This window comes from Hymenobacter sp. GOD-10R, assembly GCF_035609205.1.
Lineage (GTDB): Bacteria > Bacteroidota > Bacteroidia > Cytophagales > Hymenobacteraceae > Hymenobacter.
Window position 1 is genome coordinate 5,589,803 of sequence record NZ_CP141184.1, and the last position, 57,671, is coordinate 5,647,473.

A 57,671-nucleotide genomic window follows, 5' to 3' on the forward strand; every position below is an offset into this window, starting at 1 on the left:
TAGAGCTTGTGGTCGGCCACAAACACCACTTTCACGCCGGCATCACGGAAGATGTACTTATAGTCTTCCACAGTGATGCTCGGGTACATGGGCACGCTCACGGCTCCGATTTGCGCAATACCAAAATCGGCCAGCATCCACTCGGGGCGGTTCATTGAGATGATAGCCACTTTATCATCTTTTTGTACCCCTAGCTTCAGCAGGCCCAGGCTTACCTGATTCGCCAAATCCTGAACCTGTTGGGTACTCGTTTTTTGCCAACTGCCGTCTATTTTGGCGGTAAGGCAATCAGGTTTAGGAAAATTCGTGAGCTGATTGGGTAGGATATCAAATGTGCGGCGCACTTCCATACAAAAGGCACAAGGGTGGGAATTACAGTTTAAAGTAATAGTTTTTTACTGGAAAAACGCGTTTCGTTCTTGCTTAGGCTGCGGAAGAGTACCAAAGCCGCTGAAGCGCTACGGGGTTTTGTGTAGTTTTGCTTAGTTGTTTTTTTGCGTTCAATGAACCTGGCCCTTTTCTTTGACCCGCTTCGCGAGGAACTTATCGCTTCTGGTTCTACTCTCTCCACGCTGGCCATCTGTGCCTCGCCATTCGTAGATAATTTTCCGGACTGGCGCAATGCAGACCTAGCTATCATCGGCTTGGACGAATGGCGCGGTAGTGCTCTCGGCGCTCCTGCCGTGCACGGTGCCGACGAAGTGCGTAGCCGCTTCTACCAATTACAGAAAGGTACCAGCTCCGTGCGCTTGGTTGACCTCGGCAACTTGCGCCCCGGCCTCACCCTGGAAGACACGTACCTGCGGCTGCGCGAGATTGTGGCAATGCTACTGGAGCACAACACGCTGCCGCTGTTGGTGGGCGGTAGCCCCGACCTAGACTACGGGCAGTTTCTAGCCTACGAAACGCAGGACCGTCCGATCAGCTTTGCCGCCATCGATTCGCGGGTCGATATGGCCGAGCATGCCTCCGCGCCTCAGGAGGAAGCGCATTTGCGGCGCATCCTTATGTACGAGCCTAACTTCTTGTTCAACTTCGTGCAGCTTGCCTATCAGCAGTATCTGGTGGCGCCCGATGTCTTGGTGGCCCTAGAAAAGCTGCATTTTGAGAAGCTGCGGCTAGGAGAAATCCACGCGGACGTGTGCCAAGCGGAGTTGCTATTGCGTCAAGCCGACCTTGTGAGTTTTGATGTGGCGGCGCTACGCTGGATTAGCGCGCCAGCATATCAACCGGCCAACCCATTTGGCCTCACGGGCGAAGAAGCCGCGCAGCTTGCTTGGTACGCCGGCCACAGCGACCATCTCAGCAGCTTTGGCCTCTACGGCTACCGCCCCGACCACGACGAGCAAGGCCTAGCTGCCATGACGCTAGCAACCATGCTCTGGTACTTCATTGAAGGCTTCTACCATCGCAGCAAGGACAAAGATTTCCAAAGTGCCAACTTCACACGCTACTTGGTCAGTCTCTCCGACACTCCTGAAACGGTAGTGTTCTACAAAGCCAACTACGGCGAGAAGTGGTGGGTGGAAGTAGAAAGTATGGCCAACAGCACTCTCAAGCGGCTTGTGCCCTGCACGTATGAAGAGTACCAGGAGGCAGTTCATGGTATCTTGCCCAACCGTTGGTATCTCACGCAAGCCTTGCTGGGCTAGCAATTTGTCATTGATCGGTTGTCAATACTTGTCTACACCCCAGCGTTGAAAAGTGCATTTGCCAGCAGTTGCTTCCTCATAGTTGGTGCCTGTTAATTGACAACTATTAATTCATCAATGATACCTGACCTACCGGAATACACGCGGACGCAGCTTTCCTTGCGCAATGGGCAGGACCGCGACGAAATCTGGGTAGCGTACCTAGGTCTGATTTATGACGTGAGCCGTTCCCGCTTATGGCGCCGTGGCAATCATTATGAACATTGGGCGGGGCAAGATCTTACGAAGGAATTGCAGCAAGATGCCCCGCATACCGAGCATGTATTTGATAATTTTCCAGTTATTGGTCGGCTGAAAGACGCTGTGCCATCTGGTAGCTAAGGCACACCTGCTTATCGCTTACTATTCCTCATCATCCACTGCACCATCCGTGAGCACTACCGAAAGCCCTTCTCTCTTCAACAATCTCGAAACGCTTTCCACGCACGAGCTGCTCACGGGCATCAACAGCATGGATCAGACGGTGCCAGCTGCCGTAGCCAAGGCACTGCCCCAAATAGAGGCCTTGGTAGAAGCCACCGTAGCTAGGCTCCGCGAGGGCGGACGGCTATTTTACATTGGCGCAGGTACAAGCGGAAGACTAGGTATTCTGGATGCGTCGGAGTGCCCGCCTACATTTGGCGTGCCGCAGGGGCTGGTCATTGGCATCATTGCGGGCGGCGACACAGCTATTCGCAAAGCCGTAGAAAACGCTGAAGACGACACCGAGCAAGCCTGGCGCGATTTGCAAGCCTACAACATCAACGAGAAAGACATGCTCGTCGGCATTGCCGCATCTGGGCGCACGCCGTACGTCATTGGTGGTTTGCAACAAGCTAGGCAGCAAGGTATTGCAACGGGCTGCATCGTGTGCAACGCCGACTCGGCCGTAGCCGCCGCCGCCGAGTTTCCGGTGGAAGTCGTAACAGGCCCGGAATTCCTGACGGGTAGCACGCGCATGAAAGCTGGCACCGCGCAAAAGCTTGCACTCAACATGCTTACCACTGCCACCATGATTCGGCTAGGTCGAGTGAAGGGCAACAAGATGGTGGATATGCAGCTCTCCAACCACAAGCTCGTCGACCGTGGCGAACGGATGCTGATGGACGAGCTAGGTATTGAACAACCCGAGGCTGCCACTTTGCTGAAGCAGCACGGCTCGGTACGGGCAGCGCTGGAGGCAAATAAGAATCCGTAGAAAGGCTTAACCGATCAACTAAATTTCTTCAGCTAGGTGGAACAGAACGCAGCACAGTGCGTTTTTATCAGTACAACTAACAGCTTCCCCTGTGCATACCATCGAGCCGCACTACAACTGGATTGAGCAGTATTCTGCATCAGAAGATCCTCGCTCGCCCCTTTTCGAAGCCGAGAACAGCCTCGACACATTTACCAATACGATTTACGGCTACTACATTCACCCGCAGTGGGATAGTCTGGAGTCGGACACGCTGTTCCTGAAAATCTTATTCGTCGACTACGACCTAGGTCTTGGCGTCATCGAGTTTATCGGCGAGTGGAACGATGCCATTGAGAATGACATCATGCAGCTCAAGCGTAACATCATCGACTTGATGACGCACGAGGGTATTCGGAAGTTTATCCTCATCGGCGAGAACGTGTTCAACTTCCACGGCTCCGACGACAGCTACTACGAAGAGTGGTTTGAAGACGTGGAAGACGGCTGGATCGCGGGTATCAACTTTCAAGAGCACGTCATCCGTGAGATGCATCAGTACAACATCGATAACTACGTCAACTTCGGTGGGAAACTTGATGAGTTGCCCTGGCGCACCTATGCGCCACGTAAGCTGTTCGACGTAGTAGACGGTCTAATTCAGCGGCGGCTAGGCTAGCTGTTCCTCTTGAAGGCAGAAGACCCGTGTCGTGCTTTGCAGGCCTCATCACGATACCAAATTAAGCACAACAAAAAGGGCTTCTCCTGATCGGAGAAGCCCTTTTTGTTGTGCTTAGCGCGACTACGACTACTTAGCGTCGGTCGAGTCAGCAGCGTCTTCCATTTTGTCGGCAGTAGCATCAGCTGAGTCACGTACGGCGTCAGCTTTCTCTTCCATAGCGTCAGCTTTAGCTTCGCCAGCAGCTTCTACGTTGTCAGCAGCTTGCTCAGTAGTATCTTCTTTTTTGCTGTCGCAAGAAGTGAACGAGAACGAAGCAGCAGCCAGAGCAAGGAACAATACCTTTTTCATGTTGTAGGTTTTTTGAGAGGGTTGAGTTTCTGATTTCGTGATTTCAGCCACAAGCCTAAGACTAGCAAATGGCGAAATCTGTGGCTTTATACACTCAACTGTAGAAGGTAACCCTGGCCCTCAGAAAAAATTTTGATTTTTTCTTCAATACACAAAAAGGACGGGCTCTTACCCTAGGTTTCCCTTTGGCAGCGCTCGTCCTTTTTGTGTATTAGAAGCTTACGACCAAGCTTTATTTCTTGCGGAACACGATACCAATTGGTACGCCCGTGAAGTCAAAGTTTTCGCGCAATCGGTTCTCCAAGTAGCGGGTGTAGCTTTCCTTCACGTACTGCGGCAAGTTGCAGAAGAAAGCAAAAACCGGATTGTGCGTCGGCAGCTGCGTAGCGTATTTGATGCGCACCAATTTGCCTTTGGTAGCAGGCGGCGGATACTTCTCGATTTCTTGGAGCATCACCTCGTTTAGTTGCGAGGTAGGCACCTTTTTCATCTTGTTGTTATACACCTCGATGGCCGTTTCAATGGCCTTGTGCACACGCTGCTTGTTCAGCACGGAGATGAACACGATAGGCGGATAGCTAATTGGCGCAATCTTCTCCAGAATTTTCTCCTCGAACTCCTTAGCCGTATTGGTTTGCTTGTCCTCGATGAGGTCCCACTTGTTCACCAAGATTACGATGCCCTTGCGGTTCTTGTCGGCTAGGGTGATGATGTTCACGTCCTGTGCTTCAATGCCACGGGTAGCGTCGAGCATCACCACGCACACATCCGACTCTTCCATAGCTCGGATGGCTCGTAGCACGGAGTAGAATTCAATGTCTTCGTTGACTTTGCTCTTGCGGCGCAAACCAGCCGTATCGACCAAGATGAACTCGTTGCCGAACGCGTTGTAGCGCGCCTGGATCGAGTCGCGGGTAGTGCCGGCAATGTCCGTCACGATACTACGGTCGGTACCAAGCAGCAGGTTCACAAAGCTCGACTTACCCGCGTTTGGGCGGCCAACGACGGCAATCTTAGGAATACCGGCGTCGGGCTCTTCTACACCTTCTTCTTCGAAGTGGCTTACCACGGCATCAAGCAAGTCGCCGGTACCGGAGCCGCTCTGGCTGCTGATGGTGAAGATGTCGCCTTCCCCTAGACCTAGGGCATAGAATTCGCCAGCGGAGTGAGCACGGGCGTTTGTGTCAGCCTTGTTGGCAACCAAATAAATAGGCTTCTGCCCTTCGTAACGGCGCAGTACGTTGGCAAACTCCTCGTCGAGCGGGTGCAAGCCAGCGTCCACGTCTACCATGAACAGAACCACGTCGGCTTCTTCAATAGCTAGCTTTACCTGCTTGTTGATTTCGCCCTCAAAAATATCTTCGGAGTTGTGCACGTACCCGCCCGTATCAATCACGGTGTAGTACTTGCCAATCCACTCGCCGTAGCCATAGTGCCGGTCGCGGGTCACACCGCTCTGGTTATCCATGATGGCCTTGCGCTGGCCTACCAGACGGTTAAAAAGGGTGGATTTGCCCACGTTGGGGCGCCCCACAATTGCAATGGTATTATGCATGATGTCGACTCCAGCCGCCGGCCCGACCAAGTTCGGCAGTGCCCGGAGTAGTTAAGTGAAAGTGAGGTCGGAAAAATTATCTGAGCGTCATGCTGAGCTTGTCGAAGCATCTCTACTGCAACAGTAAACCTGACGATTGGAGTTACTTTGGCGGTAGAGATGCTTCGACAAGCTCAGCATGACGTTCGCTTTTTATTATTGGTACCCGAAGCGGTTCAAGGCTTTGGGATCGGTGCGCCAGTTTTCGTTGACTTTGACGTGAATTTCGAGGAAGACCTTCTTCAGGAAGAACTTCTCCATTTCCTCACGCGCCCAAGTACCTACTTTCTTTAGCGCTTCGCCTTTTTGGCCGATGATGATTCCTTTTTGGCTGCTGCGTTCCACGTAGATGGTAGAGCGCATCCGAATGATGTCTTCCTCTTCCTTGAACTCATCAACGGATACTTCGCAGCTGTACGGAACCTCTTTCTTGTACAGCTTAAAGATCTTCTCCCGAATCATTTCGGCAGCGAAGAAACGCTCCGGCTTATCCGTTAGTTCATCTTTTGGGTAATACGGTGGGTGCACGGGCAAACGCTCCAGCACCATTTTCAGCACCTGGTCTGTGTTAAATTTTTCGAGGGCCGAGATGGGCAGTACTTCGGTAGCATTGGGCAGGTGCTCTTTCCAGTAGGCTAGCTTTTCCTCGACCTCGACCTGGTCAGCTTGGTCAATCTTATTGACCAGCAGCATAATCGGCACTTCCGTTTTGCGCAAGCGCTCTACAATCGGCTCCTCATCGTGCTTTTCGTAGATGTCCGTCACGAAAAGGATAACATCAGCATCTTCCAATGACGAGTACACGAAGCTCATCATGGCATTGTGCAGCTCATACTTGGGCTGAATGATGCCGGGGGTATCGGAGTATACGAGTTGAAAATCGTCGCCGTTCAAAATGCCCAGGATGCGGTGACGGGTCGTCTGGGCTTTGCTGGTGACGATGCTGAGCCGCTCGCCCACTAGCGCGTTCATTAGCGTCGACTTGCCTACGTTTGGCTTGCCGATAATGCTCACAAAGCCAGCGCGGTGCGGATTAGGTTCAGGGTTCACGGTGTTTTCAAAATTAGCCTGCAAAGGTACGACTTTGCGGCGATGCTTGCATGGTACGCAGGAAAATCAGTTGATTATCAACTCAAACCCATCATCACGCTGTTTAGGATAGACACGGTCGATAGCAGTATAACCAAAAATACTCCCTTCGTCGCAAACCCAGGACGCCGTACCTTTGTCTACTGACGGATAGCTCGTCTCTTCTTATGTCAACACCCACTTCTGCTAAACGCCGCATTGGTGTGCTGCTAGTAAACCTAGGCACACCCGACTCGCCCCAAACGCCTGACGTGCGCCGTTATCTCAATGAGTTTCTCACCGACGCGCGCGTAATCGACATGCCTGCCGCGGTGCGTTATCCACTGTTCAAGGGCATTGTGGTGCCGCTACGCGCCCCCAAGTCGGCCAAGATATACCAACAGCTTTGGGATGCCGACCGTGGCTCCCCCCTCCTCTACCACGGTCTCGACCTGCAACGCCTCGTGCAAGAGCAGCTAGGTTCTGAGTATGTAGTGGCTTTCGGCATGCGCTACCAGAACCCGAGCATCGAAAAAGCCCTCGAGGAGTTGCGCGACGCGGCCGTAGACCGCATCATTGTGTTGCCACTCTTCCCGCAGTATGCTGCAGCCAGCACGGGCTCGGTGCAGGAGAAGGTGATGGAGATTGTAGGCAAATGGTGGGTGGTACCTAGCATCTCCTTTATCAGCACCTTCACGGATGACCCAGGCTTTATTGGCACCTTCGTGACGCTAGGCAAGGCCGAGATGGCCAAGCACGACTACGACCATGTGCTGTTCAGCTACCACGGTATCCCTGAGCGTCATGTGCTGAAAGGCAGTTTCAAAGGGTATTGCCAGCTAGGCAAATGCTGCAACACCTATAACAAGAACAACCGCTATTGCTACCGGGCCCAATGCTTCGAGACTTCTCGGCAACTGGCGAAAGGCCTAGGTCTGCGAGAAGACCAGTACACAGTAGCTTTCCAAAGCCGCCTGCAGAGCCGCTTGCGCGACCCATGGCTCCAACCCTACGCCGATGAGGTATTGAAGAAGTTTCCGGCCAAAGGCTACAAAAACGTACTAGCCTTCTCCCCCGCCTTCGTTGCCGACTGCCTCGAAACGACGGTAGAGGTAGGCATGGAATTCAAGGAAATGTTTGAGTCAGCTGGCGGTAAGCACTGGCAACTGGTACCGTCGCTCAATTCACACCCGCAATGGGTCGAAGGCGTAGTGAACATGATCCAGCAGAACTAACTCACTGCTTCAACACAGTAAAAAGCCCCGATTGCTCTAGCGACCGGGGCTTTTTGCTGCTACGACCTAGGTTTATTGTTGCTGCTGTTGCTGCTGTTGCTGTTGCTGTTGCTGCATCTCTAGGAAACGTCGGTACGAGTTGATGGGTACTTCGGGGTCCTTCACCTCAAAGGTGTACGTTGGCTGAACAGGTGCTTTCTCCAGGTTTCTTGGCGTGCCATTCTCGATATGCACCGATACCTCCAGCTTGTGCGCGCCGGTGCCCTTGTAGGTACCTTTCACCGGAGTGCAGTCGGAGAAGTTGCGGCCAACGGCTATGCGTACATGTCCATCGTTGACTATGCAGTTGTTGGTAGGGTCAAGACCTAACCAGCCGTAAAAGGGAATGTGCACTTCGACCCAGGCGTGGGTCGCGCCTTCCCCCCGCACGCCTTCAGTTTTCGGGCAGATGTATCCGCTGACATAACGAGCCGGAAAACCGAACATGCGCAGCATGAATAAGAGCAAGTGCGCAAAGTCCTGGCAAACGCCAGCTTTCAGCTCCCAAATTTCTTCTACCGGCGTTTCGATGTTTGTAACCCCGGTTTTATAAGCGAAATTATCAAATACATACTCCGACAGCACCAGTGCGTTTTTCAAAGGCTTTTCTGAATAATTAATCAGCGCGCTGAGCGTATTTTTTATAGAATCATATGACTTGATTTTCTCTTCCGTCAGAAAATCCATGAATTCTACATCGTTCTTTACTGCTGCCAACTGCTGCCATTGCTCCTCAGCTGATTGCTCATCCATCGGAAACTGAATTGGCTTTGTGACAATATCAGCAACAGACCCTATGACAAGCTCAGTGTGCGGCTGTATAACTGAAAACACACCAATCGTATTTCCGAAATAATCGGTATAGGTTTCAATGGTCGGATGGTGCGAAACATTAATCTCGTGTCTTTTCACCTCTAGATGCGCATCTTCAAGTGGATAAATCATCACTTGATTTGTACAATCTATCACCGGCGACGCGTATGAGTAACGCGTGATATGTTTGATGCTGTAGGAAGGCATGGCACGCTACTATTAGCTGTTTCCAAAATAATATTTACTGAACGCAGTTGCTACACCATATAGCTCATCCCGCACCTGCAACAAGAAATTATTCAGCTGCTCCGGATCATCCGCTGTAAAATGGCTGTATTTTACTTCATTCTTAACTTTACCAATTAGAAACTCGACTTGCTCGTAGCTTTCCGGCAAGCTATCCTCCTTGAGTCGTTCAAAATACCGGCTCATCTGGTTCAAGCTATACAACAAGGAATGGGGAAAATAGGTATTATACAGCAGCATTTGCAATACGTTATTAGGACTAAAATTCCCTTTATAGGTTTTTACAAATAACTCGTATCCAAACAAAGAATATAGCAGATAACGCAACTCTGGTGTTTCGATACTCTGTTGAATATCATACGACACGCCCGACCACTTTATCCGAATAATATCAGCTGTCTGAATGGCCCGCTCTAAGAACTTACCAATATTTATGTAAGCATAGCTCTCATCACGAGGCATTGTATTCTTGACGGTACCGGTAAAAAGCAAGCTATTCCTCATCAGAAAATCAATGCCTGAAACGGGGTCACCTAGCTTTACTTGTTGCGCCACTTCATCATCGCGCACATAATGATAGTAGTCGTTTAAGCACTGCCATACTTCTTTGGTAATGTGGTCTTGCACGGCACGGGCATTTTCCCTTCCCTGCAGGATGTTATTGTACGTAGAAGCATTATTTAGTTTATCGAGCACCAAATGCTCAAGCACCCTAGGGGTGTCCCGTTCTATTTCATTTACTTCGGTGGAAGTAAGTTCGCCGTAAGCGTATAATAAGGGGCGCCAGCTGAAATATCTAATTTCATCCTGAGACGCAATGTAATTAGTACGAATTACCTGCAACATGGACTGTGTTCTTTCCATATAGCGGGCTAGCCAATAAATAGTATCTGCTACGCGACTCAGCATTTTTGTTTTATTACGAGTTTACTTTTCTGACCTATCTCGACTATTCAGGAGGGTGATTAAGCTAGGTCAGCACGGCCCAACTGCTACTTCTTCCCTAATCGGCACCTAGCACCCATGTATCCTTGCTGCCACCTCCCTGCGAGGAATTCACTACCAACGACCCTTCTTTAAGCGCTACCCGGGTAAGGCCACCGGGCACGATATCGATGCCAGAAGGGCCACAGAGGGCAAAAGGACGCAGATCAACGCGGCGTGGCTGGAGCACACCATTGATGTAGCACGGTGTAGAGGACAGGCTGATAATGGGTTGCGCAATGAAGCTACGCGGATCTTCGGTAATCGCCTTCTTAAACGATTCCATTTGCTCTTCCGTAGCGCTGCTCCCAATCAGCATGCCGTAGCCACCGGATTCGTTGGTGCGCTTAATTACCATTTTATCCATGTTATCAAATACTAGCTTTCTTCTGTCAGCGTCAGCCATTTGATACGTTGGAACATTTTTCAGAATTGGTTCTTCATTTAAATAATACCGAATCATGTCGGGTACGTAGGCATACACGGCTTTATCATCGGCAACGCCGTTGCCCATTGCATTTACAATAGCTACGTTGCCTTTACGATATGCCGAATATATTCCGGGTACTCCTAGCGCGCTATCTGGTCTAAAAACGAGCGGATCTAAAAACTCATCATCAACTCTCCTGTAAATTACATCTACCTGTTTTAAACCTTTCGTTGTTTTCATGTACACAAAATTATTATGTACAATCAAATCTCGCCCTTCCACTAGGCGTATCCCCATCAACCTAGCTAAGGTTGTGTGCTCGAAGTAAGCAGAATTATAAATACCCGGCGACAGCAAGACAACTGTTGGATCACTACTTCTGCCGTCTGCTAATGCCCGCAAGTTTCGAAACAGAATATCAGGGTAGTCTTTTACAGACTGCACATTGTTCTTAGGCAATAGATCCGGGAATATACGGTAAGTTATACTCCGGTTTTCCAACATATACGATACCCCGGACGGGGTACGCAAATTATCTTCTAACACATAAAATTCACCATCATTATCACGAATAAGGTCTACGCCAGCAACATGGGTATAAATATCATACGGCACATCTACGTTTATCATCTCCCGCAAAAACTGCGGACACGAATAAATCAGCGAGGCGGGTATAATACCGTCTTTGATAATAAACTGCTGATGGTAAATATCTTTTAGAAAGATATTAAGCGCTTTCAACCTTTGCTTAATACCTGACTCGATATGTTTCCACTCTTCGTTCTTGATTATACGTGGAATGATATCAAAAGGAAATATTTTTTCAATTCCTTCGCCGCTACTGTACACAGTGAAGGTAATGCCTTGGCTCATGAATAACTTTTTGGCCAATTCATCCTTGCGCGTCATTTCTTCACTAGCAAGGTTCTCAATAGCCAAAACAAACTTCTTGTATTCTGGTCTTATTCCTTCCAAGTTGAACATTTCGTCCCACACATTTGGCTGTTCTTGGTAGGATTGTAGCAGCGAATTATCCTTCATGACCTAGGTGTTATTTACTATATATACTACGGAGCAAGTACTTCTCAACTACATCAAAGTCGTTTTACCACCTTTTACGGAGGCTCAGTAGTAATGCTATCAATTAAATAACACTGTTCAAAATCATAAACAGTTTGTTTCTCGAACAAAACAAGTAATGTGTCTTGCTACCAACCACCAGTAAGACACCACAACGTATTGACAGGCAAATATTTATAGGCATATCTCATTCAACTCATATCATTCATAAAGATTAGTTAGACGACAGGTTTAGAGCTAGACAATAAATGGTGTATCTCGACAAAGCACCCTGTTTTTGAAGCTGTTTTTAGTGCAAAGGGCAACTTTTCATCACTTCCCCCTTACTAGTTGAATGCCTATTGACGTGCTTGCACCTCGATAGGCGGCAAAGCTCCTCTGTTGAAAACATCACTACTCTGAGGTTACTGACAACGTTACTACACTCTAAATCAGCAGAAAGCATAACCTAGCTAAGCAATTCTCGTTTTATAGGGTCTTGTCAAAACAACTCTCCCTTTGTTAATTTCTGTAAATCCTGCTTGTTAATGAAACTCTTTAAATGCAGCCACTGCGGGCAATTACTATTTTTCGAAAATAATACGTGCGAAAAATGCAAGTACCCGCTCGGTTTTGAAACACAGGAATTAAAACTTTTACCACTAGTTAAGCAGCAAGAAGAAACGTTTACAATTTACAACGAGCCAGAAACCAAGCAGTATAAATATTGCGCTAACCATGCGCATGACGTATGCAACTGGCTAGTGCCTGCTGACAGCAACTCTCCTTTTTGCGTGGCTTGCTCGCTGAATCGCACCATTCCGAACTTGAGTAAACCGGAATATGTGGCGCGGTGGAAGGCGATTGAGGTGGCCAAGCATCGCTTGGTTTTCAGCTTGCTTCAGATGAAGTTGCCCGTGTTTAGCAAAGGCGTTGATCAGGAGACAGGACTATCATTTGACTTCGTGGCCGACGAAAACGAAGACAAGAGCAAGCGAATCCTGACGGGACACGCCAACGGGTTGATTACGATCAACATTGCTGAGGCCGACGATATTGAACGCGAAATGGCTCGCAAGGCTATGGATGAGCTTTACCGCACGGTGCTAGGCCACTTCCGCCATGAGGTAGGCCACTATTACTGGGACCGACTCATCGACAACACGGAGCACTTAGAGGAGTTTCGGCAACTCTTTGGCGATGACCGAGAGGATTATGGGGAGGCCCTGAAAAAGCACTACGCCGAAGGGGCACCGGCCGATTGGAATGAGCACTACATCAGTTCCTACGCCACCACGCACCCGTGGGAAGACTGGGCCGAGACGTGGGCACACTACCTACACATCATGGATACGCTGCAAACGGCATCGGCTTTTCGCCTGAGTATCCATCCGGAAGTAGCGAAGGACGCTGACCACTTGGAGGCCGACTTGAATGAGGACCCCTATCAGATCAGCGACTTCCCGACCATCATGAATATGTGGCTGCCGCTCACGTTCACGATGAACAGCCTGAACCGCAGCATGGGCCTGCATGACCCGTATCCGTTCATCATTTACCCCGAAGTGATGAAGAAGATGGAGTTTATCCACCGAGTTTGCAATCGGGCTAAAAGCTAGGTTACTCTCTGAAACGTTGTCATTCCGAGCGCAGCGAGGAATCTGAGTTGCCAATTGCAGGGCTGACTTAGATTCCTCGCTGCGCTCGGAGTGATAGTTTTAAGCAAACAGGGAGGCTAGCTGTTCGGCAAAGACTTTGGCACTTAGTAGCGTCATGACTAACACCATGGCGGCACCTAGAATAGCTAGACCAACGGGGTGCCGGTAGTCGCCCACGATATTGCGGCGGTACGCGGCGATGAGCATGGTAGCTAGGGTAATCGGGAGGATGAAGCCGTTGAGCGCACCCGCCAAAATGAGCAAGCTGATGGGCTTGCCGATAGTCACGAAGATCACCGTCGATAGGATGATGAAGCCGATGATGACCCAGTTTTCATACTCAGTTATCTTCCGGCTGAATGACTTCAAAAAGGACACCGACGTGTAGGCCGAGCCGATAACAGACGTGATAGCAGCTGAGAACATCACTATACCGAACAGCTTGTAACCTAGCTCCCCAGCCGCTAGCCGGAACACAGAAGCAGGCGGGTTAGCGGCGTCGATCTTCAAGCCTTGGCTTACGACGCCCAGCGACGCCAAAAACAGGAACACGCGCACCAGCGAAGCGACCGTGATACCAGAAGCCGCGCTGGAGGTTACTTGCCCCAGCGCGGCTTGGCCTTTGACACCGGCATCGAGCAGGCGGTGGCCGCCGGAGAACGTGATGTAGCCGCCCACGGTGCCGCCAACCAGCGTGATGATAGCCATAAAGTCGATCTTGGTTGGGGCGAAGGTGCGGACCACGGCTTCGCCCACGGGCGGTGCGGAGGTAAAAGCTACATAAATGATGATGCCGATCATGAGCAGACCCATCATCTGGGCGAAGCGGTCCATGACTTTGCCAGCTTCTTTCACCAGAAAAATGGCGATGGACAAGGCGGCGGTTATCAACGCACCGGTTTCTACGGATAGCCCAGTTAGCGCTTGCAAACCTAGGCCAGCGCCGGCCACGTTGCCGATGTTGAAAGCTAGGCCGCCAAGCACAATCAGGAAGGAAATGAAGCCGCCGAGCCCTGGCAACACGGCATTAGCAATATCGGGCGCCCGCTTTTCGGCCACGGCAATGACGCGCCAGATGTTGAGCTGCACGCCCAGATCGACGAGGATGGAAGCCAGAATGACGAAGCCGAAGCTCGCACCGAGTGACTCCGTGAAAACGGTCGTTTGGGTAAGAAAACCGGGACCAACGGCAGAGGTTGCCATCAGAAACCCCGCGCCCAGCAGCACCCCTAGGTTCCGGGGCGACTTCATGCGGAGGGCTGCGGTCGCGCCGTTTGGATGGCAACGCCTTCTCTTTGCAGAACCGCACTAATCTGTTGGGCAAACTCCACGGCGTGCGCCCCGTCGCCATGAATGCAGACAGTATCGGCTCGGATGGCCACGTCAGCGCCGGATTGAGCACGCACTTTCCCCTCCTTCACCATGCGTATCACTTGCTGAATGGCTTCTTGCGGATCGGAGAGCAGAGCGTTGGGCAGGCGACGCGAAGTAAGCGTCCCATCGGGCTGGTAGGTGCGGTCAGCAAAAACTTCGTTGGCAGTGCGCAGGCCTATCTTTTGGCCAGCTTTGATGAGGGCGCTACCAGCCAAGCCATACAGCACCAACTCCGGGTTCACGCGGTACACGGCTTCGGCTATGGCTTCGGCCAAAGCGGGCGTCACCGCGGCCATGTTGTAGAGGGCGCCGTGTGGCTTGACGTGGTGCATGGTACCGCCTTCTGCTTTTACGAAGCCTGCGAGGGCCCCGATTTGGTACAACGTCATGTCGAAGGCTTCTTCGGGCGAAATGGCCATCTCGCGGCGGCCGAAGCCGACCAAATCTGGCAGGCCGGGGTGGGCCCCGATGGCTACGTGGTGTTGCAAGGCAAGGCGCACAGTTTTCTTCATCACAGCTGGGTCGCCGGCATGGAAACCGCAGGCAATGTTGGCCGACGTGACGAAGGGCAAAATAGCTTCGTCGTGGCCGAGCTTGTAAGCGCCGTAGCTTTCTCCTAGGTCGCAGTTCAGGTCGACGGAAAACGGCTCAATCATAAATGGTGTAGCTTGTACTGTAGGGCTTGCTTGATTTCAGTGATGCGCTTTTCCTGCCGGGCGTACAGGTCGTGAGCTTCGGCTAGCGAGATTTCCCGAAAGCCAATTTTCCTACCTAGGGGTACTTGTGCCAGACACGAGAAATCGGCCGCTATTACTTGCGCAATGCGCGGGTAGCCGCCCGTGGTTTGGTGATCGGCGAGCAACGCAATGGGGTGTCCTTCGTGCGGCACTTGGATCGTGCCAAACGTCACGGCGCTGGACAGCACTTCGCTTGGCTCCCGCTGCACGAGCATGGGCCCTTGCAAGCGGTAGCCCATGCGGTCGGAATCGGAGGTAACGATGAACTCATGCTGCCAGAAGTCGCGCTGGCTTTGCTCCGAAAACAGGTCGTACTCCTGCCCTCGGATGGCGCGCACGTGTGGAGCTTCGTAGGGCGTTGGGTAAAGCTTGGGGTCCGGCGTCCAGGTAGTTTGGACCCACGCGCGGCTAGGGTGAGCGGCAAGCAGCGCCTGCCAGATCTCACGACCTAGCTCCGTCAACCCAGCCGTTGGCACCACATCACCCGTCTTGAACGCCCGGCCGCCCAGGCCACCGATACCGGCACGCAAGTAGGTGGCTTGGCTGCCCAGTACTAGCGGAGTCGCTAAGCCACCCGATAAAGCTAGGTACGCCCGCGAGCCAATCCGCAAGCCGCTAAAAGCTAGAATACTACCTTTCCGAACAGCTACGGGACGGTTCATTTTCACGGACTCGCCATTAAGTGTGGGCCGCAAATCGGCACCCGTGAGAGCGAGCAGTTGATCGGTTTCGAAGCGAATTTTAGGCCCCAAAAACGTGATTTCGATGCCCGCGGTATTCTCTGTGTTGCCCACTAGCAGATTGGCAACGCGCAAGGCGACCGTGTCCATGGCGCCGCTGGTAGGCACGCCTTCTTTCCGGTAGCCGTGGCGGCCTAGGTCCTGAATGGTGGTCAGGAGGCCGGGACTAATGATGCTAAGACTCATGCTGTTGGGTACGCTCGTATTCACGTTCCGTGATGGAAACAAACCGGATATAATCGCCCGCTTTCAACAAGCTAGGTGTTTGGCCGTGCGGCGTGAACAGGTTCAGGGGCGTGCGGCCAATGAGCTGCCAGCCACCAGGCGTTTGGATGGAATACACGCCGGTTTGCTTGCCGGCAATGCCCACGGAGCCCGCCGGCACTTTCGGGCGTGGCTTATCCTTGCGCGGCGCAACCAGCTGCTCGGGCATGCCACCTAGGTAGGGGAAGCCGGGCGCAAAACCAATCATGTACACGAGGTACTCGGGCTGGGTGTGCAGGGCAATGACTTCCTCCGGGCTGAGGTGCGCGTGGCTAGCAACAAAGGCCAGATCGGGACCATACTTACTGCCGTAGCACACAGGTATTTCGACTACGTGCGACTCATGCGGTTCTGCCTCCGTCGTGGTTTGGAGTAACATGTGACGCAGCGTTTCGGTCACCACTTCATAAAGACTAGCTTCGTTAGGCGGGTTTATTTCCAAGGGGTTGTAATAAACCGTAACCGTGGTGAAAGCGGGCACATACTCGATGAAGCCGGGAAAAGGATGCGCGTCCAGATAAGCGCTCAGCGCCTGCACTTCGCGGTGCGTGTGGCGCTTGATAGCATCACCGAACTGCACCACAACGGCCGATTCGCCCAACGGGTAGAACTGGACCTCAGCACGCGTGGCCGGTGCCGGGTAAAGGTTTTCCATGCGTTATTGCTTGCGTTTTTGGGCTAGCTTCGGAAGCTGACCGTGTATCTTGGCTGCTCGCTTCGTGCTACTTCCGGTGGAATATACAGTCGTTTCGCAAGATTGTACATGTCGCCTGCCGGTCCGACGCGTAAGCGTCCGGCCGGTTGTTGCCTGCCGACGTTGTACAGGCTAGGCGCACGTTGGTCGTTCTGGCGGTTTCGTTCAACGACGACCGGTCGGACGCCTAGGGCGTCAGGCCGGCAGACGCGAGTTGTGCAACGTCGGGCAGCTAAAGTAGACTATCCTTTTACGTAACCGTTGCTTTTACCTTGCTCTTTCTTCGAACGCCAGCCCGCATGAATCATCTGTTTAAAACTTTCTCCCAAACGGGCTTGCTGTTGCTAGCCGTGAATCTTGGTGCTTACGGTCAGAAAAAAATGGCAACCGACAACAGCGTACCCGTCGAGAAAGGCGTTTCGGAGACGCTAGCTAGCTTTCGGAAGAAGCATTTGAGCCAGATAGCTTATACCCTAGCGTTTACTCTTCCGAGCCAGAAAGCAACGCCCATTACGGCTTCCGAGTCAGTTTTCTTTCAGCTAAAGGACAACAAGCAGCCGCTTCAGCTTGACTTCAAGGAAAAAGCCGATCACATAAAACGAGTAACTGTTAATAAAAAAGTCGTCTCCGTTGACCACCGCAATGAGCACCTAGTGCTTCCCGCCGCCGCTTTGCGCAAAGGCGCTAACGAGGTGCAGATTGAGTTTACCGCCGGCGACCTATCCCTGAACCGTAGCGACGATTACCTGTACACGCTGCTGGTGCCCGAGCGGGCCCGCACGGTGTTCCCGGTGTTCGACCAGCCTAACCTGAAAGCCTCGTTCAAACTTTCGCTAACGCTGCCAACGGCGTGGCAAGCCGTGGCAAATGGCCCGTTGCAAGACTCCGTGGTGGCGGGCGCCAACAAAACGTACCACTTCGCTCCTTCCGACACCATCAGCACGTACCTGTTTTCGTTTGCGGCGGGCAAGTTCACGCACGTTGCCCAAACGCTGAACGGACGAACCATGAACCTGCTGCACCGCGAAACCGATCAGGACAAGCTGCGCCTGAGCCTAGGTCCCATCTTCCAGATTCACGCGGATGCGCTGGCCTTCATGCAGGAGTACACCCAGATTCCGTATCCATTCCGCAAGTTCGACTTCGTCGCCATCCCCGATTTCCAGTACGGCGGCATGGAGCACGTCGGTGCCATTGACTACAAAGCCTCCTCGCTGTTCCTAGATGAAGGCGCCACACAGGACCAAAAGCTAGCCCGCGCCAACCTCATCTCGCACGAAACGGCCCACATGTGGTTCGGCGACTTGGTCACGATGCAGTGGTTCAACGATGTGTGGATGAAGGAGGTGTTTGCCAACTTCATGGCCGACAAAATCTCACAGGTGGCCGTGGCCAACTCCAACTACGACCTCAAGTTCGTACTCGACCACTACCCCGCCGCCTACGGCGTCGACCGCACGGCTGGCGCCAACCCCATTCGGCAGCCGCTGGCCAATTTGCAGGATGCGGGCTCACTCTACGGCAACATTATCTACCACAAAGCGCCCATTATGATGCGGCAGCTAGAGCGACTAATGGGCCCCGAGGCGTTTCAGCAAGGCTTGCGCGAATACTTGAAGAAGTACGCTCACGGCAACGCCACCTGGCCCGATCTCATTGCAATTCTGGATGCTCGCACGCCCGCCGATCTGCACGCCTGGAACGAAGTGTGGGTGAACGAGCCCGGCCGCCCCATCTTTGATTTTGACCTGCAAACCAAGGACGGCAAGATCACGCAACTCCTCGTGAAGCAGCAAGCCGAAGATGGTTCGAACCGCATCTGGCCGCAGCTTTTCGAGGTGTTGCTGGTGTACCCAAACACGGTGAAAGAGCTAACCGTGAACATGCGCGAGCGGCAGGTGCGCCTGCCCGAAGCCGAAGGCCAAGCAGCACCTAGCTTTATCCTGTTCAATTCCTCAGGCCTGGGCTACGGCGTGTTCCCAGTTGAGAAGCAGATGACTACAGGCCTAGCTTCGCTACAAAACCCAGTGGCGCGGGCGTCGGCTTACGTGAATCTCTACGAGAACATGCTCAACGGGCGCGTAATAGCACCTAGGCAACTCCTAGAAGTGTACCGTCAGCTGCTGACGAAAGAGCCAGAGGAGCTAAACCTAAAGCTTTTGACCGGGCAAGTGAGCGAGATTTACTGGAAGTTTCTGCCCACACAGGAGCGCACAGCCCTAGCTTCTCTGCTGGAAAAAGACCTTTGGCAGGCCATGCAGCAAAATGCCGCTCCAAATTCTAAAAAGCTGTTGTTCAAAGCCTACCAATCAGTGGCCTTGACCAAGCCGGCGCAAGATCAGCTCTATCAAGTTTGGGATAAAGAGCAGGCGCCAACAGGCGTGAAGCTGACCGAAGACGACTACACGGCTCTAGCCCAAGCCCTAGCCGTGCGCGACTATCCCGCTGAGTCGCCGATTCTGGAAAAGCAGCTAGCTCGCATTAAGAACGCCGACCGCCAGAAGCGCTTACAGTTTCTAATGCCGGCTTTGTCATCGGATGTGCGGGTGCGAGACGCGTTTTTCGCTTCGCTGAAAGAGGATAAGAACCGCGAGAAGGAAGCGTGGGTGGTAACGGCCCTAGGGTATTTGCATCATCCGTTGCGGGCGACCACCTCGGAGAAATACTTACCGGAAAGCCTAGCTTTGTTGGAGGAAATTCAGCTAACGGGAGACATTTTCTTTCCTTACTCTTGGCTGCAAGCCACCTTCGGCAGCTACCAAACGCCCACGGCGGCCCGTACCGTGCGCACGTTTTTGCAAGCCCACCCAACGTACAATCCCAAACTGCGCGCTAAGATCTTGCAAGCTTCCAACGACTTGTTTCGGGCCGAAAAGCTAGTGCAACACCCACAAAGCAGCACGCTGTAGACACACCTACTTGTGTCTACAGCGTTGCTGATGTTGTTTAGCTAAGCGGTTCAAGGCCGAGTCGTTCAACGGGGAGACACAAGTAGGTGTCTCTACGAGCAATAGCCGCGTACTTACGCTATGATTAAATCTGTTATCGTCAGTGCTATCCGTCAAGAAACTCCGGAGGTAAAGACGCTTTTACTTGATGCACCAGCGCTTTCCTACCAGGCAGGACAATACCTCACGTTCGTGCACCCGCGTAACGAAGAACTGCGCCGCTCCTACTCGATTTCGTCAGCGCCAGTCCTAGATGAGTCGCTAGCCGTAACGGTGAAGCGAGTGCCCAACGGGCTTTTCTCACGCTACCTGGCCGATACGGTGCAGGTAGGCGACACGCTGCTGACTATTGGCGCTGGCGGCTTCTTCACCCTGCCCGAAACCCTTGACGATGAGTACCAGCAGGTATTTTTCTTCGCGGCGGGCAGCGGTATTACGCCCATCTACGCGCTTCTGAAAAGCGTGCTGCATCAGCATCCTAGCTTGCACGCCGTCCTGATTTATAGCAACCGCACACCCGCAGACGCCGTGTTCTACCCGGAGCTTCAGCACCTAGCTTCCCAGTTTGCCGACCGGCTGAAGGTGGAGTTCCTGTTCAGCAACCACCCGGTGCTAGCCCGTGCCCGCTTGTACCGCGACTTGCTAGAGACTTTCGTTAAACAGTACAGCCTGACCACGCCTGAGCGCACCCTAGCTTTCTTATGCGGTCCGCTCAACTACATGCGGATGTGCGTGTACGGCTTGCGAGAAATTGGTATTCCGTTGGCAAACATCCGGCGCGAAAACTTTAACCCTGAGACGGCGCACCCCACGTTCGCCACGCCGCCCGATACAGAACCGCACAACGTTACGGTACAGCTTACGGGTACCACGCACACTTTTGAGACACAATACCCCGTTTCGATTTTACAAACCGCTAAAAAGCAAGGCATAGCGCTTCCCTATAGTTGCGGCAACGGCGTGTGTGGCAGCTGCGTGGCGCGTTGCACCTCGGGCCAAGTGTGGATGGCTACCAACGAAGTACTCACCGAGCGGGACCTAGCCAAAGGCCTCGTGCTGACCTGCACCGGCTACCCCGTCGGTGGCGACGTAAGGCTGGAGCTTTAAAGATGTAGCGCGCAGCTCCTGCTTCGCGCCTCCTTGAACGACTCGTGTCTAGGTTTGTCACAACGATTTCATGCAACGAGACGCGAAGCGGGAGCTGCGCGCTACACGCTAGTAATGCGTATGATTCACGACCGTACTCTTCAGATAGTCAAGATTCTTCTTGCTGTCTTTACCGCTGTAAGCCGCTTTGCTGTAGCCATACACCCGTAGCACGCCGCGGTTCAGCGTAATGACTTCTTCGGCGCCTTTTCCTGTGAAGTCGAACATGTGGAAGACTGGATCGGGAAAGTACAGCTCGCCGGTGCCTAGGTCATTCAGCCGAAACTTATACCAGAACAGGTCTGTGCTACCGTCGCCGCGCCAGTTGCCGCGCACGAAATCGGGGTTGCCGTTGATCGGGTTGCCGGGCCATTTCTTCACCGGCTCCCCTTTGTTATCAAACCAATACAGCTGACTTGACAGGTACGGTTCCCCGATCTGCCGATTGCCGTAGGTGCGCCCGCCCACTACCACTTGTGGCCCCGGCACATTGCGTAGGAAGTTGCCCACCTGAATCTGCTGGCTATGCTCGGCGGTGCCCTGCCAAATGATTTTTCCCGTCATGGCTTGATAGACAAACACACCTGCTTCGCTGTTAGCCGTCACGATGTCGAGGTGGCCGTCGCCGTCTACATCCCCAAACTTGTAGCTGTCAGCGTGGTCGTGGTTGTCGGGCAGCAGGTCAAACCGGTCCCATATTTTCTGCCCTTTCGTATCGAGCAGCAGCGTGCCCACCAGCACCTCATCGAGCCCATCTTGATTCAGATCGACAGGGTACACGTAGTGGCCTAGGTTGTCCTTCTTGCGCTGCTCGGTGTGGCTCCACAGCGAGTTCAGCTTGGCATCGTAGGCCTGCACGTTGATGGTGCCGCCCATGTCGGTAAACACGACCAAGTCGTTGGGCGAGCCGGGGTGCAGCTTACCAACGGCCAGGCGGAAGTTGTTGTACACGTGCGGTAGTGGCTTTGTAGGCCACGCCACTTTGCGCTTGATCTTGCCCGTGCGCCCATCGGCCATCACCAGCCACTCCTGACCATCTATAAAGCGCCAGTGTACCACTTCCGCCTTGCCATCGTGGTCGAAATCCCAGAGCACGCCGGGCGCTTCAAATTCTGAGCGCTCCTTCACGTACTCGGCAGGTGCTTTATAATTCCACAGCTCCTTGCCGCTGTTGTCAAAGACGTGCGCTGAAAAGTCAGGCTCCAACACCATAAAGTCGGTCTGGCCGTCGCCATTCACGTCCCCAAACTTCACGGCGTTCGATGGTGGTATGGCGTACTCCTTCAGCAGCTTCACGTTCTCGCTAAGCTGAAAAGGTCGAATATCCTCCTCCGTTAAGTTCGAGTTCTTGGTCAGGACCAACACATCGAAGCTAGGTGCAGCATCGATTCGGGTTATTTTGATGTTCACCGTGCCGGGTTGCAAGTCGAATGTGCCGCCTGCTTGCCAGCTCAGCTTACCTGTCCCGAAGCTAGCGGCCGTTACCTTATCATTCACGGCCACCTTAAACGAGGCATTCTTCTCTCCCTGGCTGCGCACGAAAAGGGTGTAAGTCCCTGCTTCGGGCACTTGTACCTTCATCATCAGGTTTGTTTCGGATTTCAGCACCAGCGCGGTGTTATTAAATAACCACGGCACATTCAGGGCTCCCGCATCGGCAATGATGTTGCCTTTGGGAATTTCCTGCAAGAAGTCGGAAGCGGGAATAAGAATAGTGCTTGCCAACGGTTGCGGTCGACTAGCGGCTACTGCTTGCGAAGTAGCTTGTACTACCTGCGCGGTGCCACCGTGCCATAAGCTCACCAGCACAGCACTCAGTACAATTAGTTTTTTCATGTAAGTAGATAGTTATGCGCGCCGGTTTTCAGCTTGCTTGCTCTATCTACAGATACGTCTGCGTACTACTCTCCTGATGTGTCCTAGGTGCGACTTCTTGCTGACTACCAATCATCAACAAGCTCGGCTGGTGGCGTAAACTACTTAGAGTTGATTCAAATGAACTTGTTCAATTACCAACTCACTACTTTGTGCCGTTGTGACTACATGGCAGCAATACGCCGGATCTAATAGCACCTCTTTACAATACCACTTCTTATTCTCCCAGGTAATAGTACTATCAGAAAAATTCACTTTTTCGGGCGAATAACTAAGCCCCAGCCCTATTGCTTTTAGGAAGGCTTCTTTCTGTGTCCAGTGCTGGTAAAATGTGCGCATACTGTCCTTGGCCTGTATAATCTCCGACCACTCTTGTGGCGAGAAATGACTTTGCATGTCTTGCAAATCAATTCTCTTAACTTCTTCTATATCAACACCTACCTGATTATCTACACTAAGTGCACAAACAACATACGCCCCCGAGTGTGAAATATTAAAACTAAGTCCTTCCTCAAAATAGGGCTTCTTATAATTCGTGTATTTTATATCAGCAAGCGAATAATTATCTGCTCCTACCACTTGCATTCCTTTCAGCAGTAGCATATTTCCTAATAAGCTACGCTGCGCATCCTGCCAATTTTTGAAGCGCAGTATTTTCTCTTGAGCAGCAAACGGAAGCTTGTGCAACACCAATTCAAGCTGCGCAGCTTGCAGCTGTTGATAAGAGCTCGTGTAAAATAGATAGATCATTTCAACTACTGAACTAAGGAGCTCTACCGATTTTTAAAGCTACGCTTGCAGCGCATCCGTTGCATGAATTTACCAGCTTAAAGCACTTCGCAAAATAACGTGCCTACTTTATTATTTGGGGAGCTTTAACGTATCACTTCATTTCACTTAAGTACAGCCTCGCGGAAATCAGCAGACGAGTTACACCTTCGTTTTATTCAATAATTAATAACAAGCTAAAATTATTATATCGCCTATTATGAAAAATAACATAGCCTTCAAGTCCATATTGTGTTTTATTTTTTATATTGCATAAGAGAATTATACAATTCTTTTCCTCCTACAGGCTTAAAAGTAGGGACTATATTGACCTATGCTGCCCCAATCCAAACCTCACGCACTACTGTCAAAATTCTACTCTTTCTCCTCGTCGCAAAGCATTGTCCATCTATTTGAACAACAAGTAGCTCAGACCCCGCATGCCACTGCGTTACGATTTCAACTTGAGACACTTAGCTACCAACAGCTTAACGAGCAGGCAAACCAATTAGCGGCTTATCTACGCCAAACGGGGCTAGCACCGCGCACGCTGGTACCCGTGTGCTTAGACCGCTCCCCGCAGCTTATCGTCAGCTTACTTGCCGTGCTCAAAGCGGGGGCGGCCTATGTGCCGCTCGACCCAAGCTATCCGCTCGAGCGACTGCGCTACATGCTTTATGACACGGCAGCGCCGCTGGTGCTCACCACCGAAGCGCTTAAGCCCAAGCTGCTGTCCGCGGCAACGCCTGACTTAACCATGGTAGCGTTAGATGGCCCCGAGGCTAGCGGCATCGCCGGGCAGCCCACCGACAACCTAGCTCCCCTGAGCAGCGCACACGATTTGGCGTACGTCATGTATACGTCGGGCTCAACGGGTACGCCCAAAGGAGTACTGGTGGAACACCGCAATGTGATAAGCCTCGTGAAAGAGGCCGGCTACGTGGCGCTCACCCCCGATGATATCCTGCTGTCGACTGGCTCGCCGTCCTTTGATGCTACCACGTTCGAGTACTGGGGCATGTTGCTGAATGGCGGCCAACTGGTGCTCGCTACCGAAAACCTACTGCTGAATAACGACCTGCTGAAGGAAGAAATACGGGTACGTGGGGTAAGCAAAATGTGGTTTACCTCTAGCTGGTTCAACCAACTAGTCGACAGCGACCTGCATCTGTTTAGTGGCCTTGACACCATCTTGGTAGGTGGCGAGAAGCTGTCGGAGCCACACATTCAGAAGCTCAAGCAAGCATACCCGGCGCTCACCGTTGTCAATGGCTACGGCCCAACCGAAAACACCACATTTTCGCTTACCTACCCCATCACGGGTGCCGAGGTGCCTAGCCCCATCCCGATAGGTCAGCCACTCAGCAACCGCACGGCTTACGTGCTGGATGAGCAACTGCAACCTGTAGCAGCGGGCACTACGGGCGAGCTGTACGTGGGTGGCGCGGGCGTAGCGCGTGGCTACCTCAATCAGCCCGAACTCACGGCGGAGCGCTTTATTACGGACCCGTTCAGCGAGGAAGAAGGTGCTCACCTGTACAAGACCGGCGACCTAGCTCGCACCCTGCCCAGTGGCGATATCGAGTACCTAGGTCGCCTCGACGACCAAGTGAAGGTGCGCGGCTACCGCATTGAGCTCGGTGAGGTGGAGAATGCGCTGAACGCGCTGGAGCACATCAGCAACAGCTGCGTAGTGGTGCGCCAAGATGCCAATGCCGTGAAGCGCCTCGTGAGCTACTACGTGCCCAACTGGCAAGTGGTGAAGGTGAAAGAGCGGGAGCTGTATCACCGGCAGGTAGCAAGCTGGAAAGAGCTGTACGAAACGGAATATGCCAAAACGGAGGACGAGGAAACTGTCGACCAGGAGTTCAACATCATTGGTTGGAATGACAGCTTCACCGGTATGCCCATTCCGGCCGAGCAAATGCGCGAATGGCTTCAGGATATCGTAGGCGTTATTTTCTCGGAAAAGCCGGAAAACGTGCTGGAAATTGGCTGCGGCACGGGCTTGATCTATTATCAGCTCGCGGGCAAAGTCAAGAAGTACATCGGCACCGACTTTTCGCGCTCCTGCGTTAACCAAATCACTCAACACATCCGCAAGGGCCAGCGCGACTACGGTCCTACGGAGCTGCAAGTAGGCGCCGCGCACGAGCTAGCGTTGCGCTCCGGCGAGCAGGTCGATACGATTCTGCTGAACTCCATTATCCAGTACTTCCCGGGCGAAGACTACCTGAGCGAAGTCATTGCCAAAAGCATCTCGCTGCTGGATGGCAACGGCCGCATCATCCTAGGCGACGTGCGCGACAACCGACTGCTGCCGCTCTTCAAGGGCCGCTTGCACGCGCAAAAAGCGCCGGCCACAGAAGGCATCCGGGAGTTTAAGTGGTTGGTCGAGCAAGAGGTGCTGAAGGAAGAAGAGCTTTGCTTCTCGCCCGAGTACTTCTACCGGCTGCAAACGCTTTACCCGCAAATCACGCACGTAGAGGTTCAATGGAAAAATGGTGCTTATATCAACGAGCTAACCCTATACCGCTACACGGTGATCTTGCACGTGGGCGAAAAACCCGAAGTGCTCACGCCGCAGTGGCAGCACTGGACTGGCTCACAGACTCAGTCAGCCGTTAGCGAGCAGCTCCAACAAGGCGCCCCCGTAGTTGCCCTGCAAGATGTACCCAACCCGCGCTTGTGGCGCGAGCGTCGCCTGAGCCAACTTCTGCACGACCAGCCGGAGGCCACCCTCGGCGACGTACTACCTAGCCTCGAAACGCAAGATGCCGAAAGCCTAGCCTTCGCGCAGGTGATAGGAGAGGCGCAAGCGGCCGGCTACCACGTCCGCCTGCTGCTCGACGAAGATCCGCTGAAGATGAATGTGGTGTTGGAACGTACGTTTTCGGGTCAGTTTGTGGCGTCGGTGTACAGCGACAAAGACTATCGCACGAGCACCAACACCACCAACATTTCGCTCTTCAACGACATTAGCGCGCTGTTGCAGAAGGATATCCGCACCTTGTTGCAGCGCCGCTTGCCGGAGTACATGGTACCGGCCGAGTTCATCCCCCTCGGGTACTTGCCGCTGACCAGCAACGGCAAAGTAGACCGACGCTTCCTGACTCAACGCGAAGACCGCGGCGTCATCAACAAGTTTAATTACCAAGCGCCCCGCAACGAGTTGGAGCAGAAGCTAGCTACCATCTGGCAAGAACTGTTGGTGCTGGATAAAATTGGCATCTACGACAACTTTTTCGAGCTAGGTGGCCACTCGCTGCTAGCCACGCGGGTGGTGTCGGCGGTGCGCAAGCAATTGGCGGTAGAGTTGGTCATCAAGGATCTGTTCGTGCACCCCACCATTGCCGACTTATCCGAGTATTTGCAGGCGCACAACAAAGATTTGGTGCTGCCGGCCATCGTTGCCCAGCCCCGACCTGAGCGCATCCCCTTGTCTTTCAGTCAAGAACGCCTGTGGTTCATTGACCAGCTAGAAGGCAGCGTGCAGTACCACGTGCCCATTGTGCTGCGACTCCGCGGTAAGCTGAACCTAAGTGCTTTATCCGCTGCCTTGTTTGGTATTCTGCAACGGCATGAAGTGTTGCGGACCGTGCTGCGAGAACAGGACGGCCAGGCTTACCAGCAAGTACTCGCGCACGACGACTGGCACCTGACCCAACTCGATGGCTGCGTATACCAAGCCGACCCGGAGGCGGTGCAGCTGCAAGTGCAGCAATGTATCAGCAAGCCGTTCGATCTGGCGAATGACCCGATGCTGCGCGCCGCCCTGATCGGCCTGCCCGACCCTGAGGAGCACTTGCTCGTCATCACGATGCACCACATTGCGTCGGACGGCTGGTCGCTGTCAGTCTTCTTCCGGGAACTGGTGACGCTTTATGAAGCGCACGTAGCCAACCAGCCAGTGCAGCTACCGCCTATGCCGGTACAGTACGCCGATTTTGCGCTGTGGCAGCGGCAGAACCTTAGTGCCACGCGGCTCGAAAAGCCCCTCAACTATTGGCAGGAAAAGCTAGCCAATGTTGCGCAGCTGCAGCTACCGACCGATTTGCCGCGGCCGGCTGTGCAAAGCACGAAAGGTGCTAGCGCTGCCTTCCGACTCGATCAAGACCTTGTCGATAAGCTACAAGTGCTTAGCCAACAGCAGGGCGTCACGCTCTTCATGACGCTGCTATCCACATTTAAAAGTCTCCTTTACCGCTACAGCGGTCAGCAGGATATCTGCGTGGGCAGTGCCATTGCCGGCCGGCAGCAGCATGAAATAGAAGAGCTTATTGGCTTCTTCGTTAACACCCTAGCTTTGCGCAGCCAAGTACGGGGCGAAGCCAGCTTCACTGAGCTGTTGCAGCAGGTAAAAACCACGACGCTGGAAGCATACGAGCACCAGCAGGCCCCCTTCGAGAAAGTGGTGGATCTGGTGGTGAAAGAGCGCGACCTGAGCCGCAGTCCACTGTTTCAGGTGATGTTCGTGTTGCAAAACACGCCCGATGTTCCTGATTTGAGCCTAGGTGCCGTGAAGGTTAGCCGCGAAGGCTACGAACATGCTACCGCTCAGTTCGACTTCACGTTCACCCTCACGGAAGACGAGCTAGGTCTGCAAGGCTTCGTCGAATACAGCACCGACCTCTACCAATCTTCTACGGTTACCCGTATGGTGGGGCATTTCTTGGAGCTGCTGCACTCGGTGGTAAAGCAACCGCAACTCAGCATTGCGGCGCTGCCTATGCTCACGGCGGCAGAGGAGCACGAGTTGTTGAATGTGTTCAACACGACGCCTGTGCTGCCTGCTTCGTCGCAGAGCATCGTTGCTTTGTTTGAAGCACAAGTAGCGAGTACGCCGCATGCTATAGCCGTGGCGTTTGAGCAACAGCAGATTACCTACCAAGAACTTAATGCTCGTGCCAACCAACTGGCCTACTACCTAGGTAAGCATGGTGTGCAAGCCGAGACACTGGTGCCGCTGTGTTTGGAACGCTCCATTGCATTGCTCGTCGGCATACTCGGAGTGCTAAAAGCGGGCGGTGCGTACGTACCACTCGATGCAAGTTACCCGGCTGAGCGCTTGCAGTATATGATCGAGGACACGGGTGCGCAGCTAGCCTTGAGCAGCAAGAGCACGACCACCACGTTGCGGGGCGCTGCTCCTACCCTGACCGTAGTAGAAATTGATGGCCAGGCGCAACAGGCAATTGAGCAGGAGTCTACGGCAAATCCGCCGGTCGTTGTCACGGCGCAGCACCTAGCCTACGTGATTTACACCTCAGGTAGTACCGGCCGCCCCAAGGGTGTACTCGTGGAGCACGGCAACGTGGTAAGCCTAGTGAAGGACGTAGACTATGTAGCCTTAACCAGTAAGGACATCCTCTTATCTACTGGTTCGCCCTCGTTCGATGCTACTACATTTGAGTACTGGAGCATGCTGCTTAACGGTGGTCAGCTTGTGCTATGCTCCGAAGATCGGCTACTCAATAGCACCTTGCTGCGCGAGGAAATTCAGGAGCGCGGCGTAACGAAGATGTGGTTTACGGCGAGCTGGTTTAATCAGCTGGTAGACGTTAATCCGCTGGTGTTTGCTGGCTTAGATACCGTGCTTGTCGGCGGCGAAAAGCTCTCTGAGCTGCACGTACGACAGCTGCACGAGCACTACCCGTCTTTGCGCATTCTCAACGGTTACGGTCCGACGGAGAACACCACCTTCTCGCTCACGCACCCCATTACCAGCGCCGACTTGAGTGCGCCCGTTCCCCTACCGATTGGTCGGCCATTGCCCAACCGGACAGCGTATGTGCTCGACGAGCGGCAGCAACTAGTACCCGTCGGCGTAGCCGGAGAAGTGTACGTGGGCGGGGCCGGCGTAGCGCGGGCTTACCTCAACCAGCCAGCACTAACTACCGAAAAGTTTGTGGCTCATCCTTTTGCCACAAAAGAAGGCACACGCCTGTACCGTACCGGCGACCGGGGCCGCTGGCGCGCCGATGGCCGCCTGGAGTACCTAGGTCGGCTAGACGAACAGGTGAAGCTCCGCGGTTTCCGCATTGAGCTAGGTGAGATTGAAGCCGTGCTCCAGCAGAGTGCCCTCATCAAACAAGCCGTCGTGATGGTGCGTGCCGACCAAGGCAGCCCCAAGCGGCTGGTGGGGTACGTCGTAACGGAAGGCGCCTTCGAACGGGAGCGAATCATGGCTTACCTCAGAAGCAAGCTACCCGATTATATGGTGCCTACGCTCTGGGTAGAGCTAGCTACCTTGCCGCTGACAACCAACGGAAAAGTAAACAAGCAGGCGCTGCCAGCTCCTAATGCCAGTGCATTATCGACGGAGGAGTACGAAGCCCCTCGCACCCAAGCTGAAAAAACACTAGGGCGCATTTGGCAGGATGTATTGAAGAAGGAAACCATCGGCATCCACGACAACTTCTTCGAGCTAGGTGGCGATTCTATCATCACCATCCAGATTGTTAGCCGGCTTCGGCAAGCGGGCTACAGCGTGCAGCCCCGCGACCTGTTCGTGTACCAAACAGTTGCTAAACTAGCAGAAGTAGTAGCTGCACGCTTAGAAGCCAGCTTACACGAGGAGCGGCAAGCCGATGAGCCCGCCAACCTTGATAAGGACGTTAACCCATTGGTAGCCTTGCAAAAAGAAGGTACTAACGCCCCCTTCTTTGCCATTCCGGGCTTCTTACTCTACCGACACCTCGTAGCGCATATTGGTCAAGAGCAACCCTTCTACGGTCTGGAATTACCCTTCTACGAGCGCATCGATGAGCTTCCGCCTAACGAACGTGTTGGGGAGCTAGCCCAGCATTTTATCCGAGAGATGAAGCAGGTGCAGCCGCACGGGCCTTATTACCTAGGAGCCTTCTGCGGTTACTATCCCATCATTTTTGAGGTGGCCCAAACGCTGCTGGCAGCAGGAGAAGAAGTGCCCGTTTTAGCCTTGTTCGAAGCGTATCCATCGAATGCCTTGCTCTCTAAGAAGTCGGCTACGTACCTCAAGCAAAAAGCGGGTATCTACTATGAGGAGCTGCGCAAAAAGACACTATTTGAAACCGTACAATACATTGCTCAAGAAGCAGCCATCAAGCTTAATTTCCTTCAGCGGAAGATAGCTGGCACAAAGCGCGAAGGCTACAATTTGAAGGCGTACCCGGGCAAGGTTGTGCTGTTTAGATCTAGTGTTCCCACGCCCGGCCTAATCAATGACCCATTAGGCGGCTGGGGCCAGCACGTAACGGGCGAGATAGAAGTTCTCACCGTTACCGGCGACCATATCAGCATCTTCAAAGAGCCTGGCGCTGTTGAACTTGCAGACAAGCTTGCTAAGGTTCTGGAGCAGGCTCGAACATAAATCTTAGCACATAGCGTAACAAAAAGGCTCCTGTCCATGGTGGACAGGAGCCTTTTTGTTACGCTATGTGCTAAGGTGCACCTAGCTTTTGTTCAGAATGATCTGCAAAGTCTCTGCTATCTTCTGGTCATTTGGCGCATCGAAGATGCACCCATGCTCGCCTTGCACCTGGTGGATGTTGACTCCTTTCAGCGCCAGATTCTTCCACCCGAGGAACTCGGTATCGTGCATGTAGTAGGTCGGCGTATCTACCCTAAACAAGTCGATAGCCAGTGGTTGCGGCGTTAGCTCGTAGGCTTGCTCAGCAAGGTTGTTTTTTACCGCAAGCTGATACGGATGCCCATTAAGTATTTCGTACTGCCGCTCCTTACCATGCTTCAGCGTTAGGTAAGGCCGCAAGAACATCCGCTTGACTGTATCAGCCTTATAGAACAACGTGCGACCTGGGCGCTTCGCTAACAGCACGAACGTATAAGCCGTTTTCTGCAAGAGATATTTTACCTTAGCTCTGCGCTTGGCCTTACCAGGTTTAGCGCTATACGCCTGATACGCATAGGTATCAAACATAATGAGTGACTTAACTACCTTTCCAGCCTTTACCAACTGGCTAGCCATTTCGTAGGCAATAACACCCCCAAAAGAGTAACCAGCCAACGCATACGGCCCATCAGGATTCGTAGCAGAAATAGCGGCTATGTAGTGCGCTGCTATTTCCTCAATGGTACCTAGGGGCTCGTCGATGCCGTTGAGGCCCTTGGCCTGCAATCCGTACACCGGCTGATCAGGATCCATGTTCTTGGCTAGGGTATTGAATAGCAAAACGTTCATGCCTGCACCGTGTACAATGTAGAGTGGCGTTTTGCTGCCACAGGGCTGTATTGGCACCAGTGAATCCCACAACGAATCCCACGTGATGACTTCATCATTTGCCTGTACTACCGAAGCGAGCTTCTGTACGGTAGAGTATTCGAACAGCGTAGAAAGAGGTAGCCGCTTACCGGTTTCCTGCTCTAAGCGTGCCATCACCTGCACCGCTATCAAGGAATGGCCACCTAGCTCAAAGAAGTTGTCATAGATGCTTACTTGCTCAAGTTTGAGACAGTCGCACCAAATGCTGGCGACTAGCTTCTCGGACTCAGTACGCGGCGCTACATAGTGATCATGTAGCTGCTTGGCCGCTTCTTTGGGCTGCTCCAGCAGTGCTTTCCGGTCCACTTTCCCATTGAGCGTCATCGGTAGCGCAGACAGCACGACCACCTCGCTGGGCACCATATAAGCTGGTAGCAACCTCGCCAGTGCTTTCTTCCACTCCGCAATTCTCTGCTGAGCCGCTGCCAACGATAGCGCTGCGGCGGGCACCACAAAAGCAACTAGCCGTTCGTCGCGGGCTAGTACTACGGCCTCCTTTAAGTCGTCGAACGATACGAGTACTTGCTCTATCTCACCAGGCTCAATGCGGTACCCCCGCACTTTCACCTGCTGATCTACCCGCCCTAGGCACTGCACCTCTCCCGATGGCAGCAGCTTCCCTAGGTCACCAGTGCGGTACATGGTGGCGCCATTCTCCTCGGCGAATGGGTTTGTCACAAACTTTTCGGCAGTCAGCTCAGGCCGGTTCAGATAACCTTGGCCTACACCATCACCCGCAATAATTATCTCCCCTACGACACCTGGCTCCACGAGCCTAAGCTGATCGTCTAAGATGTAAAACTGCGTATTGGCAATTGGTTTCCCTACCGTAATATTCTCCTCAACATCGGCAACATGCTTAACGGAAGACCAAATCGTTGTCTCGGTTGGGCCGTACATGTTCCAAACAGAGTCACATTTAGCAACCAAGCGTGCAGCTAGCTCAGCGGGTAGTGCTTCGCCGCCACAAAGCGCTTTTAAAGGCAGCTTTTTCGTCCAGCCGGCTTCCAGTAGCATGCGCCACGTAGCGGGCGTCGCCTGCAGAATGGTTACGCGTTCTTGCTCAATTAGCTCCCGCAGTAGCTTGCCATCTTTGGTCGTCATGGCGTCGGCCAAAACAATAGCTGCGCCGCTAATCAGTGGTAGAAACAATTCCAGCCCGGCAATGTCAAAGGAAATAGTCGTTACGGCTAACAGCTTGTCGGCGGCTGTGATGCCTGGCTCCTGCTGCATGCTACACAAGAAGTTGACGACGTTACGATGGGTAATTTGTACCCCTTTAGGCTTACCGGTCGAGCCAGAGGTGTATAGCACGTAGAGCAAGCTGCTACTCTCCTGCTCCCGCCTAGGAGCGGTTGTAGAATAGCCACGCGATGCTTGGAAAGCATCCTCCGCGCACAGTTTGGTAGCGCTGGTAGAAAATGCGGCACCTAGCTTTTCCGACGCAAACAGGAATCTCGCGCCCGAATCAGCCAACATAAAGGAGATGCGCTCCTCCGGATAAATTGGGTCGAGCGGTACGTAAGCTGCGCCACACTTCATGATGGCGAGCAGCGCAATTACCAAGTCTGGGGAACGCTCTAGCAGCAATCCTACTACATCACCAGGGCGCACTTGGCTAGCTGCTAAGTAATTAGCTAGCTGATTAGCACTGGTTTCTAGCTCTTGATAAGAGAGAACAAAGTTTCCAAACTTGATAGCCGTTGCATGAGGCGTGCGTTTTGCTTGCTCGCTAAGTAGCTGGTGTAGCGTTTTGCTTACTGGATAGGGCTGAGTGGTGCTATTTAGCTCGGCGTATGCCTCCGCCGGGTTCGTTGCGCTACCTAGTTGAATAGCCGTCACCTTAATAGATGGGTTTTCGACGACCTGCTCCAATAGCTGCTCAAATTCAGCCATCATCTGCTTGATGGTAGCAGGCTTGAACAAGGCGCTATTGTAAGAACACTCCAGCACCACTGACTTTTCTGAGCCGCTAGCGTTCAGAAACAGCTCAAAGCTCTCGTACTCGCGCGGATTGCTGATCAGCTCATACTCCAGTTCGTGGAACTCAACGCCATCGGCAAGGCCCATATCTACGTTGAATACGACGGGTACGAGCGGGATGCGCGAAGCGTCCCGCGGAATGCTCAGCTTTTTCAGTAAGCTCCCGAACGTCAGCTGCTGATGCTCGTAGGCGTCGAATAGGAAAGCCTTTCGCTGTTTGAGGAAGTCAACAAAGCTGACCTCAGGTGTCAGTGTACTGCGCAAGGGCAAGAGGTTGACGCAGTGCCCTACTAGCCAGTGGTTGCCAGTCGCCGATTGTCCGGCCGTAGGCAACCCAACTACAATTTCGTTTTGTCCGGTTAGGCGATGCAGTAGCACATCGAAACCAGCCATCAGCGTGGTGACGAAGCTACACCCTGCCTTTAACCCCATCTTCTTGATAGCAGGTACTAAACCTGGCTTCAGCGGATAATCAAGGCGATTACTCTTGAATGTACGTAATGACGGCCGCGGAAAGTCCGTGGGCAGGGTTACGACCGGCGCATTGTTCTTGTACTGATCAAGCCAGAACTTCTCAACTGCCCGATAGTCTTCACTTTTTGCGTAGGAGAGCTGTTCACTGGCAAACTGACTGAAGTTGATTGCTTTCGTCAGATCTGGATAGACATCCTGTACCTGGGCTGAGTACAGCTTACCTAGGTCTTGCATCATGATACCCAACGACCAGCCGTCACACACGACGTGGTGCGCGGTAAGCGTAAGATGGTGCTCCTGATCAGACAGCTTAATTAAGCTGGACCTAAAAAGTGGCCCATACAGTAAGTTAAACGGCAACAGCGCGTTTTGCTGCGTGTATTTAGCTATAAACTGTTCTTGCTCCTCCTCCGACTTGTTGGTTATATCCTGATAGGCAAAGTCAGCGGCCAAGTCTTTAAAAACGCAGATCTCACGACCATTAGCTCCGAAAGCCGAATGCAAAGCTTCGTGGCGTTTCACTAGAGCTTGCAGCGCTTTTTCCATAGCAGCTTTGTCGAATCGACCGCGCAGCCGCAGCGAGACCGATTCGTTAAAGGCCCGGTTAGCATCGTCACCACCAAATAGGCAAGCAATCCATATTTCCTGCTGAGCTTCCGTAGAAGGCGCCACGCACACGATTTCTGGCCCAACAAATGGGTCGAATTCGACCTCTGTCAGGTCTAGGTTTTCAAGTTCCTTTACCAACATGACCTAGTACGATTTGATTTGGAAGTATTTACCAGGCTGTTCTGGGTCGGAGATAAACCAGGCAGGATTCCCGTCTTTGTCACGTCCTAGCTTCGCTCCGGGTACCGGCGGCTGACTAGTACCAGAGGCTAGCCCGTTGACCGTTGCAGCCGTTAGCGCAGGTATTCCGTTCCCCTTGAAGAATCCCACGGCAACCAACTGATTCACACAATCGAGAAATAGGTCAATAACTGTATCTATTTCTTTCTCGGTGTGCGCTTCTGTCATGAAGCATGGGAACCCATCCCATACGTGAATGCCTCTTTCGCGCATCAGCGTGAACAGCAGCTCACTGTAAGGAATCTCTTCCTTAAACTTGATCTTCCAAAGTGACCCGAACTGGGCGACGAAAAACGGCAATCCTTGACGCTCAAACTCTCGGTTTAGGGTTTCCGTCAATCGCTCAGCTTTACCGGTTAAGCTGCGCTGCAAGGCAGCTCCTCTTTCCTTCATATAATGCAAGGATGCCTTAGCGGCGGCCAGGGCCAACGGGTGCCGAACAAAGGTGCCCGCGAAATAGGTTACGCCTGCTTCTGGCACCGAAGCATCACCATATTGCCAAAAGCCGCCGTCTAGCGCATCCATAAATTCTTTCTTGCCAGCAATTGCGCCAATAGGCAGCCCGCCGCCAATTACTTTGCCGTAGGTTGCTAGGTCAGCTTTGATACCGAATAGCGCCTGTGCTCCGCCTGGATGCATCCGGAAACCGGTAATTACCTCGTCGAAAATCAGGGCTGTTCCAGAGGCAGCGGTAACTGCTCGAAGCTTTTTCAGGAAGTCTATCGGTCGGAATTCGGGGCGGCGGCTCTGCACGGGTTCTACCAACACAGCTGCCAACTCCGAAGCTCGTTCGCTGATAATGCGCAAGCTCTCTTCCGTACCGTAATCCAAGATCAGCATGTTCTGTACGGCTTCCGGCATAATACCTGGCGCCGCTGGAAACGATTTCAGCTTCTTGGTTCCGCGGATTAGAACCTCATCATTGATGCCATGGTAGGAGCCCGAAAAAGCAACAATCAACGAGCGACCCGTCACAGTGCGCGCAATGCGCATCGCACCTAGCACAGCTTCCGAACCCGTGTTGCACAAAGCGGCACGCTCTAAGCCCGTGAAAGCACAAATGAGTTGACTTACTTCACCAGCTAGCTCATGCTGTGGACCAACTTCAAAGCCTTTCTCAATCTGATCGGCTAGCGCATCTTTAATAATATCAGGCTGATAGCCCAGCAGATTGGATCCAAAACCACTCAGTACATCGATATACTCGTTGCCATCTACATCCCACAAGCGACTACCCCGCGACCGGTTTACCACGATTGGGTAAACAATCTCCTTGGTGAGCGGCTTAAAGCCTGAAACTACCCGCGGGTCAGCCATGTAAGAGCGGTGCTGCTGAGCGTAGGTTTTGCTACCGGCCGTCTTTTGGTTGTAGCGGAACGTGAGCTGCTGCAAAAAGTGCTGTTGTGCAGGACTCAGCTCCGTCGTTTGCCGTTCGATACGGGCAGCAGCCCCGAAAGGCTTCTTGATTTCAACAGCTTCTTCAGGAGTCAGATCTGCTGATGCCGCAGTTGGTTTTACTGAAAAGCTAGGTACCGTGACAACTGGCTCCGTAGGTGCACTGGGCATCGGAACTGCGGTAGGGCTACTCACTGGCAGCACTTGTCCGCCTCCTTGCAGCATATTCATCTGTTTGGCCAGGATGTGCAACTGTTGAGCAATCAGGCCAAGTGGCGAGTCGTTACCGGCTGGGAGGCTAGCCCCAATAGGAAGCATCATAACCGGTGCTGCCTGTAGTGTGATTGGCGCTGGCGCAGCTTGTACAGCAGCAGATTGTGCCAAAGCAGCAACCGGCGCGATAGACGGAGCAGGTGGTATCACAGCAGGCGCCGGCTGATAGGCGTCAGCAGGTAATTTGCTGTCCAAATAGGAAGTTAGCAGATCGAGGGTTGCATACTCTTCATTGAGCTGGCGGAACGTAATTGGTAGCTCGAACTCTCTCTTCAACATCAGTACGACCTGCGTTAGCAGGAGCGAATCGAGCCCGATTTCCAGAAAACTCATCTCTGGCGTTACGCCGTCCATATCGATACCAGAAGCATCTTCCAGTATAGTTTTTACCCTCGTTAATAGTATACTTTTTCGCATTGTAGTTGGCAGGTGTGTTTCCGTAATAGATGCAAATTCTTGGACAGGCAGTTCGGCGGTATTAATAGTTGTGGTAGGCTTTTGCAGCGAGTCGATCCAACAGCGTTTGCGGTCGAAAGCGTATGTAGGTAGTAGGATTCTTTTTCTTGTTTGGTCAGCGTAGAAAGCATGCCAATCTGGCTCTACTCCATTCAGCCACAGCTGCCCTAGCGTCTTCAGAATGGTTTGGTACTCTGCCTGCGCGCCTTTTGGAGCTGCCAGGCTAGCTAGCACAACCACTGGCCTAGTGCCAGCTTGCTGGCGTGCAAGCGTGGCTGTCACGTTACCTGGCCCCACTTCTAGTAGCAATGGCGATTCTTGCGCCAACACTGTTTCTAGTGCATCGGCAAACCGCACCGTTGCGCGCAAGTGCGTAGCCCAATAATCGGGGCTAGTTGCTTGCGCTTCGGTGAGCCATGTGCCACTCACAGTTGAAATCATGGGCTTTTGCGGCTGATGCAATGTAACTTTTGCCACTACTTGCCTGAAATCATCAACGATTGGGTCCATCATAGCCGAATGGAACGCATGGCTAGTGGCCAACACCCGGTTCGGAATAGATTGGCTATCGAGCATTCTAGCGAACGTAGCAACATCCTCATCTTGGCCGGCTACCACGCACAGCTTCGTGCTGTTGATAGCGGCCACAGACAGATTTTTAGGCAAAAGCTCCTCGACTTTTTCCACCTCCATCCGTACCGAGAGCATACTTCCGCGCGGAAGCTCACTCACCATCTTACCACGGGTAGCAATAAGGAGTAAGGCATCAGCTAGGGTGAAAATGCCCGCTAAATGGGCAGCAACGAATTCACCGATACTATGCCCACAGAAGATAGATGGTGTAATTCCCCAGCTCATCCACAGCTTAGCTACCGCGTATTCGGTCACGAACAAAGCAGGCTGCGTATAGCGTGTATTTTTCAGACGATCTTCTGATTCCGGGCTATTGGCTTCTGGGAAGATGATTTGTCGTATGTCCGTATCAATATGTGCTTGCAGCAACTCCGCGCACTCATCAACTGCTTGCCGATAAACTGTTTCGTTCTCGTACAGGGTACGCCCCATATTGAGGTACTGTGAGCCTTGGCCAGGGAACAAGAAGACTACTTCATCGGGCCTAGCTTTAAGACTGCTAATCTCTGAGGAAGGCACATTCGTGTTTAGCAGCGCTTCGGATAACTCATCCTGGTTAGCGGCCATCACAAACCGACGATAATTGAATGCCGGCCGGGTAGTATGCAGCGTGAAAGCTAGGTCAGCCAGATCTGCTGATGGCGTTTGCCGAACATGTTCAGCCAACCGTTGCCCGTATGCATCGCGACTAACATCCGATTTTGCTGACCATGTTACAAGCTGAAGTGGCCGGCCCGACGTTGTAGGTACGCTTTCCGCCTCCCCTTCTTCTAGCACCACGTGCACATTCGTGCCCCCTACACCAAACGAACTTACGCCTGCCCGGCGCACGCTCTGCGACTGCCAGGGCGAGAGTTTCGTGTTTACGAAAAAAGGACTATTATTGAAATCGATGGCAGGGTTTGGCTTTTCAAACCCGAGGGATGGTGGCAGTTGCTTATGATGCAACGCCAACACTGTCTTGATAAACCCGGTCACTCCTGCCGCCGCCGTCAGGTGCCCCATGTTGCTTTTGATAGAACCAATGGCGCAGAACTGAGTTGAAGACTGCTCGCCAAAAGCCATTGAAAGCCCTTCTATCTCGATGGGGTCGCCGAGGGGAGTTGCCGTGCCATGTGCTTCTACATAACTAATTGAGGCGGCTTCGATTTGCGCATTAGCAATAGCCATAGCAATTGCTGATGCTTGACCTTCAGCACTTGGGGCTGTAAAGCTTCCTTTGTTGCTGCCATCATTATTCACGCCTACCCCTTTGATGACGGCATAGATTGTATCACCGTCACGCTTAGCTGCTTCCAGGCTCTTCAATAACACAACTCCTGCTCCATCACTAAAGACAGTTCCCTGTGCATCGGCATCAAACGAGCGGCAATGACCGTCTGGGCTCAGCATCGCCCCTTCCTCATACAAGTGCCCGCTCCGAACGGGCGACGTGATACTGGACCCACCAGCCAAGGCCACTTCGCAATGCCCAGCACGAATACTCTGTACAGCCTGTGCAATAGCTAACAAAGAGGTGGAACAGGCCGAATAAACACTAACAGCGGGTCCCTTCAGATTCAGCGTATATGCCGTTCGAGAAGCAAGGTAGTCTTTCTCGTTAACGGTCATTATTTGGAAACTCCCAACCCGATTAATTACCTCCTCATTACCAGCCAAATTGTGCCAGTAGTAAGTATTATTACCGCAACCGGCAAATACACCTATTCGTCCATCGTAATGCGCTGGCAAATGGCCTGACTGCTCCAATGCTTCCCAAGCAATTTCGAGGAACACACGCTGTTGCGGGTCCATTGCTTCTGCCAGCTTTGAATTTAACCCAAAGAAGAAAGCATCAAATTGGTCTGCGGAATCAATTATTCCACGCGCCTTTACATAAAGCGGATCTTTGGTAAGCAGACTAGGTAATGTTGAGTCTAACTCAGCTTCTGTAAAAAAGCTTGTGGTTTCTTTTCCTTGCTTTAATACTTCCCATAATTCATCAATAGAAGCTGCACCAGGGAAGCGCCCGGACATTCCAATTACCGCAACATCACTAGTATTTTCTACTCGAACTGCATTTTCTGTAGCAGCTTTGCTTTTTACAGATGCGTGCTGTGATAAATAATCTACAATTGTAGCAACAGTCGGGTGCTGATATAATTTAGTAACTGGTAGAACATAGTTGTACTGCTTTTTCAAAGCAGCAACAGTTCTCTGCGCCAATAATGAACTTCCACCTAGCTCAAAAAAATTATCATCAAGTCCAACCTTGTCTATTCCGAGCAGGTCGCACAACGTGCTTACTATATTTTTCTCAATAGCTGTGGTAGGCTTCCGATATAACGTGGTTAGCGATGGCCGTTTTCCTTCGGGCTTAGGCAATAATTTCTTATCAACCTTGCCGCTACTTGTTTTCGGAAAATCATCCATCCACACGAATGCAGATGGTACCATATATTCTGGCAGCCTAGCTTCTAATAACTTACGAACAGCTGATGTATCCTGCTGCATGGCAGAGGCTACCACATAAGCCACCAACTGCTTCTGACCACTTGCAGTCTCTTGTGCTACTACAACCGCTTGCCGAATGCCATTTATCTCATTGAGAGCAACTTCGACTTCAGCAAGCTCAATCCGATAGCCTCTGATTTTCACCTGATCATCTCTGCGACCTAGAAATTCGATAGTACCATCGGGCAAGAAGCGACCTAGGTCGCCGGTCCGATAGATGCGTATTGATTCGCCTCGATCGTTGCGCCAATAGCAGAATTTTTCTTTTGTCAGCTCCGGTTGATTCAGATATCCCTCAGCCAAGCAAATACCGCTAATACAAACTTCTCCAACTTCCCCATCAGGTAACAGAGCTAGCTTATCATCGACCATAAACAGGACGGTGTTCGCAATAGCACTACCAATTGTTGGTAAAGGCGGCCATGCCGATGCATCACCGTCAAGTATTAGTTGCGTAACGACATGACACTCTGTTGGCCCATATTGGTTATACAAGACGCAGCCTGGGAGCTTTGAAAAAAACTCAACTAGCTGAGGCGTTATTTTTAATTGCTCACCAGCCGTCATCACTTCTTTTAAGGAAAGTGGAAAACGCTGAGCGTTCACAGCAGCCTCTGCCAAGTACTGCAGCGCCACGAATGGCAAGAATACTCTATTGATTGATTTCAATTCTACAAAGCGTAGTAATCTATCTAAATCAATCCGAGTTTCTTCATCAATCAATAATAGTGTTCCACCAGTAGTTAACGTTGCAAATATTTCTTGAAAAGAAACATCAAAGCTTATAGGTGCAAATTGTAATGTTCGTGCATCTATCGCAGCTGTAGAATTTTCATTCTGCCACTCTATTAGATTAACGAGTGGTTTGTGGCCCATGCAAACGCCTTTAGGCACTCCTGTAGAGCCAGACGTATAAAGTACATAAGCTACTTCGCTTCTGTTTGCTACAGCTTGCGCAGGGAAACCATGCTGTTTATCTGATGTTATTACTTTTAAACCTGCTAACTCAAGTAACTCGCTATCTTTCGTTGTAGCAACGCACGCTGTAATTTTAGAATTAGCTATTATCTGAGTAATCCGTTGTTGAGGGTATCTATGATCAAGCGGCAGGTATGCCTTACCTGCTTTTAATATTGCTAGTATCCCTACAATCATTTCTATCTCACGCGAATTACTAATTCCAATTATTTCGTCATGATAATGATTATATAAGATGGCATTACTTAACTTATTAGCGGCTTCATCTAGCTCTGCATATGTTATCTTTTCTTCATTGCATATAACTGCAATCTTATCTTGGTATTTGGCAGCACTTTCTTCAAATAATTGTTGAACAAACAAACCTTCCCCTCGTTCATATATGCTTGTATTGGTAGTAGCAGACTCATTCATCTTTTCAAGCTTGACTGTTAGCAGGTTTTCATGTAATAATGCGTTCTAAGCAGAGGCCTCAACTGAGAAAACGGTTGAGAAAAGGACTGAGCTACATATACGCATCTATCAATGTATATAAATTTCCTAATAATATGAGATAAGTTCAACTATTATGCCATTGGGCATTGCTGTGGCATGATGTAAAAAAGGCTTACCCTCTTATTCCCTACGTGCTTAACACAAAAGTTATACAGCTAGCAGGCTAGGGAGTCACTCTCTTAAAACTGGTCCCTTATACTGGTTAAGAGCTATTTCAGCAAGCTGAACTATGCTTCCTCCCTTCATCACTATCTCTGCACTATGCCCTACTACCTCGAATAAGGTCAACAATACCTTGACACTTCTATTGTATTTATTAAAGTAAATATTTGTAATATACAATTGCCTATTCCGCAAAAAAGGGCATAATAGCCTAATAGACTTATGAAATAGCGCTAAGAGTACTACATACAGCTAGGAGCCAACCTGTACTAGGCAGGTTGTGATACTACTTTAGCATTATATGGACTACACCTGACAGCTGCTAGTCATATTTCCTTGGTGATTAATTAGTAAATATGTCCTGTTACGGCTGCGTACTTAATTATGAGATTAGCAAATGAATATTTTTACTCAGCAGACCGGCCCCGTCGATAAAATTGCTGCTCATCATAAGAAGTATGGTTATAGAACTCAGCATCCGCATGAGATGGTAGAGGTAGATTGAGCGATTTTAGCATTGCTTGCTCGTACTCACGCGTGATTTGTATTTCAACAAAGGGAGGATAATTCAATACCGACTCGCTTGTGAGTGAAGGCACAAATACATTATCGCTCTCTTCATCTAGTGCTGCTACACCAATAGGCAATAAGATATGCCGGTCGCGTTCGTTGATATTTAGCGACGAATCTAGCTCAACATCGAGATACCGCACTTTTAGTGCTTCTTGTTCTACAATCAGTTCGTACACTTCGCCGAACTTTTTACCATCACTTCCGCGCACACTCCATCCACGCACATCCGGATTGTTGCTCGCTACTTCAAAATCGGGCAGGTCACGCAAACGACGTAGGTGCATTCCTTGACCAGATGGAACATTCGCATTCGCTTCCATACTTATTTTGTCTTATACTATTGATTATGCATGCTCTCATACTTCCTTAAGAAGCGGGCTGACTTAATGCTTTCACTATTTCGACTGCCTTGACAAAATAGCCTTGCAATGCCTGCTTATCATCTGTTTCGGCACGGCCTGTTAGTTGGAGCGCCTGCTCGTTAAGCTCTGCTACCGAACGCTCCAGTTGTGGGTAGGCTTTTTGCTGCATGGCTTGCATGAGCGCAGCAGCAGCTACACAACCAGGTCGTAAGCTCATAGTAGTTTCTTCGAGACGGCTAGTGGCACTCGTTAGGTTGTCTCGCTTCTCGCTCACGGCCCTATCCTGCAAATCCTCGCGGTCGGTCAGGTCTATCAGTAGTCCGCTGAGCATTCGCAAACCCCGACGACCATAATCCGGATCATTGACTTGAGTAGTAGCAAAAGAAGCTAGGGCTTCGGCAGTAGTGGTTGGCTCTTCGGTGGCCATCGCAGCGACATTTTCGTCAGCAGGTGGAGTGATGTTGGTAGATGCTACCGTATCTAGAGTCGATGCAGCACTGCTTGTGGCTGACGGTGTGACGGGTGTTTCTCTACTGTCTGTGTTTGGGCGAAACAAGAAATAACCTATTGCCCCTAGCACCAATATTAGTAGCAGTACCAGCAACCATGGGCTAGGGGAAGCCTTTTTGCGTTGAATATTTATCTCAGCCATAAGGTTAGAGCAGAAGGTTTGCTAACGCAGTACGAACGCCATTAAAAATGGGTACTGTTTATCATTCGACACAAAAGCAAAAGGCCTCTTTCTTCAGAAGAGGCCTTTTGCTTTTGTGAGGATATATCTTGAACAAGCGTGAGCTAGGCAGTCACTTTGCGGTAGAGCTTAGCTAGTTGCGCAACGGCGAAATCTACCTCTTCTACTGTATTATACTTACTCATTGAGAAGCGAATAGCGCCTCGCGTGGGGTCGGCACCTAGGGCCGTTAGTACATGCGAGCCCGCGTTGGCCCCGCTAGTGCAGGCAGAGCCGCCTGACACTGAAACCTTATTTATATCGAGATTGAAGAGCAGCATCTCGCTTATATCAGAAGGAGGCAAGCTTACATTCAACACTGTGTATAAGCTCTCACTGACTTCCGCCGAAGTGCCGTTGAACTGCACATCATCAATTTCAGCCGTAAGCTTTGCTATAAAGCGGTCCTTCAGCTGTTGAATATGTTGTTGATGGTCGCTCATACCGGCGTAAGCAATTTCCAAGGCTTTGGCCAGCCCTACAATACCCGCTACATTCTCGGTCCCCGCGCGCACATTGCGCTCCTGTGAGCCACCATGAATCAGTGGGTCGACCTGCATTCCAGCACGCTGATACACGAAACCTACACCTTTGGGCCCATGCAACTTGTGCGCTGAACCAACTAGAAAATGTGCCTTTAGCTGTTGCAAATCATGCGGATAATGCCCCATTGTCTGCACTGTATCTGTATGAAAAATGGCATCATACCGCTGACATATCTCTCCAATTGTTTGAATATCGTTGAGGTTGCCAATTTCATTATTGGCATGCATCAAACTCACAAAAGAGCGGGAATGCGTCGCCAACAGTTCTGCTAGATGACCTAGGTCAAGTTGTCCCCGCTCATCGTGACGCACGTAGCTTAGCTCAACAGCATCCGCTTTGGCCAACGCTTCAAGCGTGTGCAATACGGCATGATGCTCCAGCGGAGAGGTAATGGCATGTTGCAGTCCTAAGGCACGAATGCTACCAACAGCAGCATAATTATCTCCTTCTGTGCCGCCTGAGGTGAAAAATACCTCAGCAGGCGCAGCGTTGATCAAGTGTGCAATGGTTTTGCGTGCGTTTTCAATGGCTGCGCGCAGCTTACGACCATGACTATGAACGCTACTTGGATTGCCGACATGCTCTAGCATGAATGGCAGCATGGCTTCTAGCACTTGCGGATCAAGCGGAGTGGAGGCCGCGTTATCGAAATACACCGTTTTTGAAGCGATGGGTATGGCAGAACCTGCAGGAACACTCATAAGCGGACAAGGATTGAAGACAACTTATTGTTGGTCAAACACAATAAGTTTGTGCAAAAATAAAGGATTCAGGCCATGTACCTGAATCCTTTCTTATTAAGCACCCAAAACACTACTCAGTTCCGCTTGGCTTTATTACACCTAGCCACTTTATAGGTAGCTAGAAGAGATGTTTACGCTTTCACCGAAATAATTTCTTTGATGTCGGCAATGATCTTGTTCGCTAGGTGGTCTGCCGTGGCATTAGAATCCGATTCGGCGTAGATACGGATAATAGGCTCCGTGTTCGACCGCCGCAGATGTACCCACTCCTTATCAAACTCGATTTTGACGCCGTCAATTGTATTGATAGGTTGTTTGGCATAACGCTGTTGCATCTGTACCAGAACTTGGTCAGTGTTGATTTCTGGCGTCAACTCGATCTTGTTCTTGGAAATGTAATAACTCGGGTACGTGGATCGCAGACGGGTCATCGTCAAACCTGATTTAGCTAGGTGGGTCAGGAACAAGGCAATACCTACTAAAGCGTCGCGGCCGTAGTGCAGTTCAGGAAAGATGATCCCTCCGTTTCCTTCGCCGCCAATAACCGCCTCTGTTTCCTTCATCTTGTTCACCACGTTTACCTCCCCAACGGCAGCAGCGGCGTATTGTCCCCCATGTTTTTCGGTCACGTCACGTAGCGCACGAGTGCTGCTAAGGTTACTTACGGTATTGCCGCCCCCAACTTGCTTAAGCACATAATCAGCAACGGCTACTAGGGTATACTCTTCCCCAAACATAGACCCATCCTCGCTCACCAACGCCAAACGATCTACGTCCGGGTCTACTACAATACCTAGGTCATAGCTGCCTTTGTCCAACACCCGTGCAATGTCACGCAGGTTTTCAGGCAAAGGCTCCGGGTTATGTGCAAAGTCACCAGTTGGTTCGCAGTAAAGCTTTTCCACACGCTCCACACCCAATGCTTCTAACAATAGGGGCACTGCTATTCCACCACTTGAATTAACACAATCAATTACTACCCGGAAGTTCTTTGCTCGAATAGCGTCTACATCTACTAGCGGCAATGAAAGAATTGCTTGTACATGCTTCTCTAGAAAAGTGTCGTCAGTGCTGTACTTACCTAGTTTCGTCACGGGAGCAAAGGAGAATGCTTCCGTATCGCCAAGAGCTAACACCTGTTTTCCTTCGACATCAGAAATAAACTCACCTTGGCTGTTCAACAGCTTCAGAGCATTCCATTGCTTAGGATTATGGGAGGCAGTAAGAATGATTCCGCCACCTGCTTGCTTAGCTGGTACCGCTAGCTCGACCGTGGGAGTCGTGCTCAATCCTAGGTCAACAACATTAATACCCAGCCCTTGTAACGTAGCAGCAACCAACTTGCTTACCATCTCGCCCGAAAGACGAGCATCGCGACCAATAATGATGGTATTGTTTTGCGTAGTCGAGAGTACCCACGTTCCAAACGCAGCTGCGTACTTAACCACGTCAATGGGCGTTAGACCTTCACCGGCTACGCCCCCAATAGTACCTCGAATACCAGATATAGATTTGATTAGTGCCACAAGGAAGGTTGTTTTTGAAAGCGCAAAAGTAAGTGAAACCTAATTTTATCTCTACGATAAAGGTACTGGCTGAGTGATATGACTTCTGCTTTCAACGAATTTACAATGCTGTGCCGTGCACTAGCAGGCATTGAATGTGTATATTTGGCTCAATGGAAAATACGTTGCCTAATCGTCGGGCGCAACAACTAGCTGCTTTTAGCCGGTTGCTTGACGTCTTAGATCGTCTACGCGCCGAGTGCCCCTGGGACCAGAAACAGACAATGGCTAGTCTGCGCCATCTTACCATTGAGGAAACGTACGAGCTTTCGGACGCCATCCTACGTGATGATCTCACTGACGTCAAAAAGGAGCTAGGTGACGTAATGTTGCACCTAACTTTCTATGCAAAGATTGCTTCTGAGACAGGGCACTTCGATATTGCTGATGTCTTGAATGCACAAAGCGATAAGCTTATCTTCCGGCACCCTCACATATATGGTGACACGAAAGTACAAACGGAGGAAGACGTAAAACGTAACTGGGAACAGATAAAGCTCAAGGAAAAAGGAAATACTTCAGTTCTAGGTGGAGTCCCGACCTCATTGCCTGCCTTAGTTAAAGCTATGCGTATTCAGGAGAAAGCCCGAGGTGCGGGTTTTGATTGGGAACGGCCTGAGCAAGTTTGGGAAAAGGTGCAGGAGGAATTGCAAGAGTTTGGTGAAGAATTCTCACAAGCTAGCAAGACACCCGAAACGAAAGAACGTGCAACAGCTGAATTTGGAGACTTACTTTTTTCCTTGATAAACTTTGCTCGCTTCGCAGATATTAATCCGGAAGAGGCACTTGAACGTACAAACCGAAAATTTATTCAGCGTTTTCAGTATATTGAAACCGCAGCAGCCCGCGATGGACATCAGCTTGCAGACTTAACACTCTCAGAAATGGATAAGTATTGGGAGCAAGCTAAACAGGTACCATTAATCGACAACAATTCCTCTCCTGAGAAGTAGATTTTTTGAAGTCGTTTATTGTTTTACGGCGTTTAAACCCATATTTCATTTGGCAGGCACTCTGATTTTATTTAGGTTTGCCAAGGCTAGATTCATTTTGAAGCGCCCTTTGCGCACGAGCAGACCTACACTTAATGCTTCTTTTTAGCAGTATGCGTATGGGTGAGCGGGGTCGTTATCATATTTGAATTTTAGCTCATTTTTTATTTCACCTTTTTCACATTCAGTTCAAGTTCATTCACCTTTCACCACCAAACCCTAATTCTCCGGAACAATGGAACAAAAGAATGCCATCAACAAGAATGCACGGCCCGCTGCTGCCTCGGCTCCTAAGAGCGAAGAAAAAGGCGGTGGAGGTGCGTTCGCTGCCATCGTTATTCCGCTGGCCTTTGTAGTTGCCCTCGTACTTTACAAGTTCGTTCTAGGTAACGGCGCTAACTTCCAAGGCGGCAACAACGAAAACTTGCCGCTACCCGGCAACATCTTGGGTACCATTTACGCTGGAGGTTTCATTGTACCGATTCTGCTAACACTCCTCATCTTGGTAATTACCTTCACCATCGAGCGTCTGTTGACAATTGGTAAAGCGAAAGGTTCTAAGAGCATCGAGAGCTTCGTACGTTCTATCCGTCAGAAGCTGAACACAAACGATGTAAATGGTGCTATTGCTGTATGCGATCAGCAAAAAGGCTCTGTAGCTAACGTGGTAAAAGCTGGCTTGCTCAAGTACAAAGAGATGGAGCAAGACCGCGTAATGGAGAAAGACCAGAAAGTACTGGCTATCCAGAAAGAAATCGAAGAATCGACGGCCTTGGAGCTCCCTATGTTGGAGAAAAACCTAGTTATCCTGTCGACTATCGCTTCTGTAGCAACGCTTATCGGTCTGCTAGGTACGGTATTCGGTATGATCCGCGCTTTCTCGGCTCTTGCTAACGCTGGTGCTCCTGACGCTGCCGCTCTTTCAACTGGTATTTCGGAAGCCTTGATCAATACCGCTTTCGGTATCGGTACGTCGGCTTTGGCTATCATCGCTTACAACTACTTTACCAGCAAAATCGACGCTCTTACTTACAGCATCGACGAAGCAGGTTTCAGCATCATTCAGACGTTTGCTGCTCAACACGGCGAAACGGAAACTTATAAGGCATAAGTTGCGGTTCACGCACTAAAGCCCTGTTTCTCTACGTTTCTGAATAATCAATTTAACCACGCCAGAAATGCCTAAAGTAAAACCTCACAGAACGTCCCCTTCGTTGGATATGACTCCGATGGTGGACTTGGCATTCCTGCTGGTGACCTTCTTCATGCTCACCACCAAATTTGCTCCGCAAGAGGAAGTGGTGGTTGACACGCCAGCATCAACGTCGGAAATACGCTTACCTGAAAGCCACGTCATTATTATTTCAATTGACAAGGACAAACGGGTATTCTTTGGTATGGACGACGCGAAGCCAAAGGCCGATATGCTAGCTCGGGTAGGTACCAAGTTTGGAGTCTCGTTCGACGCCAATATGGCTAAGAACTTCTCCAATATTGCCAGCTTTGGCGTACCCGTGCAGCAGCTCCCCGACTTTTTGAGCCGGGATACTGAGCAGCGCAAAGCCATTAAGCAACCAGGTATTCCGATCGATTCGGTAAATAACCAGTTGACTGAGTGGGTAGTTGCTGCTCAAGGCGCATCGTATAAGGCTTTTGGTAAACCCGCATTCATCGCCATTCGTGGGGATGGTGCCGCTGACGTACCAACGGTACAGAAGGTCATCAAGCTTCTGCAGGACAAGAACATCAACCGTTTCAACCTGATTACAGACTTGGAAGGCAAGCCAGGTGTAGCAGGGAAGTAAACTAAACCGACCGCAGACAATGGCAGAAATCCAACAACAAGCCGACTCCGGTAAAGGTGGGAAGAAGCGAGCCAAGAAAATGTCGACCAAAATCGACATGACTCCTATGGTGGACCTAGCTTTTCTTCTCCTCACCTTCTTCATGCTGACTACCACCTTCAGCAAGCCGACAGTCATGCAGCTTAACATGCCAGTTAAGCCCAAAGAAAACGAGCAGCAGTCGGAGATTAAAGCATCAAATGCTTTTACCATCCTACTGGGAGAGAACAACAAAGTATATTACTACGATGGCTTGGTAGACGCAACGTCCAAGCCTGAGTTGAAGCTCACCAACTATGCTGCGAATGGCATCCGCCAGATCTTATTAGCACACAAAAGCAATCCTGATCTGGTAGTGCTGATCAAACCAGCCGAAAAAGCTTCTTACAAGAACATGGTAGACATCCTCGACGAGATGAACATCACGAACCAAAAGAAGTACGCGTTGGTGAACATAGCCAAAGAAGACAGCGACTTAATTAAAAGCTCAGGGCTATGATGGATAACACACAACTGGCCAAGGCGTCCTTAGATGACATTGTCTTCGAAGGACGAAATAAAGCCTACGGAGCCTATGTGCTCCGGCGTTTGTACGGTAAAAACGTCTCACGTGCACTTCTCATTGCAGTAGCTCTTTTCGCCATTGGAGTAAGCTTTCCGCTAATCGCGGCAATGCTGAAGCCTGAGGAGAAAATTGTTGAGAAACCTAAAAATCTAAAGGTGAATGAGCTCATGCAGCCACCACCCTTGGATCCGGCAACGCCACCGCCACCACCCCCGCCGCCGCCGCCGCCTTCTGCGCCGCCGCCCCCACCACCGGTAGTATCAACTATCAAGTTTACGCCTCCAGTGGTAAAGCGTGACAACGAAGTTCGCAAGGAGGAAAAGGTACCAGACCAAGACGAGCTGGAAGGCAAGCAGATCGCAACAGAGACCGTAAAAGGTAACACTGATGCGCCGCCGCCCCCCGACTTGAGCGGTATTGAAGGCGGTACTGGTGCTGAGCCTGTGAAAGAGGTAGTAGACGCTAAAGTTTACACCTATGTAGAGCAAATGCCGGTGTTCCCGGGCGGTAACGATGCACTTCTCGCTGCCATCCAGAAGAACACTAAGTATCCTCCACTTGCTTTGCGCAACCAAGTAGAAGGTAAAGTATTCATTACTTTCGTCGTAGGTCCAGATGGTGCTGTTTCTGGCGTAACTGTTCAGAAAGGTATCGGCTCAGGTTGCGATGAGGCTGCTGTAGCAGCAGTGAAAACTCTACCCCGTTTCACACCTGGTAAGCAAAACGGACGTGCTGTAAGTGTATCGTTTACAGTACCGGTAACATTCGCTATCAAATAGTCTCTTTAAGAGATCTTGTATAGCTAAAGTCTGAAAGCCCGAATTGAGCAAAACTCAGTTCGGGCTTTTTGTATTTAATTTTTGTCGGCAAGCATACTATTCTGAGAATATAGCACGTTGATGTGTTGAAAGCCGGAGCAGTATGGATTGTGTAAGTAGGCTAGGCTTGAGTAATGCGGAGTGCGAATACCCATTCACCATTTATCCCATATAACTCATGACCCTTTTAAACTTGCTCACTGCCACACTCGACGACATTGTCTTCGAAAGACGAAACAAAGCTTACGGAGCCTTTTTGCTCCGTAAGCTTTACAACCGGCATTTAGCCACAGCCATTACTATAGCCTCTGCTCTAGCGTTCTTGTTAGTTGCTGTACCGATGTTGGTGCAACAGCTCTGGCCTGCAGAAGCAACAGCAGTTTCTCCGCCTAAAAAAGAAGTAATTGAACTCTATCGTGTCATTTTGCCACCTAAACAGGTGCAGCCGGCAGCACTGCAACCCAAAGCAATCCGTCATCCAATGGTGAAGGCTCAGTCTCAACCTAGTGCGCCTAAAGTAGTAGCAGACAACCAAGTAAAACCAGAAATAAGAAGGCTCGATGTAGCACCTCCCGTGATACAGCCTGGAGCTATAGTTGGGACAGAGGACTTGGTTGGGGACTCAGAAGCAACCAATAGCACTGCAACCAACACAACAGGCACAGTAGGGGGCGCCACAGCAACAGAAACAGCGCCATCAGGCACCTTCACTTTTGTAGAGGTGATGCCCGAGTTTTCGGGTGGTCAGGAGGCGCTGCGTCGCTATATGCAGCGTAATCTCCATTATCCTAGCACAGCGCTAGCAAATAATATTGCTGGTAAAGTGTTCGTTTCCTTTGTGGTCAATGCTGATGGTACTATCTCAAATGTAGAAATACTGAAAGGGCTAGGCTACGGTACTGACGAAGAAGCTATTAGAGTGGTACGTAGTATGCCGAGCTGGAAACCGGGTCGGCAAAACAACCATCCTGTTTCTGTACGTTATACTATGCCGATTACTTTTCGGTACGAGTAATAAAGTATAAGGATACGAGGTTTTTAGAACGCTCTTCATAGAAAACAAAACAGCCGGCTTCGTGATAAGTCGGCTGTTTTTTGCTGTTTTGAAGAATGTATAACGACTACTATTGTTTATTCCGCGGGTTTGGAGAACAATCTACTAGTGTTTGCACGTTATAACATAAACTCATTTGTTTTTCATTTTTCTTACATGTCCAACCGTCTTTCCACAGAAGAGCGCTTAGGCCGACAATCACCACAACGGTTAATCCGTTACTTCGTCATGTTTATGGCAGTACTCTACTGTGGGCTAGGAGTATTCATGTGGGTAGCACCAGCAATCATGCTGCCCTTCCAGCCTACAGTGCGGCACATCCTAGGTTTTGTATTCATATTTTACGGAATCATTAGATTTGTCCGGGCTTACCGCCAGATATTCTCTAAACAGTACGACGATGCACGCTAATCTGCTTAAAACTGGAGTTACCCTAGCTTTGGCTGTTTCGCTATTCACAGCTTGCAACCAAACGCAGAGCGGCAATGCCACTAGTGCAACTGATACGCCTACTAGCGGTAACGTTGCGATTAGTGTAGATGAGACATTTGCACCTATCATCAAGTCAGAAGTAGATACCTTCCAGAAGCTTTATCAAAGCGCAAAAGTGACGGCTTACTACAAGCCCGAGCAGGAAGTGCTACAGGATTTGCTAGATGATAAGGTAAAACTAGCAGTCTTGACGCGTGAGTTGAATGCAGCCGAGCGTGCTGAGTTTGATCGGCTGAAGCTAGTGCCACGTGCTACTAAGATTGCAACGGATGGGTTGGCCATCATTGTGCATCCTAGCAATCCAGATTCTTTGCTGAGTTTACCGCAACTACGAGACATCTTCACCGGCAAAGCGCAGCAATGGTCGCAGGTGAGCGGTAAAAAAGCGTTGGCTACCATCAACGTAGTATTTGATGCGAACCGCTCTAGTACCACCCGCTATATTCAGGATTCGGTGACACGTGGTGCGGCTCTCACGCCGCGTGCTTTTGCCGCAAAATCGAACTCTGCTTTGCTCGATTACGTTGCTAATCATCCTAACGCTATTGGTGTAGTTGGGGCCAACTGGATTAGTGACCGGGACGATGCTGCTGTGCAAACGTTTCTCCAGAAGGTGCGAGTGGTAAGTGTGAGCACCCAAACTGATCCGCCTAATCGGGATGATTATGTTCAGCCTTATCAAGCTTACTTAGCACTGAAAACCTACCCTTTAACTCGTACAGTATACGTCGTTAGCAGGGAGGCCCGCGCAGGATTAGGCACTGGTTTTACCTCATTTGTTGCCGGTAATCAAGGACAACTCATTATCTTGAAAGCCGGTTTGCTTCCTGCCATTGGACAAATGAGGGTTGTAAACACCAATAAACTGTAAATTCTTTCTCCCTTTCACACGCTTTTTCCGCTTTTAAACCAAACCTTTTGCTCATGAACTCCAAGCCCTGGAAGCTTTCGCTCCTCGCTGTCTTGTCTGTTTCAGCTTCTGCTGTAGTTGCTCAGGACGTACAAAGCGCACGAAAAGCAATCGAACTCGAACAGTTTGGTCAAGCTCGCGCTTCGCTGTTGAAACAAGGATCTTCGCCCGAAGCTGCGTATGAGCTAGGTCGTCTTTACCAACTGCGTGAAGTACCTGATTCAGCTGCTTATTATTTCAACCGCGTTCCTCTTAACCCGAAAGATGCTTTCAGCCTAGTAGCTGCCGGCCGTGCTGCTTTGGCTCAAGGAAAAACAGCCGAAGCCGAAGCGCAATTTGACAATGCCGTCAAAGCTAGCAAAGGCAAAGACGCGAAGATCTTCACCCTGATTGCGCAGGCCTACGCCGAATCAGACGTGAAGGATATCACGAAGGCAACTACTTACGTAGACGCTGGCCAGAAAGCCAATAAAGGCAAAGATGAGCCGATGCTCATGATTGCGCGCGGTGATATCTACCAGAAGACCGATGCGGGTGGTGGCGAAGCGATGAACAGCTACGAGCGTGCTAGCATGGCCGACCCAAACAATGTGCTAGCTTACTACAAAAAAGGAGAGTTGAACTTCCGCTCACGGAATTACAACGAAGCTCGCACGAACTTCGAAAAGGCTATCAGCCTTGATCCGAACTATGCACCGGCATACCGCGACTTAGCGGAGATGTATTACTTCGCTAACCAATATCCTCTGGCTCTGGAAACTTTCCAGAAGTACCAGAAAGTAGCCGAACAGTCACCGGAAACGGATGCTGAGTACGCTTCCTTCCTGTTCTTGACCAAGAAGTACCCAGAGTCGCTAACTGAAATTCAAAAGGTACTGGCCAAAGAGCCGAATAACATCGCGATGAACCGTTTGATGGCTTATACGTTGTATGAGACGGGCCAGAACGACCAAGCGATGGCGGCAATGGATAAGTACATGAAAATGGTACCCGCCGACAAGCTCATCAAAGACGACAACTTGTATTACGGCAAGATGCTGTCGAAAGCAGGCCGCGACGATGAGGCACTAGCTCTTCTGCAGAAGGCTGCACAGGCATCACCTAAAGATGCCGGTGAAATTCAGGGTGCCTTAGCGCAGACATACATGCAGAAGAAGGATTATCCGAATGCCATTAAGGCTTTCAAGGCCAAAATGGGCGGCGGAGCTCCTCTACTCACTGATCAGGTATTGCTAGCCACTGCTTATAGCAGCAACAAACAGTACCAGCAAGCAGATAGCCTGTATAACCTAGTGTTGACAGCTCGGCCGACGTATGCGCCAGGTTATCAGATGCGAGCTAGCAATGCCTACTACATGGATCCGGATTCCAAGCAGGGCACAGCACGGCCCTATTGGGAAAAGTATGTAGAGCTAGCCAAAGCTGATCCTACGAAATATAAGGACGGCTTGACGACAGCTTACGAGTACCTAGGCTACTATTACTTCCAAAAAGGTGATAAGGCAGCTGCCCTGCCCTATTATCAGCAATTGCTGGCCTTAGATCCCAGCAATGCAAGAGCGAAGGCTGGTATCGAATCTATTCAAGGTAAAAAGACGGCTACCTCAGCTCGCAAATAACCTAGCTTAGTTCACCAATAAAAAAAGCCCGCTACCTAGGTAGCGGGTTTTTTTTATTGGTTTACAATCAATTTGTAGGCTAGGTAGCGTACACTTCCCACTTCGCTAATACAGCTTCAAAGTCGGCGGGCAGTTCGGCCTCAAAATGAACTTGCTCGCCCGTAACGGGGTGTATAAAGCCGAGTGATTTAGCATGCAAAGCCTGGCGTGGCATTACTTTGAAGGCGTTTTCAACAAACGTCTTATAGGAGCCAACAGGCTGCCCGTACACAATCCGGTCGCCGCCGTACGTGGCGTCGGAGAACAGCGGGTGTCCAATGTACTTCATGTGAGCTCTAATCTGATGCGTACGTCCCGTCTCGAGATTACACTGCAACAGCGCCACATGCTGAAAAGAGCGTAGTACTTTGTAATGCGTCACAGCGGGTTTGCCCTGCTCGCCATCGGGGTACACAGCCTGAATCTTCCGGTCCTTAATACTGCGTCCAATATGCCCCCTGATGGTACCTTGTGGCTCCTTGGGCACCCCCCATACCAAAGCTAGGTAAGTGCGCTCAATGGTATGATGAAAAAATTGCTGCGAGAGGTGCGTCATCGCCCACTCGGTTTTACCGATTACTAAAAGGCCCGACGTATCCTTATCAATACGGTGTACTAAGCCAGGCCGAATTTCGCCGTTGCGGCCAGTTGGTAAATTACTCAAGTGGTAAGCCAGTCCGTTCACTAGCGTTCCGTTCCAATTCCCAAAGGCTGGATGCACTACTAAGCCTGCTGGCTTATTCACGATCAACAACGATTCATCTTCGTAACGGATGTCCAGATCCATGGGCTCTGGTACCACTTTGAACTCACGCGGTGGCTCCGGTAGCGTTATGGTAATAACGTCGAAGGGCTTGACGCGGTAGTTAGGCTTTACGGCTCTATCATTTACCTGTACTGCTTCAGCCTCTATAGCATTCTGAATCTTGGTGCGCGAGGCGTTGGGTAGCCGGTTGAACAGAAACTTGTCAAGGCGTAATAATTCCTGCCCTTTATCTACGCGGATGCGATGATGCTCATAGAGTTCGTCACCGCCGTCTGTATCCTCTTCTTCCGGCAGGTTATCAGGAGTTGGAAGTAGATCTTCTTCGGTCATGGTGATGGTGCTAAAACAAAAAAGCCGGGGCGCGGCGCCCCGGCTCATTTGGCCGAAAAGTAATAACTGCTTACTTCTTTTTGGTTTTGGTCTTGCTAGCGGCACTATTACTGGTCGGAACAGCAGGTGCAGCTGTTGGCGTAGTAGCAGGTGCAGTGCTAGCAGCGGCGGCAGCAGCGCCAGGCGTAATGCCCATTTTCTTCAGTACTAGATCTGAGATGTCGCCATCTTTCGGACCGTGTAACAAGACCGGGCTAGCACCATCCGAGTTCAACACATAAGTGTAGCCGTTCTCATCAGCTACTTGGTCAATGGTTTTCTGAAGCTTGTCGAGCGCAGGCTTCAGCAATGCCTGTTGCTTCTGCTGTAGGCTCTGGTCGGCACTGCGCTGAAACTCCTGAATAGAAGTCTGCAGACCAGTCAATTCTTTCTCTTTATCGGCCCGTACGACCTCGGTCATAGCTGCAGCACCTTTCTGGTAAGCGTCAGCTTTCGTCTGGTAATCGCTGTATTTGCTTTTCAGCTGATTCTCCAGCTGGCCGCTATACGTCTTCAGTTGCGACTCAATCTGCTTGCTCTCGGGCATCTGGCTGAGCACGTACTCCACGCTGGTGTATCCGATTTTCAACGGAGCTTGGGCCAGTGCAGCAGTAGACGTAGCGAAAGTGAGAGCAGCCGCGGCTAGGGCAAGACGGATTTTGTTCATAGGTGTCATTAAAAGAAAAACAGTCAAAGAGTTGATTTAGAATGCAAAGTTAATTTTTTCTGCCAGTCGGACGCTGTCCGTTAGCGGAACGCGTAGCTCTTGGAGTAGGTTCCGGCTCTGAGTCAGCTGTATCACCGGCAGGCGTTTTTGGCGTTTCTACCGTCCGAACTGCTCCTTTTTGGCCTGGCTGATTCCGATCCTCGTTTGCTAAACCTAGCTCCTCCAGCACAAACTCCGTGTAATCGTGCACCGGATTTGTGTACAGCATCGTCAGATCCCCCGATTTGTCGAACACAATAGCTAGCTGCTTTTTCTTAGCGACCTTCTCGACAGCTTCAAACACCTGGTCCTGTATTGGCTTTGTCAACTCCTGCCGCTTTTTGAAGAGTTGCCCTTCAAAACCAAAGATCTTGTTTTGGTAGCCTTTGATTTCCTGCTCCTTCTTTAGTATCTCTTCCTGCCGCTTCTTCTTCATCGGCTCGGTGAGAAGTACTTCTTCAGCCTGGTAGGTACGATACATCTTATCAAGATCCTTCTTCTGGTTCTCGATGTCTTTTTGCCAATTACCAGAGAGTGTATTCAGTTCCTGTTGTGCGGTAGAATACGCCGGAATCTTGCTCAGCACATACTCCGAATCTATGTAGCCAAACTTTTGTGCCTGCGCCACTTGAGCGGTGGCACACAATAGCACTAGTAGAGACAGCAGCAGTAGCTTCTTCATGAGTGTATGATATTATTAATTGTAAACCGCTATTAACGGATTTGCTGACCAATGATGAAGTGGAAAATGCCTTGCTTCTGATTGTTGCCTACGTTGTTCGCATTCCGCGGAATTTCGTCGAACGGAATACCATAGTCGAAGCCGAGCAAACCGAAAGCTGACATAAAGATACGCGCACCTACACCCGCCGAACGGTAGAGCTTGTACGGGTTGTAGTTGGTGTATTGGTCAAAAGCATTGCCTGCCTCTGCAAAACCTAATACATAGACCGTAGC

The 57,671-nt window shown here is 51.0% G+C and carries 40 protein-coding genes and 1 pseudogene (2 of these 41 running past the window's edge); 18 read left to right on the top strand and 23 right to left on the bottom strand.

The window, feature by feature from the left end; translation table 11 throughout:
- Positions 1-350 carry the 5' portion of a long-chain fatty acid--CoA ligase gene (locus SD425_RS22305; protein WP_324672404.1) on the bottom strand. Its footprint begins 1,429 nt before the window's first position, so the window shows 350 of its 1,779 coding nt (coding positions 1-350); the start codon lies at positions 348-350; its stop codon lies off the left edge, out of view.
- A 153-nt stretch (positions 351-503) separates the two neighbouring features.
- Between SD425_RS22305 and SD425_RS22310 the strand changes: the two genes are divergently transcribed.
- From SD425_RS22310 to SD425_RS22325, 4 genes are all read left to right on the top strand, one after another.
- Positions 504-1,652 (top strand): formimidoylglutamase, encoded by a 1,149-nt coding sequence (locus SD425_RS22310; protein WP_324672406.1) that lies wholly within the window; start codon positions 504-506, stop codon positions 1,650-1,652.
- A gap of 117 nt (positions 1,653-1,769) precedes the next feature.
- On the top strand, positions 1,770-2,033 hold the full coding sequence (locus tag SD425_RS22315; RefSeq protein ID WP_324672408.1) for a cytochrome b5 domain-containing protein: 264 nt from the start codon (positions 1,770-1,772) through the stop codon (positions 2,031-2,033).
- A gap of 49 nt (positions 2,034-2,082) precedes the next feature.
- Positions 2,083-2,889, top strand: a complete 807-nt coding sequence (murQ, locus tag SD425_RS22320; RefSeq protein ID WP_324672410.1) for an N-acetylmuramic acid 6-phosphate etherase — start codon at positions 2,083-2,085, stop codon at positions 2,887-2,889.
- 91 nt (positions 2,890-2,980) lie between these two features.
- Positions 2,981-3,547, top strand: coding sequence for a hypothetical protein (locus SD425_RS22325; RefSeq protein ID WP_324672412.1), 567 nt, complete (start codon positions 2,981-2,983; stop codon positions 3,545-3,547).
- Between the two features lie 129 nt (positions 3,548-3,676).
- Here SD425_RS22325 and SD425_RS22330 read toward each other — a convergent pair whose 3' ends face one another.
- The 3 genes from SD425_RS22330 to era form a co-directional block, all read right to left on the bottom strand.
- Complete coding sequence (locus SD425_RS22330; protein WP_324672414.1) at positions 3,677-3,949, bottom strand: hypothetical protein; 273 nt, start codon at positions 3,947-3,949, stop codon at positions 3,677-3,679.
- Positions 3,950-4,130: 181 nt separating this feature from the next.
- Complete coding sequence (der, locus tag SD425_RS22335; protein ID WP_324672416.1) at positions 4,131-5,453, bottom strand: ribosome biogenesis GTPase Der; 1,323 nt, start codon at positions 5,451-5,453, stop codon at positions 4,131-4,133.
- 195 nt (positions 5,454-5,648) lie between these two features.
- Positions 5,649-6,542, bottom strand: coding sequence for a GTPase Era (gene era, locus SD425_RS22340; protein ID WP_324672419.1), 894 nt, complete (start codon positions 6,540-6,542; stop codon positions 5,649-5,651).
- A 206-nt stretch (positions 6,543-6,748) separates the two neighbouring features.
- Here era and hemH point away from each other — a divergent pair, with 206 nt between their 5' ends.
- The gene (hemH, locus tag SD425_RS22345; RefSeq protein ID WP_324672421.1) at positions 6,749-7,795 is read left to right on the top strand and encodes a ferrochelatase; all 1,047 of its coding nucleotides are present in this window, start codon (positions 6,749-6,751) and stop codon (positions 7,793-7,795) included.
- 72 nt (positions 7,796-7,867) lie between these two features.
- Here hemH and SD425_RS22350 read toward each other — a convergent pair whose 3' ends face one another.
- From SD425_RS22350 to SD425_RS22360, 3 genes are all read right to left on the bottom strand, one after another.
- Positions 7,868-8,854: a transglutaminase family protein gene (locus SD425_RS22350; RefSeq protein WP_324672424.1), complete on the bottom strand. Its 987-nt coding sequence runs from the start codon at positions 8,852-8,854 to the stop codon at positions 7,868-7,870.
- Positions 8,855-8,866: 12 nt separating this feature from the next.
- Entirely contained in the window at positions 8,867-9,802 is a 936-nt protein-coding gene (locus SD425_RS22355) for an alpha-E domain-containing protein (RefSeq protein WP_324672426.1), read from the bottom strand.
- A gap of 94 nt (positions 9,803-9,896) precedes the next feature.
- The gene (locus SD425_RS22360) at positions 9,897-11,348 is read right to left on the bottom strand and encodes a circularly permuted type 2 ATP-grasp protein (protein ID WP_324672428.1); all 1,452 of its coding nucleotides are present in this window, start codon (positions 11,346-11,348) and stop codon (positions 9,897-9,899) included.
- A 566-nt stretch (positions 11,349-11,914) separates the two neighbouring features.
- Here SD425_RS22360 and SD425_RS22365 point away from each other — a divergent pair.
- Positions 11,915-12,139 (top strand): annotated as a pseudogene (locus SD425_RS22365) (zinc-ribbon domain-containing protein); the annotation flags it as partial.
- Between the two features lie 21 nt (positions 12,140-12,160).
- Complete coding sequence (locus tag SD425_RS22370; RefSeq protein ID WP_324679586.1) at positions 12,161-12,985, top strand: putative zinc-binding metallopeptidase; 825 nt, start codon at positions 12,161-12,163, stop codon at positions 12,983-12,985.
- Positions 12,986-13,084: 99 nt separating this feature from the next.
- Here the strand turns inward: SD425_RS22370 and SD425_RS22375 are convergent, their stop codons facing one another.
- The 4 genes from SD425_RS22375 to pxpB are packed head-to-tail and all read right to left on the bottom strand — an operon-like array spanning position 13,085 to position 16,794.
- On the bottom strand, positions 13,085-14,275 hold the full coding sequence (locus SD425_RS22375) for an NRAMP family divalent metal transporter (protein ID WP_324672431.1): 1,191 nt from the start codon (positions 14,273-14,275) through the stop codon (positions 13,085-13,087).
- Positions 14,272-15,054: a 5-oxoprolinase subunit PxpA gene (gene pxpA / locus SD425_RS22380; protein WP_324672433.1), complete on the bottom strand. Its 783-nt coding sequence runs from the start codon at positions 15,052-15,054 to the stop codon at positions 14,272-14,274. Before pxpA ends, SD425_RS22375 begins: the two co-directional genes overlap by 4 nt.
- Complete coding sequence (locus SD425_RS22385; RefSeq protein ID WP_324672435.1) at positions 15,051-16,061, bottom strand: biotin-dependent carboxyltransferase family protein; 1,011 nt, start codon at positions 16,059-16,061, stop codon at positions 15,051-15,053. Before SD425_RS22385 ends, pxpA begins: the two co-directional genes overlap by 4 nt.
- Positions 16,051-16,794 (bottom strand): 5-oxoprolinase subunit PxpB, encoded by a 744-nt coding sequence (pxpB, locus tag SD425_RS22390; protein WP_324672437.1) that lies wholly within the window; start codon positions 16,792-16,794, stop codon positions 16,051-16,053. Before pxpB ends, SD425_RS22385 begins: the two co-directional genes overlap by 11 nt.
- A gap of 338 nt (positions 16,795-17,132) precedes the next feature.
- Between pxpB and SD425_RS22395 the strand changes: the two genes are divergently transcribed.
- Together SD425_RS22395 and SD425_RS22400 are read left to right on the top strand one after the other, a co-directional pair.
- Positions 17,133-19,742 (top strand): M1 family metallopeptidase, encoded by a 2,610-nt coding sequence (locus tag SD425_RS22395; RefSeq protein ID WP_416381012.1) that lies wholly within the window; start codon positions 17,133-17,135, stop codon positions 19,740-19,742.
- A gap of 120 nt (positions 19,743-19,862) precedes the next feature.
- Complete coding sequence (locus SD425_RS22400; RefSeq protein WP_324672439.1) at positions 19,863-20,888, top strand: ferredoxin--NADP reductase; 1,026 nt, start codon at positions 19,863-19,865, stop codon at positions 20,886-20,888.
- Positions 20,889-20,996: 108 nt separating this feature from the next.
- Here SD425_RS22400 and SD425_RS22405 read toward each other — a convergent pair whose 3' ends face one another.
- Positions 20,997-22,763 carry a hypothetical protein gene (locus SD425_RS22405; RefSeq protein WP_324672440.1) on the bottom strand — a complete coding sequence of 589 codons (1,767 nt, stop codon included), beginning with the start codon at positions 22,761-22,763 and terminating at the stop codon, positions 20,997-20,999.
- Positions 22,764-22,907: 144 nt separating this feature from the next.
- Entirely contained in the window at positions 22,908-23,552 is a 645-nt protein-coding gene (locus SD425_RS22410) for a 4'-phosphopantetheinyl transferase family protein (RefSeq protein WP_324672442.1), read from the bottom strand.
- Positions 23,553-23,904: 352 nt separating this feature from the next.
- On the opposite strand from SD425_RS22410, the gene SD425_RS22415 reads away from it, so the two are divergent.
- Entirely contained in the window at positions 23,905-30,921 is a 7,017-nt protein-coding gene (locus tag SD425_RS22415; RefSeq protein ID WP_324672444.1) for a non-ribosomal peptide synthetase, read from the top strand.
- A gap of 81 nt (positions 30,922-31,002) precedes the next feature.
- Here the strand turns inward: SD425_RS22415 and SD425_RS22420 are convergent, their stop codons facing one another.
- The 6 genes from SD425_RS22420 to glmM form a co-directional block, all read right to left on the bottom strand.
- Entirely contained in the window at positions 31,003-35,037 is a 4,035-nt protein-coding gene (locus SD425_RS22420; protein WP_324672446.1) for an amino acid adenylation domain-containing protein, read from the bottom strand.
- 3 nt (positions 35,038-35,040) lie between these two features.
- Complete coding sequence (locus SD425_RS22425) at positions 35,041-41,778, bottom strand: polyketide synthase (protein WP_324672448.1); 6,738 nt, start codon at positions 41,776-41,778, stop codon at positions 35,041-35,043.
- Positions 41,779-42,428: 650 nt separating this feature from the next.
- Entirely contained in the window at positions 42,429-42,914 is a 486-nt protein-coding gene (locus SD425_RS22430; protein ID WP_324672450.1) for a PRC-barrel domain-containing protein, read from the bottom strand.
- A gap of 46 nt (positions 42,915-42,960) precedes the next feature.
- Positions 42,961-43,608: a hypothetical protein gene (locus SD425_RS22435; RefSeq protein WP_324672452.1), complete on the bottom strand. Its 648-nt coding sequence runs from the start codon at positions 43,606-43,608 to the stop codon at positions 42,961-42,963.
- Between the two features lie 143 nt (positions 43,609-43,751).
- Positions 43,752-44,933, bottom strand: a complete 1,182-nt coding sequence (locus SD425_RS22440) for a cysteine desulfurase family protein (protein WP_324672455.1) — start codon at positions 44,931-44,933, stop codon at positions 43,752-43,754.
- Between the two features lie 173 nt (positions 44,934-45,106).
- Positions 45,107-46,501, bottom strand: a complete 1,395-nt coding sequence (gene glmM / locus SD425_RS22445; RefSeq protein ID WP_324672457.1) for a phosphoglucosamine mutase — start codon at positions 46,499-46,501, stop codon at positions 45,107-45,109.
- 152 nt (positions 46,502-46,653) lie between these two features.
- On the opposite strand from glmM, the gene mazG reads away from it, so the two are divergent.
- The 8 genes from mazG (at position 46,654) to SD425_RS22485 (ending at position 54,834) form a co-directional block, all read left to right on the top strand.
- Positions 46,654-47,493 carry a nucleoside triphosphate pyrophosphohydrolase gene (mazG, locus tag SD425_RS22450; RefSeq protein ID WP_324672458.1) on the top strand — a complete coding sequence of 280 codons (840 nt, stop codon included), beginning with the start codon at positions 46,654-46,656 and terminating at the stop codon, positions 47,491-47,493.
- Positions 47,494-47,767: 274 nt separating this feature from the next.
- The gene (locus SD425_RS22455) at positions 47,768-48,643 is read left to right on the top strand and encodes a MotA/TolQ/ExbB proton channel family protein (protein ID WP_324672460.1); all 876 of its coding nucleotides are present in this window, start codon (positions 47,768-47,770) and stop codon (positions 48,641-48,643) included.
- Between the two features lie 67 nt (positions 48,644-48,710).
- Positions 48,711-49,337, top strand: coding sequence for a biopolymer transporter ExbD (locus SD425_RS22460; RefSeq protein WP_324672463.1), 627 nt, complete (start codon positions 48,711-48,713; stop codon positions 49,335-49,337).
- 19 nt (positions 49,338-49,356) lie between these two features.
- Positions 49,357-49,875, top strand: coding sequence for a biopolymer transporter ExbD (locus SD425_RS22465; protein ID WP_324672466.1), 519 nt, complete (start codon positions 49,357-49,359; stop codon positions 49,873-49,875).
- Complete coding sequence (locus tag SD425_RS22470) at positions 49,872-50,720, top strand: TonB family protein (protein ID WP_324672468.1); 849 nt, start codon at positions 49,872-49,874, stop codon at positions 50,718-50,720. The genes SD425_RS22465 and SD425_RS22470 overlap by 4 nt, the downstream gene beginning before the upstream one ends.
- A gap of 217 nt (positions 50,721-50,937) precedes the next feature.
- A complete protein-coding gene (locus SD425_RS22475; RefSeq protein WP_324672470.1) occupies positions 50,938-51,774 on the top strand; it encodes a TonB family protein in 837 nt (278 codons plus the stop codon).
- A gap of 439 nt (positions 51,775-52,213) precedes the next feature.
- A complete protein-coding gene (locus tag SD425_RS22480) occupies positions 52,214-53,176 on the top strand; it encodes a PstS family phosphate ABC transporter substrate-binding protein (RefSeq protein ID WP_324672472.1) in 963 nt (320 codons plus the stop codon).
- A 188-nt stretch (positions 53,177-53,364) separates the two neighbouring features.
- Positions 53,365-54,834 carry a tetratricopeptide repeat protein gene (locus SD425_RS22485; RefSeq protein WP_324672473.1) on the top strand — a complete coding sequence of 490 codons (1,470 nt, stop codon included), beginning with the start codon at positions 53,365-53,367 and terminating at the stop codon, positions 54,832-54,834.
- Between the two features lie 79 nt (positions 54,835-54,913).
- Here the strand turns inward: SD425_RS22485 and SD425_RS22490 are convergent, their stop codons facing one another.
- The 4 genes from SD425_RS22490 to bamA form a co-directional block, all read right to left on the bottom strand.
- Positions 54,914-55,969, bottom strand: a complete 1,056-nt coding sequence (locus SD425_RS22490; RefSeq protein ID WP_324672476.1) for an RluA family pseudouridine synthase — start codon at positions 55,967-55,969, stop codon at positions 54,914-54,916.
- A gap of 70 nt (positions 55,970-56,039) precedes the next feature.
- A complete protein-coding gene (locus SD425_RS22495; RefSeq protein WP_324672479.1) occupies positions 56,040-56,675 on the bottom strand; it encodes an OmpH family outer membrane protein in 636 nt (211 codons plus the stop codon).
- A gap of 49 nt (positions 56,676-56,724) precedes the next feature.
- On the bottom strand, positions 56,725-57,396 hold the full coding sequence (locus SD425_RS22500) for an OmpH family outer membrane protein (RefSeq protein ID WP_324672482.1): 672 nt from the start codon (positions 57,394-57,396) through the stop codon (positions 56,725-56,727).
- Between the two features lie 32 nt (positions 57,397-57,428).
- On the bottom strand, positions 57,429-57,671 hold the 3' end of the coding sequence (bamA, locus tag SD425_RS22505) for an outer membrane protein assembly factor BamA (RefSeq protein WP_324672484.1). 2,304 nt of this gene lie beyond the right edge of the window; only the last 243 of its 2,547 coding nucleotides appear in the window; its start codon lies beyond the right edge, outside the window; it ends in the stop codon at positions 57,429-57,431.

Bases quoted from the DNA above. Each gene is read 5' to 3' on its own strand.
- SD425_RS22310 (WP_324672406.1), top strand. From the start codon at position 504: ATGAACCTGGCCCTTTTCTTTGACCCGCTTCGCGAGGAACTTATCGCT.
- SD425_RS22315 (WP_324672408.1), top strand. From the start codon at position 1,770: ATGATACCTGACCTACCGGAATACACGCGGACGCAGCTTTCCTTGCGC.
- der (WP_324672416.1), bottom strand. From the start codon at position 5,453: ATGCATAATACCATTGCAATTGTGGGGCGCCCCAACGTGGGCAAATCC.
- hemH (WP_324672421.1), top strand. From the start codon at position 6,749: ATGTCAACACCCACTTCTGCTAAACGCCGCATTGGTGTGCTGCTAGTA.
- SD425_RS22350 (WP_324672424.1), bottom strand. From the start codon at position 8,854: ATGCCTTCCTACAGCATCAAACATATCACGCGTTACTCATACGCGTCG.
- SD425_RS22355 (WP_324672426.1), bottom strand. From the start codon at position 9,802: ATGCTGAGTCGCGTAGCAGATACTATTTATTGGCTAGCCCGCTATATG.
- SD425_RS22360 (WP_324672428.1), bottom strand. From the start codon at position 11,348: ATGAAGGATAATTCGCTGCTACAATCCTACCAAGAACAGCCAAATGTG.
- SD425_RS22375 (WP_324672431.1), bottom strand. From the start codon at position 14,275: ATGAAGTCGCCCCGGAACCTAGGGGTGCTGCTGGGCGCGGGGTTTCTG.
- pxpA (WP_324672433.1), bottom strand. From the start codon at position 15,054: ATGATTGAGCCGTTTTCCGTCGACCTGAACTGCGACCTAGGAGAAAGC.
- SD425_RS22385 (WP_324672435.1), bottom strand. From the start codon at position 16,061: ATGAGTCTTAGCATCATTAGTCCCGGCCTCCTGACCACCATTCAGGAC.
- pxpB (WP_324672437.1), bottom strand. From the start codon at position 16,794: ATGGAAAACCTTTACCCGGCACCGGCCACGCGTGCTGAGGTCCAGTTC.
- SD425_RS22395 (WP_416381012.1), top strand. From the start codon at position 17,133: ATGAATCATCTGTTTAAAACTTTCTCCCAAACGGGCTTGCTGTTGCTA.
- SD425_RS22400 (WP_324672439.1), top strand. From the start codon at position 19,863: ATGATTAAATCTGTTATCGTCAGTGCTATCCGTCAAGAAACTCCGGAG.
- SD425_RS22405 (WP_324672440.1), bottom strand. From the start codon at position 22,763: ATGAAAAAACTAATTGTACTGAGTGCTGTGCTGGTGAGCTTATGGCAC.
- SD425_RS22410 (WP_324672442.1), bottom strand. From the start codon at position 23,552: ATGATCTATCTATTTTACACGAGCTCTTATCAACAGCTGCAAGCTGCG.
- SD425_RS22415 (WP_324672444.1), top strand. From the start codon at position 23,905: ATGCTGCCCCAATCCAAACCTCACGCACTACTGTCAAAATTCTACTCT.
- SD425_RS22420 (WP_324672446.1), bottom strand. From the start codon at position 35,037: ATGTTGGTAAAGGAACTTGAAAACCTAGACCTGACAGAGGTCGAATTC.
- SD425_RS22425 (WP_324672448.1), bottom strand. From the start codon at position 41,778: ATGAATGAGTCTGCTACTACCAATACAAGCATATATGAACGAGGGGAA.
- SD425_RS22430 (WP_324672450.1), bottom strand. From the start codon at position 42,914: ATGGAAGCGAATGCGAATGTTCCATCTGGTCAAGGAATGCACCTACGT.
- SD425_RS22435 (WP_324672452.1), bottom strand. From the start codon at position 43,608: ATGGCTGAGATAAATATTCAACGCAAAAAGGCTTCCCCTAGCCCATGG.
- SD425_RS22440 (WP_324672455.1), bottom strand. From the start codon at position 44,933: ATGAGTGTTCCTGCAGGTTCTGCCATACCCATCGCTTCAAAAACGGTG.
- mazG (WP_324672458.1), top strand. From the start codon at position 46,654: ATGGAAAATACGTTGCCTAATCGTCGGGCGCAACAACTAGCTGCTTTT.
- SD425_RS22455 (WP_324672460.1), top strand. From the start codon at position 47,768: ATGGAACAAAAGAATGCCATCAACAAGAATGCACGGCCCGCTGCTGCC.
- SD425_RS22460 (WP_324672463.1), top strand. From the start codon at position 48,711: ATGCCTAAAGTAAAACCTCACAGAACGTCCCCTTCGTTGGATATGACT.
- SD425_RS22465 (WP_324672466.1), top strand. From the start codon at position 49,357: ATGGCAGAAATCCAACAACAAGCCGACTCCGGTAAAGGTGGGAAGAAG.
- SD425_RS22470 (WP_324672468.1), top strand. From the start codon at position 49,872: ATGATGGATAACACACAACTGGCCAAGGCGTCCTTAGATGACATTGTC.
- SD425_RS22475 (WP_324672470.1), top strand. From the start codon at position 50,938: ATGACCCTTTTAAACTTGCTCACTGCCACACTCGACGACATTGTCTTC.
- SD425_RS22480 (WP_324672472.1), top strand. From the start codon at position 52,214: ATGCACGCTAATCTGCTTAAAACTGGAGTTACCCTAGCTTTGGCTGTT.
- SD425_RS22490 (WP_324672476.1), bottom strand. From the start codon at position 55,969: ATGACCGAAGAAGATCTACTTCCAACTCCTGATAACCTGCCGGAAGAA.
- SD425_RS22495 (WP_324672479.1), bottom strand. From the start codon at position 56,675: ATGAACAAAATCCGTCTTGCCCTAGCCGCGGCTGCTCTCACTTTCGCT.
- SD425_RS22500 (WP_324672482.1), bottom strand. From the start codon at position 57,396: ATGAAGAAGCTACTGCTGCTGTCTCTACTAGTGCTATTGTGTGCCACC.